Here is a 53,717-nt window from a genome sequence, read left to right as displayed (position 1 = left end):
CAGGTATTCCGGCGCGGCACAGGTGATTTCTTCCAGCTCCCCCAAGCGGCGCGCCGCCATATCGCTGTCTTTCAACTTGCCGACACGCACCACGCAGTCGATGCCTTCCCGCACCGGATCCACCAGTCTGTCGCCTTCGCTCATGTAAAATTCGATATCCGGGTACTGTGCCAAAAAATCGGGCAGGCCCGGCAGCAGAAAGTGCCGAGCCAGCGTGCCATGCACGTCGATGCGCAACAGCCCGCGCGGCTTGGCGCCGGCAAACGCCATCTCGGCATCTTCGATATCCGCCAGAATGGTCAGGCAACGCTGATAGTAGGCTTCGCCATCCAGCGTCGGGCTGACATGGCGCGTGGTGCGCTGTAGCAGTCGCACCTGTAACCGCGCCTCCAGCTGTTTGATGGCATCGGTCACCGTCGAACGCGGCAGGTTCATATCCTGTGCGGCTTGAGTAAAACTGCGCTGTTCCACCACGCGGGTGAACAGGCGCATGGCATCAATTCTGTCCATCGTTATTGTTCGTTTACTTCGGATAGTGATAACGAATTTTAGGTAATTATTCGCTGGTGCGAAAGGTGCATGATCACTCCACGCCGGCAAGCCTGCCGACGTTTACCCGAAGAGGATGAGAAGATGAACGACAGCAACCCGCAAATCGCCATTGTGACCGGGGCCTCTCGCGGCATTGGTGCCGCCATTGCCGAGCGCCTTGCCGCTGACGGCTTTACCGTAATCGTCAACTACTCGGGCAACCAGGCATTGGCGGATGAGCTGGTACGTAAAATTGAACAAAACGGCGGCCGTGCATTGAGCGCCAAAGCCGACGTCAGCGATGCAGCCGCTGTCGCCCAACTGTTTGACCGCGCCGAACAAGCTTTCGGCGGCGTCGATATCCTGGTGAATAACGCCGGAGTGATTGCTCTGGCACCTGTGGCGGAAATGAGCGATGCCGACGCCGATCGCCTTATCGACATCAACCTGAAAGGCACCTTCAACACACTGCGCGAAGCGGCAAGGCGTTTGCGTGACAATGGGCGCATCATTAACTTTTCATCCAGCGTGGTGGGGTTATTGCAGCCGGGTTACGGCATGTATGCCGCCAGCAAAGCCGCCGTCGAAGCGCTGACCAGCGTATTGGCGAAAGAGCTGCGCGGCCGCAACATTACCGTCAATGCGATTGCGCCTGGGCCGACCGCCACCAGCTTGTTCCTGGATGGCAAAACGCCGGATCTGATCGAGCGTCTGGCGCAGATGGCGCCGCTGGAACGCCTGGGCCAACCGCAGGATATCGCCGCAGCGGTATCTTTCCTGGCCGGTGCCGACGGCAGTTGGGTCAATGGTCAAACCCTGCGCGCCAACGGCGGCATCATCTGATCCTGCGCAAAGTTCGCGGTTTCCCGTTGCCGGATCGGGTATCCTGTGGCGGGCAAATTTAGGGGGTGTTTTATGGCGGGTAACAATAACTCAGGGGACGACGGCGTTCGCTCGCCCTGCATCGCCCTTTGTCGGATCGATGCCGATAAGCAGTGGTGTCGGGGCTGTTGGCGCACGCTGGATGAAATCGCCGCCTGGCCAACCGCCAACGACGAGGAGAAACGCGCCATCTGGCAACGCCTCCGGCTGCGTGCGGAGATGAATAAATAGACAAGGCTATTGAGTAACCCCTATTGATGTAGCACAATTGAGCTACATTCGCTCTGTCAGCGCTGAGGTTTATGACTATGCCAACCACCACCATTCGTCTACCTGAAGAACTTAAAGCTCGAGTCGCGGCCGTGGCTGAGCAAGCCGGTGTGACTTCGCATAACTTTATTCTGCAGGCAATTGCAGAGAAAACTCAGCGCGAAGAGTTGCGTCGCGATTTTGAAGATGAAGCGGAAAAACGTTACGCCAAGATTATCGCTACCGGTGAGACCCTCTCTTGGCAGGAGATGCGTGGTTATCTGGAAAACTATGTGGCGGGGGATATTGCGGCCACCAAACCTTCGGTTAAAAAGTTGGGACGCGGATGACAAAAGTCGAGCTGGCGCCAGAGGTCAGGGATGATATTGAGCGTATTCTCGCCCATTTGACACATTACGAGGTTGCAGATGCCGGACTGCGAATTCAGGAAATTATTCAGGCGATTGCGGTACTGGAACATAATCCGTTAATTGGCAGAGGGCTTGGGGCGGGAAAGCGTGAGTTGATTATCGGTCAGCAAGCTCGCGGATATGTGGCTCTCTACAAATATATTCCTGACATTGATACCGTATTTGTTCTGGCGATCCGTAGCCAGAAAGAACTGGGCCATTAATAGCGCGATACCGGCCCTTGCAGGCCGATATCGCGACAACCCCCTCAGAAATCCCAATCTTCATCCTCGGTATTGACCGCTTTGCCAATCACGTAAGACGAACCGGAGCCGGAGAAGAAATCGTGGTTCTCATCGGCGTTAGGCGACAGCGCCGAGAGAATGGCCGGATTGACCTCCGCCATCGCCGGTGGAAACAGCGCTTCATAGCCCAGGTTCATCAGTGCCTTGTTGGCGTTGTAGTGCAGGAAGGTTTTCACGTCTTCCGTCCAGCCCACGCCGTCATACAGTTCCTCGGTATAGCGCACCTCGTTGTCGTACAGATCCTGCAGCAAATCGAAGGCGAAATTTTTCACCTGCTGGCGGCGCGTGGCGTCAACTTTCTCCAGCCCTTTCTGGAATTTATAGCCGATGTAATAACCGTGCACCGCTTCGTCGCGAATGATCAGGCGGATCAAATCGGCGGTGTTGGTCAGTTTGGCGCGGCTCGACCAGTACATCGGCAGATAAAAGCCCGAATAGAACAGGAAGGATTCCAGAAACACGCTGGCGACCTTCTTCAGCAGCGGATCGTCGCTGCGGTAGTGGGCCAGAATGATGTGGGCTTTTTTTTGCAGCGCGCGGTTCTCCTCGCTCCAGCGGTAAGCATCGTCCACGTCCGGCGTTTGGCACAGGGTGGAGAAAATCGAACTGTAAGAGCGGGCGTGCACCGCCTCCATAAAGCCGATGTTCGAATAGACCGCCTCTTCGTGCGGCGTCAAAGCATCGGCGATCAGTGCCGGCGCGCCGACGGTATTCTGAATAGTGTCCAGCAGCGTCAGCCCGGTGAACACGCGGATGGTCAGCTGTTGTTCTTTCGGCGTCAGCGTGGCCCAGGAAGGGATGTCGTTCGACAGCGGCACCTTCTCCGGTAGCCAGAAGTTGGAGGTCAGACGGTTCCAGACTTCCAGATCCTTATCGTCTTCGATGCTATTCCAGTTGATGGCGCGCACCAGCGGCGCCGGTTTAACAATAGTCATAAGTTGCCTCACAGCGCGCAGGACACGCAGCCCTGCACCTCGGTGCCTTCCAGCGCCATCTGGCGCAGGCGGATGTAGTAAATGGTTTTGATACCCTGACGCCAGGCGTAAATCTGCGCCCGGTTGATATCGCGGGTGGTGGCGGTATCGCGGAAGAACAGCGTCAGCGACAGCCCCTGATCGACGTGCTGGCCGGCGGCGGCGTAGGTGTCGATAATCTTTTCCGGACCAATGTCATAGGCATCCTGGTAATACTCCAGGTTGTCGTTGGTCATATAGGGTGCCGGATAGTACACGCGGCCAATTTTTCCCTCTTTGCGGATCTCGATGCGCGACACGATCGGGTGAATGCTGGAGGTCGAATTGTTGATGTAGGAAATAGATCCGGTCGGCGGCACCGCCTGCAGATTTTGGTTATACAACCCGTGCATCATCACCGACTGGCGCAGCGCCAGCCACTCTTCATGGCCTGGGATGGCGATATTGGCATCGGCGAACAGCGTGCGAACCCGTTCGGTCCGAGGCAGCCATTCCCGTTCGGTATATTTGGTGAAGTAGTCGCCGGAAGCGTAGGTGGAATGCTCGAAGCCTTCGAACGCGCTGCCGCGCTCGATCGCCAACCGGTTTGAGGCGCGGATGGCGTGGTAAGCCACGGTATAGAAATAGATATTGGTGAAGTCGATGCCTTCTTCCGAGCCGTAGAAGATACGTTCACGCGCCAGATAGCCGTGCAGGTTCATCTGGCCCAGGCCAATGGCGTGCGAACTGCGGTTGCCTTCGGCGATCGACGGCACCGAGCGAATATCGCTCATGTCGGCCACGGCGGTCAGCGCGCGAATGGCGGTGTCGACCGCTTTGCCGAAGTCCGGCGCATCCATGGTTTTTGCGATGTTCAGCGAACCGAGGTTGCAGGAGATGTCCTTGCCCACCCGATCGTAGCTCAGGTCATCGTGATAAGTGCTGGCGCGGTTGACCTGTAAAATTTCCGAACACAGGTTGCTCATGTTGATGCGCCCGGCGATCGGGTTCTCGCGGTTGACCGTATCTTCGAACATCATGTACGGGTAGCCTGATTCAAACTGGATCTCCGCCAGCACCTGGAAGAACTCGCGGGCATTGATGCGCGATTTGCGGATGCGCTTGTCATCCACCATCTCGCGGTATTTCTCGCTGATGCTGATTTCCGAGAACGGCACGCCATACACCTGCTCAACGTCATAAGGCGAGAACAGGTACATCTCTTCGTTATTTTTGGCCAGTTCGAAGGTGATATCCGGGATCACTACCCCCAGCGACAGCGTCTTGATGCGGATTTTCTCGTCGGCGTTTTCGCGCTTGGTATCGAGGAAACGCAGGATGTCGGGGTGGTGCGCATTGAGATACACCGCGCCGGCTCCCTGACGCGCACCCAACTGGTTGGCGTAGGAAAAGGCGTCCTCGAGCATTTTCATGATCGGGATGACGCCGGAAGACTGGTTTTCAATGCGCTTGATGGGGGCGCCCACTTCGCGAATGTTGGTCAGCAGAAACGCCACACCGCCGCCGCGTTTCGACAATTGCAGCGCGGAATTCACCGCCCGGCCGATCGACTCCATATTGTCTTCGATGCGCAACAGGAAGCAGGAAACCAGCTCGCCACGCTGCTGTTTGCCGCAGTTGAGGAAGGTTGGCGTCGCTGGCTGGAAACGGCCGGAAATCATCTCTTCCACCAGATCCTGCGCAAGCTGGGTATCCCCCGCTGCCAGCGTCAACGCCACCATGCATACGCGGTCTTCGTAACGTTCCAGATAACGTTTGCCGTCGAAGGTTTTCAGCGTATAGCTGGTGTAGTATTTGAAGGCGCCGAGGAAGGTCTCGAAGCGGAATTTTTTGGCGTAGGCCTGCTGAAACAGCTGTTTGATAAAGCTGAAGTCGTACTGCGCCAGCACCGCCTGCTCGTAATAACCTTCCTCCACCAGATAGCGCAGCTTCTCTTCCAGATTGTGAAAGAACACGGTGTTCTGATTCACGTGCTGCAGGAAATAGTGCCGCGCCGCCAGCCGATCCTTATCGAACTGGATACGGCCTTCGGCATCATAAAGATTGAGCATCGCGTTGAGCGAATGGTAATCCAGCGCGCCGGAGGCGGGCCTGGTCAGTTCTGTCGTTGCCAAAATGCGGTTACTCCCTGTCGAACGTTTGCAACGTCTTGCGTGGTGCCGAGCAGCTCAAAGCGGTAAAGAAAAGGCACCTGACATTTTTTGGCGATGATGTCGCCGGCAATGCCGTACGCTGCGCCGAAGTTGGTATTCCCGGCGGCGATAACGCCGCGCAGGTATGAGCGATTCTGCGGATCGTTGAGAAAACGGATCACCTGGATTGGCACGGCCCCCACGGCGCTGCCGCCGCCATAGCTGGGCACAATCAGGATATAGGGTTCTTCCATCAGCAATTTGCTGCGCGCGCCGGCGATGGGAATGCGCATCGCCGGCAAGCCCAGTTTTTCAACGAACCTGTGGGTGTTCTCCGAACTGCTGGAGAAATAAACCAACGGGTGCATGGCGGGCCTCAGGACGCGAGGGCGTGGGCCAGGGCGCCAATCTTGTCGGGGCGGAAACCTGACCAGTGATCGTCACCGGCGATAATCACCGGAACCTGCTGATAACCCAGAGATTTAACATGGTTAAGCGCCTGTTGATCCTGAGTGAGATCGATCACCTGGTAGTCAATGCCTTGTCGATCAAAGGCGCGATAGGTGGCGTTGCACTGGACACAGTCCGGTTTACTGTAAATAATAATGCTCATGATTCGCATTTACCTTTTAAGGTGAAGGAAAGGCGGACAGGTCAGATAACGGAGCATTGAACGGCGTTTCTGACGGCGTTACCCAGCGACAAATTATACCGACACCGGATAAGCTGGATACTATATGTTGATATTTTATTTATCAACCACGCTATATATGGTGTTTTGATGATTTTTTCGTTAAGGCCGCAGTGGGGCTGGATCTGGGGGCGTAAAATTTATTTCGAGGGTATTCCGGTGGGAGAGAACCCTCTCGCAAGGAGAGGGGGAAGTACAGTCTGGTTACTGACGCATGCTGACGGCCAGGCGGTTAAAGGCGTTCATGATGCTGATGGCGAAGGTCAGATCGGCAATTTCTGCGTCGCTGAAGTGCGCCTGCAACGCCTCAAATGCGCTATCTGGTGCGCCGGTAGTGGCTATTAGGGTCACGGATTCCGCCCACTCCAGCGCCGCGCGTTCGCGCTCGCTGAATGCATTGCTGACGCGCCAGCCCGCCAGTTGGTCCAGTTTGTCGTTACTGATGCCGCTCTCGCGCAGTGCCTTGCCGTGCATCTCCAGGCAGAAGGCGCAGCCGTTGATTTGGGAGACGCGCATAAACATCAGCTCGATAGTCGCCTTGTCCAGTGCGCCTTTCTCCAGCGCCATCAGCGCACTTACCAGGCCTTTGTAGGGGGCGGCAGAGAGTTCGGCGTATTTCAATCGTTGCTTAATCATGGTCAACCTCAGTTAGCGGATAGCAAAATCATGGGGGCTACTTTAGCGGCGACATGGACTATGCTATAGGGCCATAAAATGATTATTTAACCGGGCCATGATGCGCCAATTTCTTTCCTCCCTGCGGCTGGATAACCAGCTTGCCGAGCCGCTGTACCGGCAGATTTATCTGCGTATTAAAGACGCTATTGCGCAGGGGGCGCTGACGGCGGGCAGCCGGTTGCCTTCGGTGCGTGGATTGGCGAGCGATCTGGGCGTAGCGCGTGCCACCGTCGAAAGCGCCTATGCTCAGTTGATTGCCGAAGGTTTTTTGCAGAGCCGGGGGCAGGCGGGCACCTATGTTTCACCGCAGTTGCCTAACCTGCCGGTACGCGCCGCACCGGTGGCGGAACCCTTGCCGGCGGTGGTATCGAACTCGCTGCATCCGAACGGAATGATGCCGCCGTTTCAACTGGGGCTACCGGCGCTGGACGCCTTTCCGCGTGCGCTGTGGCAGCGAATTGTCGCTCGCCAGCTGCGCACCGGTACCACGGCATCGCTGGCGCATCCGTCCACCAATGGCCTGCCGGAACTGCGTGCGGCCATCGTCAATTATTTGCATCTTTCTCGGGGCATCAACTGCCGGCCGGAGCAGGTCTTCGTGTGCGCCGGTTATCAGGCGTTGCTGGATCGGGTTATCGGCACCTTGTTAACGCCGGGTGATGACGTGTGGCTTGAGGATCCGGGGTATCCGGTGACGCTGCCGCTGTTTCGCGCAGCCGGCATGCGGCCAGTGGCGGTGCCGGTCGACGATCAGGGGATGGATATCACCGCCGGTATTAGCGCCGCGCCAGGCGCACGCATGGCGGTGTTGACGCCGACGCATCAAAGCCCGCTGGGCGTGTCGCTCAGCCTGGCCAGGCGTGTGGCGCTGTTGGAATGGGCGCAGCAGCGCGCGGCGTGGATCCTTGAAGATGACTATGACAGTGAGGTCCGTTATCACGGCCGGCCGTTGCCACCGCTGAAAAGCCTCGATCGCCAGGGACGGGTGCTGTACGCCGGCACCTTCAGCAAAACCCTGTTTCCTGCGTTGCGGATGGCTTATTTGGTGGTGCCTGCCGAACTGGTGGAGGCCTTTAGCCACAGCAGCCGGCTGCGGGGCTGCGGTTGCCCGCCGTTGATGCAAGCCGGCGTGGCGGACTTTATCAATCAGGGGCATTTTTACCGCCATTTGAAGCGAATGCGGCCTATCTATCGTCAGCGGCGTGAATGGTTGGCGCAGGCGCTCGAGCAACAGTTGAGCGGGCATCTTGCGGTGGCATCGCAGGCGGGCGGCATTCAGTTGTTGGCTCGCCTGACAACGTCGTCGGGGCAGGATAAGCGTCTGGCACAGCGCGGCTGGGAGGAAGGGCTGTCGCTGCAGGCGTTGTCGGATTGGCAGATAACTCACCCTTCAGGAGAGGGGCTGTTAATGGGCTTTGCCAACTTCACACAGCGGACGGATGCGGAACGGGCGGTGGCCAGACTGGCCAGGTTATTCAACGGCGGAAATTAAACGGCCCACGGTTTCCCGTGGGCCAGACGCACATCTGTTTTATCTTTATAACTGCAAGGGGTGTTAACGCCGGGCCAGCAGAACGCCGAGGACGATGCCAACAGCGGCCCCGATCCCTACGCCCTGCCAAGGTTTGTCACGTACATAGCTGTCGGCTTGATCGACGGCGTCGCGTGCGTGTTGTGTCAGACTGTTGGAACCATTGAAGCGGGCACGTGCATCGCGTAATACGCCTTTTGCCTTGCTGTGCAGCTCTTTCAGCTCCTCTTTGGTCTTGTCACCGGATTCGCGTAGCACCTCATCCAGCGTGTCTGCCAGAAGGGTGACGTCCTGATCGATGTCGCGTTCTACTTTTTCAGATTTCCTAAACATTCGACTCTCCGTTTCGACACATGTCTATTAAGTATAGACCATGTTTCAAACTGTGTTGGCGATCACGGAAAAAACCGCACGCGGATGGGGGCTCATTGCTCCCGTTACCGCTTGTACATTTGGTTACGCGGCGAAACCAATCACTCACGGAAGCAGCCCATCGATTCCTCTAGTATCTGTTTCAACGGCCCAACAGGGCTTACCGAAAAAACACTCTGAGGATTTAAAGATGAAAAAAGTATTAGCCCTGATCGTTGCTGCTACCATGGGTCTGTCTTCTGTTGCTTTCGCTGCTGATACTGCAGCTGCTGCTCCAGCAACTACCACTCCGGCTGCAACCACCACCACTACTACCGCTGCGCCGGCTGCTGCTGAGAAAGCACCAGCTAAAGCAACGCATCACAAGAAAGCGAAGCACCACAAAAAAGCCCCAGCTCAGAAAGCTCAGGCCGCTAAAAAGCACCACAAAAAAGCCGCTGTTCAGAAAGCTCAGGCTGCTAAAAAGCACCACAAAGCCACCAAGCAAGCGCCAGCTCAGAAAGCCCAGGCTGCTAAAAAACACCACAAAGCACCAGTGCAGAAAGCCCAGGCTGCTAAAAAACACCACAAAGCGCCAGTACAGAAAGCTCAGGCCGCTAAAAAACACCACAAAGCTGCCAAAAAAGCCGCTACTCCAGCCGCTTAATTGAGTGAAAAATGCGGGGCCTGAAGGCGCCGCATGATCCAGACAGTATTCAGACACCCGGTCCGCCGGGTGTTTTCTTTGAGGGCTATCTCATGATGATCAATCGCTATCTGTTTGAAGTGATTTTCAGCGCCGTCACCCTGTGCGGGCTGATCGTCGCCTGGGAACTGTTTCTGGCCGACGGTTTCCTGTGATTATTGTGCGAGGGGGGTCTCATGCAGATGCCGCCAGCCCAGACCGCTTTGGGTCTGTTCAAATACGACCGTTGAGTTACGCAGCGTGGTTGCCTGTCCGGGCAGCGTTTGCCTTTCGCGATAACTGACTACCGCCCCCGTCGGCCATTCGGCCACCAACGTCATTTCTTCTATTGCGATTTCCAGGCCCGGTTTGGCAGCGCGATGCGCGCGGAAAAACGCGCACAATGCGGTGAAGTCCAACCTGCCGCCGTTTAGCGCAATCATGCTGAAGGCCGGATCAAAACGCGCCAGCAGCGCTTGCTCGTCACCCGCTCCTTTTTCCAGCCAGTTTTCAATAGCGGCGTGAGCGTCGATCACTTCGGTAAAATATCGGTTCATGAGGTTTCCTGTTGAGCGTTGAGACGGCGCACGATGGCGCGATTAGCGATGCGCAGACACAGCAGCAGCGGGATCAGCGTGCTGGCGGCGGCAAGGTAAAAACAGCTTCGATAAGCGACAATTGGCGGAAAATGTTCAAGCAGCAGATTGAGCAACAGGCTGAGCAGCGCGACGCCCAGGCAAAAACTGAGTTGGCGATTGATATTCCACAGCGCGCTGGCGTCCGCCAACTGCTCATCGGCGATATGCAGGAACGCGCTGCTCTGTGCGGTGCTGCTGCATAGGCTGCCGCCAAAGCCCATCAGGGCAAAGGCGCTAATTTGCCATCCATGATCCGCGGCGTGGGCAATCTGCGACAGCGCCAGAATACCCAGCCCCTGCAACAGGCAGCCGGCAATAAATAGCGGCCGTGGGCCAAAGCGGTTGAATTTCCTGCCGGTCAGCGTGATGGCAAGGAATGAGGCCAGCGACCAGGGCAGCATCAGGCCGCCGACCTGCGCGGCGCGCATGCCCAGCTGATTTTGCAAATACAGCATGGCGACCAGGCTAACGCCGATGAACAGGCCGGGAATGCACTGATAAATCATCATCGAGGTACGCAGCAGCGGATCCTGTACCAGCCGCAGATTTAACAGCGGCTGGGCGATGCGCAGGCTGCGCCGCAGGTAATGAGCCAGCACCAGCGCGCCGCCGGCCAGTAACAGCAAGCCCTGCAACAGGTTGTCGGCCTCCCCCAATCGAGTCAGGCCAAGCAGGAGAAGCGTCAGGGCGGCGCAGGCGCTGAGCAGCCCCTGGACGTCGAGCGGTTTGCGCTGCGGATCTGGGGCCTGGGCGCGCAGCCAAAGTGCGGCCAGCAGCAGCGCCAGGGCCGCCAGCGGCAGGTTGGCGAAAAAGACCCAGCGCCAGTCGAGCCTATCGACAATCAGCCCACCCAGCGCCGGTGACAGCGCGGGAGCCAGCAGGCCGACCAGCATAATGGCGGCGGAAAGCCCGGCGCGTTCATGGCTGCGATACAGCTGATAAGTCAGCGTCTGGCCGATGGGGATCAGCAGCCCGCCGCCCATGCCCTGTATAACCCGCCAGCCAATCAACTCGCCGATTGAGCCGGCATAGCCCGCCGCTGCGGTCGCCAGCATGAACAGCGTCAGCGACAGCAAAAATACCCGCCGCCCGCCAATGCGCTGCGCCAGCCAGGCGCTGAGTGGGATCACCAGAGTCAGGCCGAGAATATAGCCGTTGCTGACCCAGGCCAGTTCGCCGACCGAGGCGTGCAGCGCATGGCCGATGGACGGATAGGCGACGTTGGCGATAAACATGTTGATCAGATCGACGAAAAATCCGAGCAGATAGACGATTGCGACTTTGATGCGATAGGGCATGGAGCCTCCGGTTGAAGGCTGGCAGTGTAGCGGTGACGAAAGTGCGGATAAATCGGCTGAGGACGATTACACTGTCAAAAATATTTTGACAATAAAGGGCGGCAGCATGCTTAACCTGCAACGGTTGGCTATTTTCGTGGCAGTGGTGGACGCCGGGAGTTTCACCGCTGCGGCGGTGACGCTCGGGCAAACCAAGGCGGTGGTGAGTTTCAATGTCAAACAGTTGGAGAGCGAACTGGGCGTGTCGCTGCTGGTGCGCAGCACCCGGCGGCTGGCGCTGACCGATGCCGGCGAGCGATTTTATCAGCGGTGTTTGCGGCTGTTGCAGGATGCGGAAAACGTGCTGGACGATGTACGCCGCGATCACCACGGATTGAGCGGCGTATTGCGCATCACCACCACACCGGAATACGGCGCTCAGGTGGTGGTGCCGGCGCTGGCGGCATTTTCACAGTTGCATCCGCGTTTGCGCATTCAGCACGTTTCTTCCTCTTATCATGCCGACTTGATTTCGGAACGGTTCGATGTGGCTATTCGGCTGGGGCAACTGGCGGACTCCAGCCACCGTGCCGCGCTAATCGACAGCTTTGCCATTTTGCCGGTCGCGGCGCCGGATTATCTGGCCCGCCACCCGGTCGGCTCGTTGACGCAACTGGCGCAGGCGCAGTGGATCGCCCACAGCCGCCTCAGTTCACCGCTGAGCTGGCAGGTGATCACCCCGCAGCGGCAGGCGGTGCTGTTCAAGGTTGAAGACGCCGCCACGCTGATGGGCGACAGCGCCGCCGCGCTGCTGGCGTTTGCCCTGCATGGCGCCGGGGTAGCGCTGTTGCCCGAATGGCTGGTACGACCGGCCATCGCCGAAGGCAAGCTGTGCGCGCTGTTGGCGGACCACCAGTTTCCCGCGCAGAGCATCTATGCGTTGTACCCAAATACTCGCCACGTACCGGAAAAGGTGCGGGCGTTTATTGATTTCCTGCGTGAGCAGGTAGCCACGGGCGGATAAACGCCAGGATAGCCGCCAACGTTTGCCGGTGTACCGCTTCGCGCTGTTCGCCGGAAGCGGCGCACAGCATTTCACCGTCGCCTTCTTCCTCCAGTATTTGTCGCCCGTTGGGCCGGCAAAGCGGCAGAAAATCAAAATGATTGCCGCCGGTCAGCTTGAGCGCGCGGATCGGTTGCTGCCCGGCGTACGTGGCCAGCGCCGCGCCGCCAAGGCTTTGTTGCCGGTTGCCTGGCAAATAGCGTTGCGGTTCGACGATCAGCAGCGGCGCACCGAGCCGATGCAGGCTGGTTGGCAGCAGATAGGGCGCCATACCGGGATCGAGGGCGACGGCAAAGCGGATGCGCGGGTCCCTGTAGTCGGCGTCAAACTGCCCGGCGGGGAGTTGGGCCAGTTCTACCTTTGCCCGAGTATAGAATTGGCAGTCAGGTGACTGAGGGCGTTGTCGACAACCGGCGATAAAATCGGCCAACCTGATCCGGCCGCCGAGGGCGGCAATGGCGCTGTAGCCGCCCTTGGAGTGGCCGATAACGCCGATCGCCTGACGGTTGATTGACTGGCGCCAGCGGGGATCGTCGGTCATGGCGTCAATCAATGCGGAAATATCGCCGGTCTGTAGCCACAGTTGGGCGGAAAGCGCAGGAATTGAGTTGCCGGTGGTGCTGCCTGGATGATTGGCCGCTACCACCACGGCACCTTGCTGAACCAGTGCTGCCGCCAGCCACGCCTGGCTCGCATTATTGCCGCCGCTGCCGTGGCTGATCACGATCAACGGGAAACGGCCCTTTGCCACCGGTGCATCCGGCTGGCTTTCGATGCCCGTAAACACCGGGTTTTCCCCGACCCACTGTGGTGCGCCGGTGGCTGAGGTCGGGTAATAAATACGGCTCGCCAACTGGCGTGTACCGGCCTGAAATACCTCATCGTGTGTGGCGACCCGGTAAGTGGCGGCGTTAGCCATTCCACACAGCAGCAACCACAGAAACAGCGCTCTTTTCATTTTTACTCCTCAAGATGTATGTCAATACGCAGAAGGCTGGCATTTGCCGCTTAATCCGGCGACCTCGATCGCGATCCGGGTCGTTAAATAATTGTTTTGACAGGTTTAAGGTCCTACACTGCAGATCCCGAATGAAGACAACAAGATGTCGCCGATGCCGCTTATTCCTGTCACTTTTCTGTTTGGCCTGCTGTGTCTGGGGTTGCTGTACCGCCTTGGCCGGCCGCAGGCGCGGCGCTGGGTGTTTCAGCTGTTGTTGCTGTTATGCGCCTGGCAGAGCCTGCTGGTGGGACTGCGTTACGGCTATGGACTGACGCAGTTCAACGGGCTGCAACCCTTCGGTGCGGTGGCGATACCGCCGCTGACCTATCTGGCATTTCTTGTCAGCACTCAGGGCAGGCTGAGGTGGCGTGAACTATGGCACCTGACGCCGTTATGCCTGACGCTGCTGGCAAGCCTCTTGGCTCCGTTCTGGCTGGATATACTGATCGTCGTCACCGATCTCGGCTACGGCGCTGCCCTGTTGTACGCGCTGCGACGCGGCGAAAATGCGTTGCAACAGGTGCCGCTGGCGGAAAGCTGGCTCAGCTATCGGCTGTGGCGCGGGTTGGGGATATTGCTGGTGGCGATAGCGGTGGCTGAAGGGGTGATTGTGCTTGATTTCGCTTATTTCGAGGGACGACATGCCGCGATGCTGGCGACCTTCGACAACCTGCTGGTGGCGTTGAGCATTTGTCTGGTGCTGTCCCGCAGTCGGCCTTCGGAAACCCCGACAGAAAGAGTGCCTGAGCCGCCTGACAGCGTCGCGGAAGACGAAGAGCGGCTGGCGGAGTGGTTCGGTCTGGTGCAACACCGGCTGCGGCAGGATGATCTTTATCTGGAGCCTGAGCTGAATCTGGCCCGGCTGGCGCGCAAGGCAGGCTTACCGGCGCGGCGCGTTTCCCAGGCCATCAACCGGCATACAGGGATGAATGTGTCGCAGTATGTGAACCAACTGCGTATTCGTCAGGCAGCGCAGTGGCTGCTGGCCGGCGACGATCCGGTGACGGATATCATGCAAAGGGCCGGGTTTACCACCAAATCGAATTTTAACCGTGAGTTTCTGCGTATCCAGGGCGTCAGCCCGAGCGAATGGCGCAGGCAGCAAAAGGTTAGTTAAATAATAATTCGTTATAACTCTCATATTTATGATCGGATCGCGCGGGGGTATGGATTTGAGGTCAAATGATGTAAAAACGGTTTTATTGTTTTTATTGCTGTTTTAGTTCGCAGGTATCTCTGGAAACGGGAGCGTATGCTGACCCAGCACAGAGGAAGTGTGCAACTGAATACGATCGCGTATTTTGAGGTGAGTAAATAATATGCAATCGCATTTTTAACAGGAAGGGAAATCAGGGATGAGTAAACGAAGTGATATCATTGATGGAAAAATAGCCGCACGGGTTCCATATGGGTTGGTTTATACGGAAGTGCTCGGATGGATTGATCTCGGCCATGCGCAGGGTACTGATATAAGAGCTCTGCTGCGAAGTATTGATTCCGGAGAGTTATCAGGCCAGGAGTGCTACGACGTTACCTATTCGCAGTCTATGATTGATCCGACCAGAACGATGAAAATAGGTAAATTCATTACCTGGCGTATTAAACGCGGCCGTTCGTATTTCGAACGCAGAAGCATAGCGCTGGCAATGATGATGTCACTGGCACGGAAGTTTGAAGGGTTGCAGGCATCATTCCCCATCAATAGCGTTACAGACAGTGGCTTCAGCGGAGAAGATCTGGTGTCGGATTTGCTGGGTTTTTACCGTGTTGTCTCCATTCAGAATCCCTTTGAGATGCTGCGTCCGGTCAGCAAAGCTGAGGCGCTGAAAAGATGGGATTATTACGGGAAAATTGGCTCCTGGAAAAACGATTCCTTTTTGCCACTTCTATTCCCCGATCCTGAGAAATTCCCTAACGCCAGACCGTGTAAAGGTAGGCTTCCTCACTTCATGCAGACAGTCAGGCCATGGAGTGACTTTCATTCGGGGATAGTGGGTATCGCCAGCGCTGATGGTTCATATATGGACGCAGCTAAAGGGGGAACATTACCCTATGCGTAAGTCACTTAAGGTGCTCAGTGGTGTAATTATCGTTGTGGTCGTTGCGCTGACCTATGTCTGGCCTTACATCGTAATGGAATTCGCTGGAAGCGCTCACTACACCGAGCAAGATCGACGGGAATATGATTTTTATACTCCTGACATACTGAGAGAAATGCCACGGATTTCGTCCCATTATGATTTTGACTTTGCAAATATAACTGGCCCTGCATCACTCGTATATGCAGTCAGATACTATGACACCGACGACTCCAGCAAGGTCGAGGATTATCTGAATCTTATGGGATACAAGAAGCAGGGTACTTGCCATATTGAAGCAGTGTGTTGGCGGAGGAGAGATCCTCACGAGATTGTGACGGTAAGCACCCTGGAAAGCCCTAAAGCCATATTAGTCTCAGTCATCTACAACTTCTGAGGAATAGGCTATCAAAGATTCCTTTCTGAATAAGCCGTTAATACGGCTTCAGAATGCTGACAAAGCCTTCACCGGTACCCTTTCGCAGGGGCTGCATGCTGCGATCGCCCTGATAATCAACAGGTGAATATGGGTCTAACGCGTAGACCCATACCGTTCAATCAATATTGTCACTATGTCATCAACCTCAGGGCGCTAATTATCTTCATTCTTTTAAATCGCGCAGAACACTTTTCCATGTGACTGCCTTTACATTGAATTATTCTGTCAGTAAAAACAGTGGATTACGCTGTTAGCATGTTTTTCCACACTCTTTGATCTCAAACCCCGGGTATGCTGAGCACTGTTGTTTACCCCGTTTGATGCGAGCCGCCTTCGATGACCGCAGTCAGTGCCAAAGAAAACACCTTCCAGCTTAACCGGCGGATCTTGTCCGTGGTGATGTTTACCTTCGTCTGCTATTTGACCATCGGTTTGCCGCTGGCGGTATTGCCGGGGTTTGTGCATAACCATCTCGGGTATAACTCGGTGCTGGCCGGGTTAATCATCAGCGCGCAGTACTTCGCAACGCTGTTCAGCCGGCCGCATGCCGGGCGCTATGCCGATCAACTCGGGCCGAAAAAGGTGGTGTTGTTCGGGCTGGCCTGTTGCGGCGTGAGCGGGGTGTTTTACGCCGTCGCCTTTTGGTGCGACGACCTGCCGCTGCTGAGCCTGGTCCTGCTGTGCGTCGGCCGGGTGTTTCTCGGCGTCGGCGAAAGCTTCGCCAGCACCGGTTCCACGCTGTGGGGCATAGGTCGGGTGGGGCCGATGCACACCGCCCGGGTGATTTCGTGGAATGGGGTGGCCACCTACGGCGCGATGGCGGCTGGCGCGCCGCTCGGCGTTTATCTCAATCAGCTTTGGGGATTGGCCGGGGTGGCGGCACTGATCGTGTTGGCGGTGGCGGTTTCGCTGTGGCTGGCGGGCGGTAAACCGAACGTGTCGATCTCCGCCGGCAAGCGCCTTGCCTTCAGCGCGGTGTTTGGCCGCATCTGGACCTACGGCCTGGGGTTGGCGCTGGGCACCGTGGGCTTTGGCGTGATCGCCACTTTTATTACCCTCTACTATGCTGATAAGGGCTGGAGCGGGGCGGCGTTCTCGCTGACGCTGTTCAGCTGCGCCTTTGTCGGAATCCGGCTGATTTTCAGCCACACCATTAACCGTCACGGTGGTTTGAAGGTTACGCTGGCGTCATTCCTGATTGAAATTGCGGGGCTGTTGCTCATTTGGCTGGCCAATGATCCGCTGATGGTGCAGGCCGGGGCGTTGCTGGCCGGTGCCGGTTTTTCGCTGGTATTTCCGGCGCTGGGGGTGGAGGCGGTGAAGCAGGTGCCGCAGCAGAATCAGGGCACCGCGCTTGGCACTTACTCGGCGTTTCTCGATTTGGCGCTGGGGATCACCGGGCCGCTGGCCGGTTTGCTGATGAGCCGGATGGGCGTGCCGTCGATCTACCTGGCGGCGGCCTTGATGGTATTCCTGGGAGCCTTGCTGACGCTGCGATTGTTGTTGCAGAACCGAGCAAATACCTAGTTAAGGATTATTCCTAAACCCACATCCATACCGAGAAATTTATTGTTTCATCTCATGATTACGGTAAGGTCGCTCAGCGGTCCAGAACGAGAGGAGAAATCGATGTATTTACGGCCGGATGAAGTGGCTAGAGTGTTGGAGAATACCGGCTTTGAACGTGATTATATCACCGATCAAGCCTATGGTTACCGCAAGGGTGAGCACTACGTGTATGTGAATCGCGAAGCGCGTATGGGCAGAACGGCGCTGGTGATCCACCCTGCGCTGAAAGAGAAAAGCGTGCATTTCGCCACGCCGACCTCGCCGATTCGCACCAGCGAGCAGTACCTTGAATTTCCCCTGGATTTAAGCGGCGATGCCCCGAGTGCGCGTTATGGCATTCCACACGGCTTTAGCTCGCGTGATGCGCTTTCGCGCTATCTCTACAGCATGTTCCTGTAATCGATCCCCCGCCAGCGGGGGAGTATTTCACCCGTTGGCGATCGCCTCGCGGTTAAAGCGCTCATTGTAGGCGCGGCGAAACTGCGCCAGTTCGAAGGCGTCAATATCCAGATCGGCAAAGTAAAACAGCGCGGCCTCGGTGTGCTCGGCATGCAGCTCCGGCGACAGCCCGGCGCGCAGCAGCGTTTCACGCCACAGGGCGATTTGCTCGTCGCTTGCCTGCTTGATAAAGGTCAGATAGATAAACAGCAGATAAGCCGCCTGGTGCATCTCTTCGGTATAACCGTTGTTCAGCATGCGGATAAAGGTCTGGCTGTTGCGGCTGCCCATTTCCTGAATCATCGATTCAATCAGCATCGGTTTAACTTTCAGCAGGTGGGCCAGCGAGTCGATAGCTTTGCGGGTGTCTGAAGTCAGAATGCGGTAACCAATAATAAATACAACGATCAGGGCTGCGATGATGATCCAGGTCATTTATGATTTATTACACTCTCAGAGCGCCAGTATTTGGCAGGAGGCGCTGTGCTACAGCGCCCGGGGTCAACGCTGTTCGCCGCTGAAGTTGTCGGCTGCCCGCTGTTGATTGTGCAGGTGATGGTTGAAGGTGGCGGCGTCTTTGGCCAACGCATCCAGATGTGCGCCCAGCATTTTGATTTGCTTCACCAGCGCGTGCTGTTCCGGCACCGAGTTGGCGGTGCTCAGTTTGCGCACCAACTGCGCATTTTGCATATGTAGCGCCGCTTCGCGTTGTTTGGACTCTTCCAATAACTGTTGCAGAGCCTGATAGCTTTGCTGCCATTCACGGTGCTGCTTTTCGAAGCTGGCCTGCAACTCGCTCATTGCATTTTGAAACTGGATTTCCAGCTCGCGCATTCTCATGGTCTCTTCCTTTGCGGCACTCAATAATGGTTTGCAGTATAACGAAAACTGCACAGAACCTCACTCGTTGACGACGATTGCAGATAATTCTCGCAGCTTTACCGGGGGGCATCTCTTGCGCAGCATGGCATGTCGAAGAGGGGAGAGTCAGGAAAACAGCCGGCAGCGTTGCCACCGGCCGTTGTCAGAAGAGCGTTACTTATTAAAGAATTTATAGTCCAGCGAATAACGCCCGGCGCCGGTAACTGCCAGAAGCAGCAGCCCGCCGATAATACTGATGTTTTTGAAGAAGTTTATTTCATTGCCCATCATTTCCATCCCGGTCATTTTCCAGAATGGATGGCCGATAAAAGCGGTGCCGAGCACATAGACGGCGAAAATAACCGCGATAGGGCGGGTAAATATGCCGAGAATAAGTGCGATGCCGAAAACAAACTCAACCACCACGGCGATAATCGCCGCCAAATACGGCATTGGGGTGCCGTAACCCTCCATTGCGCTCACCGTTGCGCCAAAGCTGGTCAGTTTCATCCAGCCAAAAATGATAAACAGGACCATCAACAATATTCGAGATAGCAAAATAACACCGTCTTTTGAGCCGTCACCCATTTTGAACTCCTTAGCCACTACAGAATTATGTTGTGTTACTGATTAAAGACTAGACTAACCCTAGGTTATTTCTAGTGACAGCAGGCCATTACGCATTTAAATATCAGGAGAAAGGCTGTGGAACTTAACATTCTGGAAGATGAGAAACGTTTCTATATAAACGATAAGCAGGGTAAGACGATCGCCGAGATATCTTTTGTGCCGAGCGGGGATAAATTAACCATTATCGATCACACCTGGGTAGATGAGGTATTGAAAGGTCAGGGGGTGGGTAAAAAGCTGGTGGCGCTGGTGGTGGCGAAAATGCGTGCGGAAAACCGTAAAATCATTCCGCTGTGCCCGTTCGCCAAACACGAATTCGACACCACGCCGGGCTATCAGGACATTCGCGCCTGAAAGCTTAGCGGGGCGCAGCAGCGCCCCGATCGCTCAGCATACGCCGAAATCGCCGTCTTCATGATAGAGCGCCACATCGCTGGCCTGAACTTCCGCACGCTGCTCGGTGCCCAGTTCGTTCCAACTGCAGACCAGCGTGTCACCATCAATGGCCACCACGACCATCTTTGGGCCGCCGGTAGTGCGCTGTACAAAATCGCCGACAGTAAATGCCATTGTTTTCTCTCCGGTTCAAAGGGGTTAAAGCTTAAGTATAGTCGGCTGTTGGCAGGCTTTGCGCAAGAAGGCGCCGCCGCCAGGGGCGGAATAAAACATTGGGGGGAGGTGGCCTCCCCAAGCGTGGATGTATTAAGGATGTACTGCGAAAGGGAATAATCAGGCGGGTTTATGGGCGGCCAGGATAAAGATCATCGGGCGTTCTTTTTCTTCATCGAGCGCCGGGTTCTCCGCGATTTGCTGCGCCGAAGGGCCCCATTCATTCAAATAGGTGATGACGAACCCCTGTTGCACCAGCAGGTTGATATAGCTGCCGAGCATGCGGTGTTGCTTGATGACGCCTTCCGCCAGCCAGTTGGAGGTCCGCTGCCCTTCCTGCTGATAGCCGTTGACCGGCCAGGATTTTTGCCCGTGTTGATCGACCAGCCAGCCCTGATGCTGCGGCGCAGTATAAATCGGGTGCTCTGCGGTGAAGATAAACTGCCCACCCGCCGCCAGCGCCTGATAAACCGTGGCGAACAGCCGGGCCAGATCTTCGATATAGTGCAGCGTCAATGAACTGTAGGCCAGATCGCAGGATGCCGACGGCAGTTGAAGCTGCTCCAGATCTTGCCGGCGGTATTCAATGCCGGCGTCCTGCGTCATCTCCCGCGCTTTGTTCAGCATTTTCTCGGAGAGATCCATGCCAAGTACGCTCGCGGCGCCCTGTTCGCGTGCGCTGCGGCAGAACCAACCGTAGCCGCAGCCGAGATCGACCACCTTCTTGCCGTGCAAATCCGGCAATATGCTGCGGATAGTCGGCCATTCCGGCGCGCCGTCCAGCCCGTTTACCGAGCGACTGAGCTGGGCATAACCGTCGAAGAAAGCCTGATTGTCATAAATATTTTGCGTCATAACGGCTCCTGTTTGGGAAAAACACTGCCGAATCTTTGGGCAGTGACGCCATGTTATCCGCACATCCGGCTGATTTCTATAATAAACACCGTGCTAACCCCTTTCGCTTGCCGCATAATTTTAAGCCGGTTTAAGCAGGGAAAATAACCACAGGAACGGATATGAACATGATTTCGGTGCGTCAATCACCTGAGTTTAGGCAACAGGCGATTCGCTATTTCCAGCAACACTGGGCTTCACCCGACACCCTGATGATGTATGAAGATGCCATTACCCGCTGCATTGGCGCAGCCAATCCGCTGCCGCAGTGGTATTTGCTGATGGATAACCACGATATCCTGGGTTGTGCAGGGCTGATTACCAATGATTTTATCAGCCGCGGCGAGTTGTACCCCTGGCTGTGTGCGCTGTATGTGGAAGAAGCGCACCGTGGGCGGGGTTACGGTGCGTTGCTGATTAATCATGTGGCGGAAGAGGCTCGCAAATTTGGTTTCCCGCAATTGCATCTGTGCACCGATCTTGAGGGCTACTACGAAAAACAGGGTTTTGCTTTTAACGGATTGGGCTATCACCCCTGGGGCGAGGCTTCACGGGTGTATACGCGGGCGCTGTAAAGACCGCCGCAGCCAGGCCCGCCGTATCAATAAGGCGAACCTGGCAACGCGCGTGAGGGGGCATTGTCAGACGAGAGCGTCCAGTGCTTTAGCGATATCCTCCGTCCACGGCAAATCAGGCACCGCGAGGTTTTCGCGCAAATGACCGATGGAGGAGGTGCCCGGTATCAGCAGAATATTGGGCGAACGATGATACAGCCACGCCAGCGCGGTTTGCAGGGGCGTGGCCCCAAGACGCACTGCGATATCCGATAACGCCGAGGATTGGAGCGGCGTAAAACCGCCGAGCGGGAAAAACGGCACATAAGCGATGCCTTCCTGGGCCAGATGGTCAATCAGAGCATCGTCGCTGCGGTTTATCAGGTTGTAGTGGTTTTGCACGCAAACAATGCGGCAAATCTTGCGTGCCTGCGCCACCTGGGTCAGTGTCACATTACTCAGGCCTATGTGTTTCACCAATCCCTGGCGTTGAAGTTCCGCGAGGATCGTCAAGGGTTCTTCTATCGAGCCTTCCGCCGGGCCATGGGTATCAAGCATGATCCTGAGATTGACCACCTCCAGCGCTTCAAGGCCCAGGTTGCGCAAGTTGTCATGTACCGCGCTGGTCAGTTCTGCGGCGGAAAAGGCCGGTAGCCATGAGGCGTCCGCACCTCGGCGCGCGCCGATTTTGGTGACAAGGGTCAGATCGTCCGGATAGGGCGCCAGCGCTTCACGAATCAATTGGTTAGTGATATGCGGGCCGTAAAAGTCGCTGGTGTCGATATGGTTAACCCCCAGCGCAACCGCTTCCCGCAGTACCGCCAGGGCGGCATCAGGATCCTTCGGTGGCCCGAACACGCCGGGGCCGGCCAACTGCATGGCACCGTAGCCGAGCCGCTTGACGTTTCGATCGCCAAGGGGAAATGTGTGATGCTTGTCGTTAATGGACATAACCTGTCTCCTGTTGGGATAGCCAGCGGGGCAGCCGCATTTATTTATAATAGGCGCAGCTCACCCCCGTGATAAGTAGTAGGGCAGTGGACGGGGTGTACGGGGAAACGAACAATGAAAACCGATCTAGAAGACCTGCATGCTTTTCTCGCCGTCGCGCGCTCAGGGGGATTTCGGGAAGGTGCGCGAACGTTGGGCCGGAGCGCGTCCGGGCTCAGCGATGCCATTCGGCGCCTGGAGAAACAGCTTGGCGTCCGGCTGTTTAACCGCACTACGCGTAGCGTAACGCCAACCGCCGCCGGTTACGGCTTGCTGGAAAGGCTGGGGCCAGCGCTGGCCGAGGTGCAGGGCGCGCTCGATGTGGTGAATGGTTTTCGCGATAAACCCGCTGGAACGCTTAAGCTGAATGTCCCGGTCAGTGCGGCGCGTCTGGTGCTGCCGGCGTTGATTCCTGCCTTTCTCGCCGCCTACCCGGATATCAAGGTTGAAGTACAGACGGAAGAAAGCTTTGTCGATGTATTGGCCGCCGGCTGCGATGCCGGTATCCGTTATGAAGAACGGCTGGAAAAAGACATGATTGCCGTACCTATTGGCCCGAGGGTACAGCGTTTTGCCGCAGGCGCATCTGCAGATTACCTTGAACGGCTTGGGCGGCCTGCACATCCGCATGATCTGTTTACGCACGCTTGTATCAAGGGGCGTTTCCCCAGCGGCAAAAGTTACCCCTGGGAGTTTGCAAAGGACGGAGAGAATGTCTCACTTCACCCTGAGGGGCCGCTGACGGTGCAGGCCGGTGGTGCCACGGACCTGGCCATCGCGGCGGCGGTGGCCGGAGTGGGGATTGTCTATCTGTTTGAGGATTGGTTGAAACCTTACCTGGCCAAGGGGAGCCTGGAGCCGGTGCTCGAACCCTGGTGGCCGCAGTTTTCCGGCCCGTTTCTCTATTATTCCGACCGGCGGTTTATCCCCTCGCCGCTGCGCGCTTTTATTGATTTTATTAAGCAGGGGGTAGGCCACGGGCTTTGAAACAGCGTCATGACGCTTTCGAGCCGGGTGGATAAGGCAGAAACCCGGCAGGCTGGTATACAATGCGTACGTTCAGGGGAGTGCCAACAGTGCCACTGCGCTACCCTGAAAGATGCCTGCCTCAATGTTTCCTACTGCTCTCAATACGGAACTTACCTGTACTGTGGTGCCGGTTGGCCCGACCTTTAGGGTAATACCTTTGTTTGCCGGTTGACCATTGAGTTTGAGGTTTGAAAATAAACTACCGTCGCTACGAAGCATGACTCCGCCTGTGTTTTCACTGATATAGAGCTCGATTTCTGTTGTTTGATGGCAGGAGAGCAATAGCGAGTCGGTGACAGTATTGTTATTCAACTGCTCTGGGGCTAAAACACCGTGATCCAGCATTAGTTGAGGGGTTTTTATTTCACAGGCGTTTGTTTCATCTGGTGGCATAGCGCATATAGACCCTGGTAACCTATTTAGCCCACCAATAACGCTCCGTGTTGTATAAAAAACGCTTACACAGCCTCTGGCGCCAGTTAAACTGGCGTATGGGAAATTACCAGAGCGAGGTACTCCAACAAATTGTTTGAAGTTTTGCCCCAAAATACCCATTGTCTCAGAATTGGATACCCAGGGGTTTTTATCCGCCTTCCAGAAACCATCGGTGTCATTAGTGCTTAACATATAATTATGAGAGCTGGTGATCATTAACATACAGTTTGATTTTTTGTAGCACGGATTGGGGGTGTTATCATCTGTAGTCCAATCAATCATCTCATAATAAAATCTTCCGCTAAACCAGTCGCCGGTTCTTTTTGTTACCTGCATAAATATGCTTGCCTGGGCGGTTCCGGTATAAATGAAAACGGCTACAAAGATAAAGATGACCTGTTTTTTCATATGATTCATAAGTCTGGCCTTAGGGGTGAGGTTTGTTTTATGCAATATATCATCCTTACCCCATAATCGGAGTTGTATACCTAAAAATTGCAAATAATCAGATTTAAATTTTTATATTTAACTTAAGTTGGATTTTTACATTGATAATGACGAGTTTGTGACTGATTGGATTTGAATTGTGACGTGTTATATATGAATTATTTATTGTTTGATTGCGAATTAATTTTTTTGTTTATGTATTTAACCTTAATTTTTAAGGTGTTTTTTTGTTTTCTGCGTTCTGGAATACATGTTGGCCACTTCATGGGGGAGATGAGAATCAAGCGTATTGAGACTCTGGCGTGCCGAAGCGCTAAAAAACCGCCATGTAAATTGCGGTTTTTCAGTATTCTCTTCGGCTCTGATAGTTGCATTGGTTGCCTATTTTTGCCGTGAACAGTCAGCCCTTCTTCAACAAAACATCCATCAGCGAGGTAAATACAGCGCTTGTGGAAAAAGCCTGTTCTGTTTTGCGCTCCTCACCTTTGATGTCTTTAAATCTGATAACGGCGGCCTCTGGGGACAGGGCTTCCAGTTCTTCAAACTGCTTTGCGTACCCTTTGTCCAAAAAATGTTTCTGCCTGGTCTCGAAATCAGGTGATGAGGTATTGAGAGCAAAAATTTGATCCCCTCTCACGAAAAAGCTGTAAACCACCATGGCATTGTCCTTACTTCGGTGTGCTGCTATGACGACACGCTGCGGGCATCTCTGATGCTTATAAATCAGCGCGTCACTGTAACCAATAAACTAGCGGGCAACCTTACACCTGGCAAGGGTAATATGGGGTTATTGCGTGAGACGGCTAAGGATATAAAGCCAGTTATTTCTATTTTATTTTAAAACAGATGATTAAACGTGGTTGTGAGGCGATGCGGAGTTAAGCATAGGGGCATGGGTGACCGATCGACATTTATGGCATATGCCTAAAATCAGCAAATCTCGCCCTGGCCGTTGCACGGCCGCATCTCGAGAGCGCGCCACTCCTTAACGAGCAGCCGGCGACTCCGAAGGTAGCGTTCGGCAAGAACTTCCGCGCTCGTGATATCGTCCATGCCGATCACCCGGAACTGTTCATCCAGCTCGCACCAGGCTGCGATAAACCGCTTGGCTGCGATAAACCGCTTGGCTTCGATAAAGCCGAGCATGATCGGCCATATCACCTGCTCATCTTCCGGTGCGTGTTCGAGAGACAGCTTGATACGCAGCTTACGCTGCTCGCGAAGCGCTCGGCGGACTTCGCTCAGATCAAGATGTGTCGAGCCTTTCAGCGAATGGCCTACATAGATAGTGTCATCGTCGAAGGCTGAACGCATGTCGGGTGGAAGCACTGCGTTGATTTTGGCCAGCGCGTTTGTCACTGCAAGAGCCAACGTCGCGTCGGTCTGACGACTGACCCACTTGGCGCCGGTCGCGAGCGCCAGGATCTCTTCTTCGGTAAAAGACATTGGCGGCAGGAGAAATCCTGGCCGCAGGATGTAGCCGACGCCTGGTTCACCGTCGATGTCTGCTCCCATGTCCTGCAGTGTGGCAACGTCGCGGCGGATGGTTCGCAGGGACACGCCCAACTCACGCGCAAGCGCCTGGCCCGACACCGTTCTTCGGTGTCGGCGGAGCACTTGCATCAGGTCGAATAATCGATGACTTCTGGCCATGCTTACTCCATCGCCACAATGCCTTTACCGCCGAGCTTGCGGCCCTTTTCAAGCTCGGTGATCAGTTGAATTGCGGCCTCAAGATCAACGGTTTCGCCAATCGCGATTTGGAACTTGCCCTCTTTAGCGGCACTGGCAAGCTTTTCCAGGATGTCGGCTCGCGGCGAACCCATGACAGGTTTCAGTCGTCGATCGAAAACTGCCCGAATGAACTTGCCCAGGTCGGGGTTGAGGTCAAGGAACACGCCCCCGCGGCGTAGCATAGCCACGCCGGCAGATACGGTCATTGTCGCAGCAGTGTCGTATACCACATCGAAGCGGGGGGTTATTGACGACAAATCCGTTGCGCGATAGTCGTAGACAGTCTGTACGCCAAGTGATTTAGCGCGCTCCATGTCTCGGGAGCTGCAACTTCCGGAAACGACCGCACCGAAAAGCCGTGCGATCTGCACAGATGCTTCGCCAACCGCTCCGGCACAGCCATTAATGAAGACGTGCTGGCCCGCTTGCAGTTTGGCCTTGTCGATCAGCCCGTTCCATGCCGTAACGCCCGGAGTACCCAGACAGGCGGCATCCTCGAAGGAGATACTCTCGGGCTTCCTGGCCAGGAAGTTTTCTTTCGTGATCACTGACTGGCCAAGCGCACCGCTTTCCTTGAAGCGAGCGAGGCCGAAGACGGCGTCGCCGACCCTAAAGCGCGAGACCCCTGGGCCAATGGACGTGACGATACCGGAAAAATCCATTCCCATTGCGCGGGGAAACTTTCTGCCGGTGACGATCTTCATCAGTCCGTTGCGCAGTTTCCAGTCGATGGGGTTGATTGCCGCGAACCTGACTCGCACGGCCACTTCATCGCTAGCGGGCGTGGGTAATTCAAACTCATCGACCCGCATCAGCTCCGGGCCACCATAACTGTCGTACTGAATACGTTTCATTTGCTTCACCAAGGTTTGAGCGGTTCTGGTCGAGGTACGTTGCAACTCCTTCTAAAAACAGGAGGAGATGAGCGCGATTTGGATGTCTCTCTGCTTGCGGAGACATCCTATAACGCTGTGATGCCAGTTTCTGGCACCATTCGTTAGGCTCTTTTGGCACCGCTAATCCAGGGCGCTCTATCCTTTATCGGGTGCGTAGCACTTCACCGACCACAGGGGCTGCCGAAAAGGCATTTGGCCAGCCGGCATAGAAAGCGCATTGGGTCACGACTTCACCCGCTTCTTCGGCGGTCAATCCATTATCCATGGCCCGGTTAAGGTGGTAACCGATTTGCGCGTTCTGCCCCGATGCTATCAGCGCGCTTACCGTCACAAGACTCCTGTCCCGGGGCTTAAGCGCCGGCCTCTGCCAAAGATCGAGAAAGAGAGGGGCGGTGGTGAATTTGACCAGCCCGGGGGAAATTGGCGCGACATTTTTTTCCACCGTTTCTGAACGCTGCCGTTCGGCATCCTGATTAAGCGGCAGAAGTGCAGGAGAGGCCTCGGCTAACTGTTGTGCAGTGACGCCACGCTCCTGAAAAACACCTTTAGTGACTGCGATAGCCGACATCGCACTTGGCCATCCGGAATAGAACGCAAGGTGCGTGATAATCTCCGATACTTCGGCCGGTGTAACGCCACTGTCGAGAGCAACCCCGACATAGTGCTTTAGTTCGGTAGGCTGGCTCCTGGCAATCAGAATGGCCAGGGTAACGATACTGCGGTCACGTTGCGAAAGCTCATCACGTTTCCAGAGATCGTCCGTAATGGCTTCGCTACCGAAGCGGGCCAGTGCCGGGGAAACGGATTGGATATCGGCAACTGAAAGGCCCGACGGATTAATTTTCAACATAGCTTCACCTCTTTTTTCTTCTGCATCCGCGAAATCTGCAAGTACAAGCGACATCACGGTAGCGGCAATAATCTCTTTCATTGCAAAACCTCATTGATCATTCAATCGACTGAAGCTCAGGCACTAATCATCAAACTGCATGGCGCCTTTATTTCTGAGAAAAACGGGCACGACAGGGATTGATTCCTTGCCGGTTGTCATTTCTGAGGTTTGCTCTATATATCCCCGGAAGTGCGGTGTCTGCCTGTGCCGTTGATAATCAGCTTCGCTGGCGTAAATTTCATAGAAGTACCAGCGATTTTCATTTTCCGCATCGGTCGCGGCATACATAGCCAGCACGCCATCTTCAAGCTTCAGGGCGTCGGACATTTCCGCGAGGACGATATTTTTGAAGGCCTGCTGATGCTCGGGTTTTACATCGACAATAACCAGGTTATTTATCGTTCTCTCGTTTTGTACTATTTGTTTATCGCCAAGAAATTGCGGTGTGACATCTGTTTTGCTTTTTTGATCTATGATTTCAGGCGCACGTTCAATAAACGCCTTGTACTGCTCTGAATCTACGTGTTTTTTATAGGCCTCCTTTCCGGCGTAGATTTCAATCATGTACGCCTGGTTTAGATCATCCTTGCGTTTGAGCGAGTACATTGCCAAGGTGCCACTTTCAGTCTCAACGGAAGAGGAAATATTGCTTCTGGCGATTTCATCATACTGCCGGCTTTTCCCCGCTTTGATGCCAAGCTCGAAAATGTTCATAACGGTTTTATCCCGCAGAGTTGAGCTGGCTGCAAATGCGGGGCTGCCAACCAGCAGGCAGAGCGTCATGGTTATGATATTTTTCACAGGATACCTTTATTTTATACGGCCAGTTTCAATTCTGGGGATAAGGATTTCAACAGCGCGATCAGTCGTGAAGCATGCTCTTTGGCCATTGTTTTCTGTTGCGCTATTTTATTTTCATCCCTGTCGGCATAAGTGATGCCACAGGTATACACCGGCATTTGCAAATCCAGATTGCAAAGTCTGGCGGTGGTTTCAAACTGGGCAAGGTAATTTTCAAGGCTATGGCCAAAAAATCCTTCCGATGAATAGAGCGCTTGCGGTGCGCCGGTGGTAAACGAAAGAATAAGTTTTTTACCGCCAAGTTTTGCCGTTGAACCATGGGCGAACCCGTGGACAAAAACCTCATCCAGCCATAATTTCATTACGCCCGGAAGCGAATACCAGGAGAAGGGAAATTGCCAGACGATCACATCAGCTTTCAGCAGGCTCTCCTGCTCTGCTTTTACATTGATTTTGTTGTCCGGATAGAGCCAGTCCAGGCGGCGAATTTCAACTTCTGGCAATGCCAGGGCTATCTCATCCAGGATTGTCGCGTTACCGATTGACTCGTTAAGATTCGGATGTCCGGAAATAATCAGGATATTTTTCATTTTCAATGGCTTAAAATTAATTGTTTAATAGGTCTCCAGTATAGATTGACCGTATTCTGTTTTTTAGAGTATTAATGGCTCAATCACTTTTAGCCAAAAGCTAATAATTACCCTGATTGACTCAATGCTTTCGCAAAGCCTGTTTTATCAAGACGTTAATCCGAGTAACCGCTCAGCATTGCGGAAGGCTATCGCTTCTTTCGCCTCTTCAGGAACAGGCAAACTTTGGATAAATGCCTTCACGCCATCCAGTGTCTGGTAGGGATAATCAACAGAAAAAAGGATCCGTTCGGCCCCCAACAGCGCATAGATAAACTGAAAATGCGGCAGCGTCAGCATTCCGGAGGGTGTCACATACACCTGTTCCTTAAAGGTCTGCGTAATGGTGCGTCGTAATCCCGTAGCGGCCTGGGGGAGGCTATCGTCCAGACGCTGTAACCAGAATGGCAGCATCTCTCCCCAGTGGCCGCTGATGACCTGTAGGTTCGGATATCTATCAAAGGCCCCGGACAGGATTAACCGCAGCAGATGAATGCCCGCTTCGTGATGCCACCCCCAACCAAACATCGATAGCCTGGCCGTGACTTCATCGCTGAAGCCACAGTAATAAGCCTGTTGTACGCTGCGAACGGGAAGCCCCGGATGGAGATAGAGCGGGACGCCAAGAGCGTTAAAGCGGGCCAGCAGTCCGTCGTAATCCGGATGGTCGAGAAAATGGGTTGATGGCCTGCCGTTTAGTAGAGCGCCTTTAAAACCCAACTCTTTAACCGCTCGCTCAAGTTCTTTTTCTGCCGAATCGGGCTGAGCCCATGGAAGCGTGGCGAATGCGGCAAAGCGGTCTGGATGAGCGTTAACCGCGTTAGCGAGGCGGTCGTTAGCCGCGCGGTTCAAATCCACCACCTCAGCAGCCGGTGCCAGATGCGGAAATCCGCCAACCGAAAGCACCTGCATGGTGATGCCTGCCTCGTCCATATCGTCCAGACGCCCGCGACCTATGTCTGCGCCCTTAACGTTAATCAGGTCGTTTTTTTCAATTTGGGGGCGGCTTCGGTCGGGAAGATTGCCGTCAGTAACCGTTTTGCCCCAGTCGCTCAGAAACGGCGCCTGCGCAAGTGCAGCCGGCATGGATGCCATAACCAGCGCTTTATCCAGAGTATGTTCTTCAAGGCAAATGATTTTCATCGCTTTTGATTTCCGCTCAGTGTTTTGACATAAGGGAACCGCTGTACAACGGGGGAGAATGCCTGAAATGGCGATACCTGCCAGAACGCGGGATCCCGTCTTGAAAAAGGGGGGAACCCGGTGACATGCTTCGAGCCCCTCGTTAGACCATGGATTTCTCCCATGCCCCCCGCGTATCCACTCCCGCTTCTTTAGCAAGGCGTTCCAGCGCTGCCATTTCCTCAGTGCCAAGCTGAATGTCTGCGGCCCCGGCAGCGTCTTGAACATGGTGAACCTTGGTCGCACCAATGATCGGCAGGGTGCCTTTCGCAATGGCCCACGCGATGGCAACCTGCGCAACGCTGGCGTTTCTGGCATCTCCCATCACCTTCATCGCCGCGGTTAAGTTTTCCAGCTGCGGTAGAACCCGGTTATAGGTTTCAGCGCGCCCACTGCCGGCGGGCATGGGATTTTGCGAGTTGTAACGGCCGCTCAAGGCTCCCTGTTCCAGCACCATATAGGCAAAAAAGGTGATGCCGTTTTTATGGCAATAGTCGAGGATCCCTGCGTCTTCCGATGAACGGTAGAGCAAGCTGTAATGATTTTGAATTGCGCTCACAGAGAAACCGGCCTGTTTCAGGATTTCATTTGCACGCTTTATTTGTTCCAGGCTGTGATTGGATACGCCAACCTGTTTAACCCTGCCGCTCTGTAAAAGCGGAATAAGGCCCGCCGTCCATTTCTCCACGTCTGAAGGATTATGGATCCAGTAGATATCAATCTCCTCCACGCCCAGGCGCTCGAGGCTCGCTTCAAGCATGGCGCTAACGGGCTGAACCGACGCCTTGTCGGCAATTTGCGGGGTAAACTTGGTCGATAGAATTATGTCTTCACGCGGGTACTGACGGACTAACTTACCCAGCGCTGTTTCGGAGCTTCCCATCCCGTAGACGGCGGCGGTATCCCACAGATTAAGCCCTTTATCCATGGCTCTGCTGAATACCTCTGCCATCTGCCGGTCGGAAAGGTGATTGCCGAATACGGTATCTCCGCCCGCAAATCCCGCTCCCCAGGACCAGGTTCCCAACGCTATTTTTGGCAATTTTTTCATTATGTCCTCCTGGAAAGGGCCGGAGAAATGATTTCCGCCCGGCCCAAATGAGGGTTTAACACGTTGAACAGAATAACGGTGCCGGCGCGCTGTGCCCGCCGTTAGATTGTCTGGTACAGCGCGTCCGCCAACGCCACGCCAACGCCGTGCGCGGAGGCAGGGTTCTGACCGGTGATCAGGCGACCATCCGTCACCACATTCTCAGACCAGTTGGGTGCTTCATGATGATGTGCGCCGTGCTCCCGTAGGGCGGTTTCCAACAAATAGGGGACCACAGCTGTTCCCTGAACTTCGTCTTCCTCTTTATTGGTGAAGGCTGCCAGGTTCTTTCCTTTCACCAGGTATTCACCATTGCTGAGTTTTGCGTCAACCAGCGCGGCCGGGCCATGGCAGACTGCCGACACTATCCCACCGCTTTCGTATACCTCCCTGATAATGCGCTGCGCATCTGGGTTATCGCGGTAGTTCCACATTGTGCCGTGCCCGCCAGCAAAAAAGACCGCGGAATAATCGGCCCCGTTAAGCTCAGATAAAGGCGGCGTGGTGGCGAGGCGATGCTGGAAATCGGTCTCGTTCCAGAACCAGGCGTTAACGGGATCGCTGAGATCGAAACCGTCAATCGGCGGTTGGCCCCCACGAATGCTGGCAATCACTGTTGGGATCCCCGCATCTTCCAGCACTTTCAGGGGATGAGTGAGCTCAGCCATGAAAAAACCGGTAGGCACGCCGGAAACGCCTTTTATCGGATGGCTGGTGACGACGCACAGCACGGGTTTGCGGTCTGATTTCATTTCATCGCTTCCTCTGGCTGATCTTTGAACTCCCCGGCAAACAGGTGTTCCCAATTGGTAAATGACCCCAAAGGGATACATTCGAAGGTAAGCAGACCGGCTTTTGCCAGCGGAAAATCGGCCATCACCATCCGGGCTTTTTCCACCGAGTCACATTCGAGAAAAATCGCTACGCCGGGCCGATCCTGTCGAAAATAAATATCCCGGATGCTGCCGGATTTATATAAACCCCAGGTATGCAACACTTCTGAAGTCAGATGTGGAGCGTATTTTTCCAGCGAGGCGCCGGAAGCGGGAATATCCAAACACAAAATGCGCATTTCAGTCTCCTGAACTTAACTACGAAGGGGCACTGAAAAAAGTATAAGCTCGCGATTTTGATAAGATTAGGCCCTTATTGACTTAAGGATATTTAGCCTGTAGTTAATAATCGGTGGGCCATTTGCTTCAGGATGACGTGATGAATAACGTGATTTACAACCAGATACGCATCTTTCAGAGCATTGCCCGGGAAGGTAATATTTCGGCTGCGGCCAGGAAGCTCGAGATTACGCCTCCCTCCGTCAGTAAGGCGCTTAAGCTGCTTGAGCAACACATCGGTCACCCTCTTTTTGTCCGTACAACACGGCGCATTGAACTGACGGAAGCTGGGCAACAGCTGTTGGAGCAAACTGTAGCGGCAGTGGACTCGCTTGAAAAGTCGCTGGAAAATATCCGCGACCAGAACCAGGAACCCTCCGGCCTGGTCAGGATTACGCTCTCCCGCTTCGCTTATCTGCTCATACTTAAACCGGCTATGGCGGCCTTTTGCCGGCAATATCCCGGCATTAAACTTGAAGTTTCGGTTTACGACGGCACCGTTAATATTATTGATGACCGCTTTGATCTGGGGATACGCTTTGGCGATATTCTTGAAGGCGGGGTGGTGGCTCGCCAGTTGATGAAGCCGTTTAGGGAAGGGCTGTATGCGTCATCGGCCTATCTGGAGGCGTTCGGGACACCCACTACGCCGGCCGAGCTCCATCAGCACAACCTTATCGGCTATAGATTCATCACCAATAACCGCATCCTTCCGCTGATTCTGGATCACAAAGGCGAGCAGCTAACCGTTGAGATGCCCGGCCAGTTAATCAGCAACGATATTGACGTTATGGCCGATGGAATACGTAACGGATTGGGCATCGGAAGGTTGTTTGAGCCCATTCACAGGTTACAGCCCGACAAAGAGAAATTTATTCCCGTGATGGAGAATTACTGGAAAACATACCCAGCCGTTTATCTCTATTACCCGAAAAATGCGGGCAAGACCAAAAGAGTGAAGACATTAATTGATTTTTTAATTGAAAGAAAAGCCGTTTAAAATGAATATCGCTCATCTAAACCTCGTACATGAGCGACACTCTTTGATGCCTGGGTTTTTATCGAACTGACTGTTTGCACAGGGATTAGGTCTCTCGCTAAGAAAGACACTGGAGTGAAAGGCCACGAGGCGGAAGGCCAGCGGCGTACCCTGTTCTGCAACATAGGCTAATAAATTCCAGGTTGAACGGGATACTCTCGGGGTACTACAGACACAAAAAAGCCCGCAACTCAGTTGCGGGCTTTCTCGCTATTATCGCCGGATCTATCTGGTATCACCGGTGACCTATTTGGTGGGCTGGGGGAATCTGAATAAATCGATTAGTTTGTTGTAATAATTGATGAAAATCGAGTTCAGATTTGTTGGGTATACCTAAACGTATACCAATGCAGGAAAGTGACACCGATTTAGAGGGGGATTTTAGAATCCGGCATCAGCAGCTATCCCTTAAATGAGCCTGTTTTTGGGGCAGCCCCATGATAGATCCAATCTGTCATCTCGCTCAGAAAAAAAAGATTTATAGAAAAACTGGTCATAGTGTTCACTTTTTAATTTAGTCTTTTAAAAACAACAAATTAATCAGTGACCAGTTGGTGATGAGTTTGTCCCAACTGGTCACTTCCCGTGAACAGTCAGCCCTAAAATGCAAAATACCGTCCTGAGTCGATTCTTGAGTTGCTTCCCACGATGATGTCGGTGATTTCTGCTGTGGTGGAATTTGAGCGGGATCTGTTGCTTGAGCGCATGCACTCAGGTATTGCGAGGAAAAAAACATCGGGAAAGCGATTTTGTCGCCCTTCTGCACTGAATGAAGAACAACAACTTGCTGTGATTACACGTATAAGCGCCATTTCACGGGAATTTAATACCACTCGGTAAAAATACTCCGGGTTGACAGTTTGCTATGTGCCAAGAGCGGACTTTTTAGTTATTCAAGAAAATTATCATGTCGTGGCCAATTTGTGTCGATCACTTCAAAGCTACATATGCTTCGCCCTGAACGTGTCCCATAGGCGTTTAAGGCCAACTATATTAAGTAGGGTTCGTGGTCTGGCAATACGTGTTCCATCAAACGTTTTAGCACCAAACCATGTGCAGTCCTCAGAAAAATGCACGGTAAGGGAGCTGGGATTAATAGCCATTTTTCCTGAATCTAACAGGCGATGTAAACAGGTAATCAGAAGTAAACCATTCGATGTATTATTATTATCACCTATACTAAGAGGCTCGATATGTGCAGCCTCTAAGGGTTCAGTGCTGCCAGTTATGCAACACTTATAAGAGAAATTTGAGGCCACACGTTTCGCAAACTCGGCCTGGTTACTACGTGCTTTTACCGTACGTTCGGAAAATAGCGCTTTTTCTTCCACATCGTCCTGTAAGAACTGTTTTTTGAGTGCATCTCTTTGCATTCGCTCTTCTTTCGCCTGACGGACGAGTTTGTTACCTGTTTCAGTTGGCTTATAGTGTTCAGTAACGTCCCCCGACACTTTCGTTACGTGCAGCATGCTTTCAGCATTGTGTGACGTTTGCGTTTCCAGTGAGCTTGCAATTGACTGATTGAACATCTCAATTAATGCCGCTGAGCGTACTGTATCTTTAGCGAGTCTATAGGCTTCGCCTTGCGTCATTGTACGGAGAGCTATTCGATAGGCTTCAGCATTATAGGTAGGAAGGTCATCTAATGGAGAGGGGGCCAGTTGTTTACGTAATGCTTCCCTGATCTCTTCTTTATTTCTGTGCCTTTTCAAGTCAGCTTCAATTGATGCAATGTTGGCTAAGCGGTGTTCCTCACCGGATGCTAATTTTCGGGTGGCAGTTAGTGTATGTTTCTTTTTGTAATGCCTATTAAGTTTTTTTACTGTCCCGAATTTTGTCCGGCATATAATGCATGATGCGGCGCTATCAACCGTAACAACAGATATCTTTTTAGGTATAGATTTATCAGTAGTCAAGACATCTGATTCTGGGAGTGTGTATTTAAAATTATCCGAAGAGTCACTCACAACTGACAATGCACCTCTAATCTGCTTCGTAACGGATATTTTATTAACCGTTTCATGTTGCGCTTCTGGATGTATTCTATCATGCACAGTGTTTGTCATTCTCTTTAGTTTACGCTGAAGTTCCAAAATACCATGAACCTCAAAATAATCCAGAATATCCTGCTCACGAGAGTGTTTTGGGTTCCCTGCAGGTATCATTTGATTTTTTAAATCCTGATAAAATGCATTTCTGGCCTGCGTCAGGCTCTTATTTTTTACAAGATCGTTACACGCCACTGTCATAGCATCAACATAAATAGCGTGGGCCTGGTGACTAATAGCCATGTTCTTCGCTCTCAAAAATCAATGAACCCGATGCACAGAGTAACCTGATATCAGAAAACATGCTGTGCATTTATAGGCAACAGTAATCACCAGCCATTTAATCGTGGCGTTAAACGCCCTCATTGCCGGTTTGCTGTTTGGTTTATTCATGGCGTTAATCCACTTTTGGCGCAAGCGGACCAACAAACTGCCTGACTGGAAGAGTCTCTAACAGGGCAATGCTTTAAACGTCAGAAAAAAAGATTTATAGAAAAACTGGTCACAGTGTTCATTTTTGGTTTTAGTTGTTTAAAAACAATAAATTAACCAGTGATTACTTGGTGATGTGTTTGCCCTGACTGGTCACTGACTGTGAACAGTCAGCCCTATAAATGCAAAATACCGGCCTGAGCCGGTGATTTATTGCGCTGTGGGTGAGCGGCGGGGAAAGATTTCAGGCAGAGAAAAGGCCTGCAGTGCAGGCCTGAGTAGTCACCGCTACGGGGTTCCCCGGTGTTGGGAGTATGCGGTTTGTACAGAACGACTATAAGCGGCACCGCGTAACAGCGTCCAATGGGTTCGGCAGATCAATAGCCGCCTATTGATCGGCAGAAACGATCGTGATGCCATTCACTCAACGCATTTCACACTTGGGGAGCCAGTCGGCTTCGCAGTCTTCGCTCAATATCAGGTTGGTCTGCATTCCCTGATTGGTCTTGCGCTTCAACAGCGCTATTTCGTACTCACGCAGGGTTTGCGGCACGGCACGCCCGAATGCGGTCAGATTCAATGGGTACTTGTGTCCTCGCGCTTCCATGTAAGACAGATACGCGTGATACAAGTACTTGCGCGGGTTCGCCGGGGTAATGTTGGCATTACCGATATACAGACCGTCAGGCGCATTGACTGCCAGCAGGTAGCCGCAAAAGTCGACCAGCGGATCGGCACTGCGTTTAATCTCCAGCGCTTCCCCCGAATTCTGTTGCGCTTCCAGCAATGCGCGGGCGTCATCAGGCGCGGCAAAACGCTGCATCAGGTGGCGCACTATCACCGCTAGCTCACCGGTGATTTTTGCCAACAACTGCGGGTCACGCTCGTTGGCCGGTATCACCTCCGGGAACGGCAAGATCACCCGGCGACGGGACACACCACCGCTGCGGTCACTGAACTGCATCGGGTTGTTATTCACCGCCAGAATCACAGCCGGAATGTGCGTGGAATAGGCGTCGCGGTATTTCGGATCGATAGCCACCACATCGCCGCCCGTGATCGCTTTGATGCCCGCACCGTCACCGCTCCATTTCTCTTGGTCAGGCAGGATAATCAGCGAGAACCCGACCACGGAGGCGCGTTCCCGTGAGGATTCCAGCGTATCGATGGTGGCCGAGGTAGTGTTGTCTTTCCCCGCCAGCAGACTGGCTATTGCGGCCATCACGCTTTTGCCGCTGCCACCGGGGCCGGTGACCTCAAGGAACAGTTGCCAGTCATAGCGGTTCGCCAGCACCATAAACAGCGCGGCGAGAATGCGCGCCTGCTTGTCGGATTGCTGCCCGGCGGCGCGTGTCAGCCAGCGCCAGAAGTGCGGGGCGTGGTCAGCCAGATTTTCCCCGGCCTTGGGGGGCGTGTAGTCCACGCTGTTGACGGTGCGCAGCCAGTGCGTTTTTTGGTGCGCACTGAATTGCCCGGTGGTGGTATCAAATACCCCGTTACGAAAGCCAATCAGGTGGCGTGCCGGCGTGCCCATTTGCGGCACCATCAGCCTGAGCGTGTCCAGAATGCTGTTGATACCCGCCGCCGAGAACGGGGCACGGATTTTCTGAAACAGCGCGGCAATCTCCCGGCTGAGTACCCGGTACGGTAACACCTGCCATGCGCCATTTTCATAACGGCACAGGTCTTCACCGACCTGTGGCACGGCCAGCAGATGCTGGTAGTGCTCCGCCAGCAGTTCAGCCTTTTCACTGGCGCTCATGGCTTTCAGATCGGCATCGCTGAGCGTATCAAATGGGCTGGGTTGCTTGGGCTGGCTGAAGGCCGTCAACTGCGCAAGCGCGGCCAGCTTGCCCTGCTGCTGGTAAATATCGTTCCAGTCGCCTGTTTCTGACGGTAACGCCGGTTTACCGCCGCTCAGTTGCGCGGCTTCGGCGGCACGGGTTTGGCCTGTGCCGTTCTCGTCATTATCAGCCGCCAGCAGCAACAGCGCGTCAGGGTAGTGAGTGCGTAACTGCTGCGCCATCGCGGGCAGGTTATTGGCGCTGAGCGCAACGCACACGCTTTCGCCGGTCAGGTGGTGCACGGTCAGGCCGGTGGCGTATCCCTCGGTCAGCCAGATAACGGCATTATCTTTCCCGGGCAGGAAATAGCAGGCGTTTTTCACCTGTCCCCCGGCCAGCGTGCGCTTGTCACCTGCGGCATTGATTAACTGGACGTTGACCACGTCCCCGGCGCTGTCGGTCAGGGGTAACAGCAGGTCGCCGGGCTGGTAAGTGATACCGCCGACGCGCAGTGACGGCCCCTGCAATGTCAGGGCGTCAGTGTCCGGCCAGCCCTTGGCGGTCAGATAACTATTCCCGGCCTGTTGTCGGGTGCTGGCGAGCAGTAGTCTGGCCTGCTGCGCTGCATGATGCTGTGCCTGCGCCTTGTCCTGCTGTTCCTGCTGGGGATTGTGCTCCGGCAAGGCATTGTCCGATGGCTCACCCAATATTTCGGCCACCTTCACGGCGGCCTCTTTGGCGGTCACGGCCAGCGCTTTTTCGACCAAATTCAGGCCATCGCCACCGCCGCACTGGTTACAAAACCATGTGCCACGGCCCTGCAGATTATCAAAGCGAAAGCGGTCTTTGCCGCCGCAGACCGGGCAGGGCTGCGCCCGGCCCCCTGCAGTAATGTGAATGCCCAGTGCGGGAAGCAAGACCGGCCAGTGGCCGGTCGCTGCACGTGAGGTGTGAGAAACGCTTAATGCGGTCATTGTTTTGCCTCCTCAGTGCACGGTGGTGTTACAGGTGATGGCCATCCGGCCACAGCACAGCTCATCCATCATCTTTTGGCCGAGCGTTGTCAGGCGCGGCGGCGCCACCAGAATGTCCGGCTGCACCATGTCACTGAGCATGGTGCAGGCCATATCCATGCCCACTTCCGCTCCATGCTGGCGGACAAAGTAGCCTTCAATGTCCATCGCAATCGCCATTTGCAGCTCATCCAGTGTGTAGCCGGGGTTCACCCGGTAAAAGGTGCAGGTATCGAGATAGGCATGGGCCAATGCACGGCGGTAAACGGCAGTACGGACTTCAACGGGTAAACAAGACTGTGGGGTGTTCATGCGGCGGAAGCCTCCATGCTGGCGATGATGTGGGTATCACAGGTTTTGACGACCTGCCCGAGCTGGTCAGTGAGCATCGCTATGACAGATGCAAAGGCGGCTTTCTGAGCGGCGTCCGGGCGCTGACCGGCCGATTCAAGGGTGTCCAGCATGTCGAGGAACAGCACGCCGGTAGAATGTGCGTGCTGAAGACGCAGGAAATCAGCATGCGGAATAGGATAGAAAGTTTCACTGTGGAAACGGGCGGCCAGCGTATTCATGCCACCCCCTGCACAGGCAGACGGCCCGCAAACGACAGAATGTAGTCACGCGCCAGCAGGCGGCGGGCGTTGTGCTCGGAATTTGCCACGGTGCGCAGCATGCACGGGGTTGCCGTCAGGGCAGTACGGCGAATGGCCGCAAACAGGAAACAGAATTCAGGATGAGTCGGGGTGAGGGTCGTAGCCATGGTGGCAGCCTCCATTGAGTAATGGTTATTGCTACCACCGAAGTTCCTACACTTATGGGTGGTAGCCCAGACGGGGGTAGGAATACCGGCCTCAATGGATACCGGCCAGCCCGAAGGCTGCCCCGCCTGAGCCACCATTGTTTGATAGTCACAGTAGCATAGAAACCACTGTGCAAAAAATGAGCGCGCTAAGGCCACGACATAAAAAAACACGCTTGGCGCGTGTTGTGTCGCCATTGAGTAACACGGGTTCCTACGCCCGGCTGCCGATTGTGCGACAGCAGGGGGACTATAGCGCAGGGCCGGACGTGGGGGCAAGCCGTAAGACGCCCCCGGACGTTCAATCGATCGCATAGTGATCAACAGTCGGTAAGCTGGTCGTGGCGGGTATCGGCTCCCGCATCGGTCAAGGGGATCGGCCCGGCGCGGAATAAACGTGGTTCGGCCTGGCTGCTGGCCAGGCGGATCACGCCGTGCTTATCGCTGCGGTGTTCCGGCAAGGCAATATCCGGCTGTTTGCGTTGCAACAGGATGGATTCTGCAACAAACAGCGCGTCGTTGTCATTCAGGGTAAAGTGCTGGCGACCAAAAGTTAACCGCATCATGCTGCTGCCCCCTGATGACGGTTGGCGATGCGTTCAGCCATCCAGTTTTCGATTTCTGATTCGAGCCACGCCACGGTTTTACCGCCAAGGGAAACTTGGGCCGGGAACTGCTTGCGGCTCATCATCTCGTAGACGGTAGAGCGTGACAGCCCGGTGGTATACAGCACTTCCGGCAGGCGAATGAAACGCTCACGGGGCGTGTAATCGACCGGGATGGGCGGGAATGTGGAAGGGGTCGGTGTGGCAACTGCAAGCATGGAATGCCACCTCGTTTATACCCGGTGGGATCTCACCGGCGCTGTGTGGGTTCGTTTGGTAGCGCCCTATTATGTGAATATTTTCCCGGTTGGCAACAAGGTGTTGTTGTGTGATGGACTAAGGAATTGCACGTAAAAACAACGAATTGTATTAAGTTGCACTAGCCCACCCCTCCTCGTACTTCCTCACCTTTAGCTCATAGCTTTCAGTAATCAATAAGCAATTTATAAATAGGCAGGAACATCAAAAATAAATCTAACCATGGCTAGCCAGAGAAAAGGTCTTTTTTCGAAAAGTGAACAGTAGTGAACACTGGGTGAATAGTTTTAGATAAACTGTTCACTGCTTTATTTACTGATTTAACTACATTTTTTATTAAAGTGAACAGTAGTGAATAGTTTTATATAAAACTAAAATCTCGTTGATGGTTTTATCGTCAGTTTTCAGTGCTGTTGTCCTGCGGACAGTCCAACCGGGATGAATGGCGATGTTGTACGGCAGTCAGCAGAATAGCCTCATATTGACTGACACCGGAGATAACCCCATGAGCACAACTGCATTACCCAAGTACATCAACGACAAACTGCAAGCCCTGCGTGATGCCCGCGCCGCCCACGACAAAAACTATCAGGCGCTGACAGACGTCATTACAGGGATCGCCCGCTGCCATCAGCAGAAGAAAGACACGGAAGTGGAAAGTCACGAGGCGGAAAGCCAGTGGCGCACCCTGTTTCGTAAACTGCGTGGGGAGATGACCCCGGAACTGCAAGCGCAGCACCACAGCCGGATTTCCAAACGGGAGCTGGCGAAAGAGTTCGACGGTCTGGTTGAAGAAATGGAGTTGGACAAAATGCAGCTTCACCTCAGTTGCGGCAGAACAGCCCCGGAAGTGGTGGCAGCACATGAAGCAGTCCTTACGGCCTTTGCCGAACATGCGATGAGTAAGGCGGTAGATGCACTGAGCACCGCGCTTATCAGCCCTGACGTTATCAAGGCTTGCGCACTGGCTTCACGGGCTTACGGCGTCTATGCGGACAATCCAATGAAAATGATTGAGCAACAGGTACTGGGAACGCTACAAGGCCGTATTCACGTTGCCATGGCAAAGCAAAATATCGACCACCCGGTACTTAATGAGATTGGCCTGACGATACCGCAAGAAACAGGTGCATTGCCGGAACTGCAAAGCAGTCCTGCCAGACGCATGCAGGTTGTCGCAGAACTGAAGGAAAAACGCCAACGCTTGCAGCAGAAAGGGGCCTAATCATGATGCGTTGTCCGCTGTGCACCCATGCATCCTATACCCGCACCAGTCGCTATATCACGGAGCGGACGAAAGAAGCCTATTACCAGTGCCAGAACATCGTGTGTTCCTGCACATTTAAAACGGTGGAGAGCGTCGATAAGATTTTATGTCAGCCCAGTCAAGCGGAAACGGTGACCGTTGATGATTTACCGCCGCCGGAAAAAAGGACATTAAATCGTTACCGCCGTTATGGCCGAAATCAAACACTTCATTGATTGAACTGGCCCCGCTGCAATGCTGATTTTGCTGCGGGGCTTTTACCTTTCCCCAAGCCCGAAAGCTGCCTTTTTTCTGGCTAGCCTGCCTTAAATCGAGCGTGCATGCATAGGGTGCATGATTTTGCATGAATCCCCTAGCCCTCAAAACAGCCGAAACCCCGCGCCACAAGGGCTTACAGGGCCTCTGTGTCATGCATGAAATGTGCATGATAAAGTCAGAGCGCGTAGGCGAGGGAGTATTGCGCGCGCAGAGGTTTGAGCGACTTTTCGTTTAATGCGTCAGTGTGCCTCTGAGGCGTTTAAATATAGTTATTTAAGCTAGGATGAGTAATGGCGTGATCGTGCCGTCACAGGTCTCTAAGTGATATTTTTCGAATTTGTGAATAGGAGATGGCAGAAACGCTCATGTACATGTGAGGGCTGCTGTGTGTCTATCCAGTAAAAAAGTGAATGAGATATATAAATATTTAGAGGATAGCAGAGAGTTACTGCCGCTCATCTCTATATAGAAATCATAGGCTTTAATAATTGGAATAAAATGTCGGAAAACTTTGCTGGATGATTCATTTCGATTGCGAGGAGAAAATTTGTTAGTAATCCAATTTTTTGTATAGATGGGTTAGCTATCTTAGTTTTAAAAGATACTATCTTTAATAGCGAAATTTTATTCTGCATCCGTTGTAAAATTTTATAACGGACGCAGAATGATTAAAATTTATACTCACTTATCTTTTTTCGATGCTTTAATAGGTATGTCTACTTGTAACGCCTTTCTTAACCCATAAAATATCTCGTAATTATTCGCGCCTAGTCTAATTTTAGGGAAAAGATTAGCTTGAGTTCTCTCTCTAAAACACCATCTAACAACTGCTTTTCCGGTTGCCTCTGATTCTTCAATTGAACTAATAACATTTAATTCGTATAAAAACTGCAAAAAATCATTCTCTGACGACATGAATTTAGGTCTATCTGATGATATGGAATTAAGATCATCATCCATTCTCTTAAAAGCTTCAACAAAATAGTCATAGTTGAATCTATAGTTACCATTAAGATAACTAAAAAACTTTAAAAACATTTCATAGTCAGATTGTTTATAATAGAAAGATAATTGATCTTTTATCTCACCGAGCAAGTAGTTAGAGTAATCCCGCTGAAAGGATGGGGAATTGAAATCGTCTAATGAAAAGAACTCCTTTTCTTGATTATCTTTTGAATTTGCCTTTAATATCTGTAACATTGTAAAAATGTCTCGCGGCCTATGATATGAAAGTCTCAGGAAGGAAATAAAAGATGTCATTTGCCCACTTGGAAGAGCAAACTCCAGTGTTTTTGCATCCCACCGGAAATAATAATCCCAGCTTTTAGTCGTTGTAAAATCTTCACATTCACATTGTGTTGATATCATTTTGTCTACTGCTGAGAATAATAGTGATCTTCTATGGCTATCATAGTTTGTATTCCAATTTAAAACGATGGCATTATCTCTAATCTTAGCATTTGGGTTGTGAAGAGAAATAGACTCAAATATATCTGGTCGGATTAAGAGAACATAACGACAAGATCCCTTGCTATCCTTTATGTTGGGGAAAAATTCATTATTTAAGCTGAGTATTGCTAAAGATAACCCCTTTATGCATTCAAGATATTCTTGATGTTCTATATCTGCTGGCCTAACATCAATTCCATCAATGAACATCAAGTGATCTTTTTCAAGTTTTAATTCACTAATAGCATCTTTAAACTTTTTAATTATGTAATACATATTACGTTGAAAAGAAGATCTTGTGCCTTTCTCTTCACGCGAAGTTTCAATGTTAGTTTTTACGCCTACATGTTCTTCATATTTTGCAAATAACTCAACAGCTTTATTGGAACCTATAACCATTTGAATGGCTGATTCAACTTCGGGATCAAACGATTTCACAAAATAATCATCTATGGCATCATTTAGCTTACTGAATTTTCCAAATTTACCACTTGTAATTTTGTGCAAGAGACCGGATTCATTTTCAATTATTTTCTTGGAAATGAGTAATAGAAGTATCATCTCCCAAATTGTATGATAGTCAGAAAATAGAAGATGATTTTCTTTTTTTAGAAAAAGAAAGTCTCGATAATCAGTCTCCTTTACATACTTTAACTCTGAAGATATTCCATTGTATTCTTCATTGGAAAGAAAAACTGCATAGGATGTTTTTCCCGTGCCTTTTTCGCCGATAATAAATGATACATCATCAGAGCACACGCGATTTAAATTTGAATCTTTTACGAACCATTTTTTGAACTTCTCTTTCTGCTTTCTTTTTCTGTAATTTTGAGCATCTGTATAGCCAAAGTCTAATTCACTGATCAGTTTCATTTTTATACTTAATCTCCTGTAAAGTATCATTTTTATGAATTAAATTATAAATCTAACCTACTTGTCTCGTTAAGCAAATACAACATTACTGAACATCAAAATGGACTGGCGCTGTTGCAAAGTTTCATTTTACTTACGTTTATTCAACAAATCTAATAATTTCTAAGCCGTTGGCCTAATGCCTATTAGATAATACAACCCGATGTTAGCAATGCTAGCTTCAGGCACAGAGCTGTCTGTCAGATTAGGTATAGCCCTGAGCCGTAAAAGTGTCAGCTCAGATCTGGGCTAATACATATATGACTATTTTTTTGCGTATACTTCCGCTCCCCACCAATCCATTAACTCACGCCGCTGCTCAAGGTATGTGGAACGGTTATATGCTTTTCTTACCTCATTTTTATCGCTATGTGCAAGAGCTGCTTCTATGACATCGGCATTAAACTCTGCTTCATTCATCGCTGTACTTGCGATAGAGCGTAGCCCATGAGCAACAAGCTTGCCGCCATAACCGATACGCTTTAGTGCAGCATTCGCTGTCTGGCTGTTCATGGCCTTACGCGGGTCGTTGCGGCTTGGGAACACGTGCTCACGCCTGCCGCTGATAGGGTGCATAATTTCCAGTATCTCTAGTGCTTGGTCTGACAGTGGAACGATGTGATCACGTTTGGCTTTCATTCGTTCTGCCGGGATACGCCATTCACGGTTTTCAATATCGATCTCAGCCCATGCGGTTGCGGAGGCCTCTGACGGACGTATCAGGGTCAGCAATTGCCATTCAAGCAAGCAACGGGTGGGTATCGATAGATTGCTCATCGAGATAGTGCGCATCAGCTTGGGCAATTCTTCGGGCCGTATAGTCGGCATATGCTGCTTCTTAGGGCGCTCGAATGCATTACCAATACCAGAAGCCGGATTAGCATCAATCAAGCCAGTGTTGACGGCGTAGATCATGATTTCGTTAATACGTTGTACTAAACGTCGGACTGTCTCTAATGCGCCACGGGCCTTGATAGGTTCCAGCACTTGGATCAGCAAACGCGCTTTGATGTCCTGAACCGGGACATTCTCGATAGATGGCAGTATGTCTTTTTCAAGAGAACGCCAGATGTCTTCCGCATGCTTAACGCTAACACTGGCCTGCTTCAACACGAACCATTGCTTTGCCACGTTCAGGAAAATGCTTTCTTGGGCTACCTGCTTTTGTTCTGCTTCTTCCGCCTCTTTAGCCTGTGGGTCAATGCCTCTCGCCAGTATCGCGAGCTTTTCGGCACGAATTTGCCGGGCGTCGGCAAGTGACAGGGCAGGGTAGGCACCGAGGCTAACCATAGTCCGTGAACTGGTGCCGGGGCGGAGGTAGCGGAAACGCCACAATTTCTTGCCGGTGGTTTTGACTAACAGGAACAGGCCATCACCGTCGTGCAGAGTGAGGTCTTTCTCGAGGGCTTTGGCTTTTTGTACTTCGGTGTGTGTGAGGGGGCGTGTAGTCCGCGCCATGTAAGGGTTCTTCCATAATTGGTATACGTTTATGGCATACATTTTAACGTATACCTAAACGTATACCAATAAATCCCGGATTTAGCTGGATATTCTCGGACTACTACAGACACAAAAAAGCCCGCAAACCTAGGTGGGATGCGGGCTTTCCGTACTTCTCCGGACTTATCTGGTAATACCCGGATCATCATTTGGTGGAGCTGGGGGGATTTGAACCCCCGTCCGGAATTACTACACCGTCGGCACTACATGCTTAGTCCAATCATTACATTCGCCGGTCAGCTGCGGATGGACACGCCACTAACAAACTAGCCTGATTGGGTTTAACGCTTCAGCCCCAGGCAGGACATCCACGCGATCTCTTTTGGGTTTGACCTCTCTTGATCCCCGTCCTAAGAGCGGAGGCTAGGGAGAGAGGGAATCTTCAGTTTCTTAGGCTGATTAAGCTGCTAAAGCAGCAGATTCGAATTGCGAGTCGTTTGCAATTATTTTTTTTGCGGCTTTTTACGAGGCCAACCGCCCCTCGGCATGCTCCTAAGGCCTCACAATCCCGTCGAATCCAGAATCAGCCCCAAGTAACTTTGTTCAGTATACCAGAAGTTTAACCCGTTAAGCCAGAGGCTTATCGGTTGGCATGCTTCATGATACGGGATTTCGCCGTCTGCCATTCACGATCTTTGATGTCATCGCGTTTATCGTGTTCTTTCTTGCCTTTGGCTACGCCGATTTTGATCTTGGCCCAGGCATTTTTCCAATACATGGACAAGGCAACCACGGTGTAACCGTCGCGGTTTACGCGGCCGAGCAGTGAGTCCAGCTCACGTTTTTTCAGCAGCAATTTACGGGTACGTGTCGGATCGCATACCACATGCGACGAAGCTACGTTGAGCGGTGAGACGGTGGCCCCAAACAGATAGGCTTCACCATCGCGGAAGGTCACGTAGCTGTCGCTAATGTTGGCTTTGCCGGCACGCAGCGATTTTACTTCCCACCCTTGCAGCGACAGGCCCGCCTCGAACTCTTCTTCAATGAAGTATTCGAAACGCGCTCGCTTGTTCTGCGCAATGGTGGCGGAACCGGGTTTGTGTGCTTTTTTCTTTGTCATAGTTTGTTCATTATACTGGATGATTCGACGAAAGAAATCCTTTACCGCTCAGCACCTGCGCAATTTTTCGCATTTTTGGCCCTCGCGTTGCATAGCAGATTTTTTGTTTGGCGATAGATAAATGGTATTATCTGTATGTTTTGTGTCTCACAGGAAATGATATGCCCCAGATCAGTCGGTCTGCGTTAGTGCCGTTCAGCGCCGAGCAGATGTATCAGTTGGTTAACGATGTTCACTCTTACCCCGATTTTCTGCCAGGTTGCACCGGCAGCCGGGTGATTGACGCGTCCAACAATCAAATGACCGCCGCGGTTGACGTTGCCAAAGCCGGTATCAGCAAAACCTTCACTACGCGCAACACGTTGCAGGATAACCAGAGCATCAATATGCAACTGGTTGATGGCCCGTTCCGCAAGCTGATGGGGGGCTGGCAGTTTACGCCGCTGAGCCCGGAAGCCTGTAAGGTTGAGCTGCATCTGGATTTTGAATTTACCAACAAACTGATCGAGCTGGCGTTCGGCAAGGTGTTCAAAGAGCTGGCCGGTAACATGGTGCAGGCCTTCACCCAGCGGGCGAAAGAGGTTTACAGTGTCTGATATTCGGGTGGAGGTAGTTTACGCCTTGCCGGAGCGTCAGTATCTGCGCAAGGTTACGCTGGCGGAAGGCAGCAGCGTTGAGCAGGCCATTACGGCCTCCGGCTTGCTGGAACTGCGTGGTGACATTGACTTGCAAAGCAATAAAGTGGGCATCTACAGCCGCCCGGCCAAGCTGGGTGATATGCTGAACGATGGCGACCGGGTAGAAATTTACCGCCCCCTGATTGCCGACCCTAAAGAACTGCGTCGGCAACGGGCAGAGAAAGCAAAAAAATAAGGCGCTGAATGCGCCTTATTTTTTATCAGAATTTTATCTTCCGAGTTGCAGCCTGTTACTGTCATGAAGAACCTGAATCGCCCCTCACGGGCCGGACGATAACCCCTGCGCTGATTACTTGGTCAACGCCGGTTTGTTCTGAATATCGGTCAACACGCCCGCGCTATCAAAGGTCAGCGTCAGGGTTTGCTGGGTGATATCTTCATGGCCAGGTTGCTGGCGGAATACATAGAACCACGTCTGAGTACCGAACGGATCCTGTAACATTGGGGTACCCAATGTATAAGCGACCTGTTGCTGGGTCATACCTTTTTGGATTTTAGCCACGTCGGTCGACGTCAGGTAGTTCCCTTGGTTGATGTCAGGCCGATAAACCACCTTCTCAAAAGTAGAACAGCCTGCAGTCAGCATCACAAGAACCACAGCGGCAGCAGCCAGCGTTTTACAGCGCATAGTAATCACATTCCTTTAGGGCATAGGATGCCGATGATAATAGACCTTGCAGCAGTTGGAAACCTTTATACCCTTCATCTTTCAAGTTGCTGCTGAGATTACTTCGCTCTCGCGCCTCAGCCGCTTAGCTGACTAAGCGATTGAGGGATGGGGCGGTTGTCGCCTTGCCGCACCTTGAAATCTGCCGGGTAAACAGCGCCAAAGTCAGACCTCAGAAAAGTGAAAAAGTTGAGCTTTTTTATGCGGCCAGCAGTTCTTTCGCGTTTGCCAACGTGTTGCGGGTGACTTCGCTGCCGCCAAGAAGACGCGCCAACTCCTGCAAACGGGCACGTTTATCCAACGGCGACATCTGCGTTTCGGTTTCCGTGCCGTCGGTCTGCTTGCTGACAAACAGATGCTGATGCCCGCACCCCGCGACCTGCGGCAAGTGGGTGACGCACATGACCTGCGTTGACTCCCCGAGCTGGCGAAGCAGGCGGCCCACGATGGCGGCGGTCGGGCCGCTGATACCCACGTCCACTTCGTCGAAAATCAGCGCCGGGGTTTCCATCTTGCGGGCGGTGATAACCTGAATCGCCAGCGCAATGCGTGACAATTCGCCGCCGGACGCCACTTTAGCCAGCGCCTGCAACGGTTGACCTGGGTTGGTGGACACGCAGAACTCGGTGCGGCTTGCCCCTTCGGCGCTCAAATATTGGGGCTCGAAGCGCACATCGATGTTGAATTTGCCGTGTGGCATAGAGAGCGCCTGCATGCTGTCGGTAATCAGCGTAGTCAGTTCGGCGGCGTAATGCTGGCGTTTTTGGTGCAGTTGCTCCGCCAGAACCAGCGCCTGCTGATGGTGCAGGGTGACCGCTTCGTTAAGGTGCTCGTGGTCGCTTTCCTGTTGCGACAGCAATTGTTGCTCATCGAGCAACTGCTGGTGTAGCTGCGGCAGTTCTTCTGGCGCTACGTGATGCTTGCGCGCCAGGTTGATTTGCCGCGACAGGCGCTGTTCCAGTTCATGCAGGCGGTTGGGATCGAGATCCATGCGATCGGTATAGTGGCGCAGTTCATCGCTGGCCTCGCTGATCTGGATTGAGGCTTCTTCCAGCATGTTCAGCAGTTCGCCGAGTTTTTCATCCATGCCGACCAGTTCGACCAGCAGGTGTTTGGCGGTGTAGAGCTGGCTGAGCATGTTGTGTTCTTCGTCATCGGCCAGCAATTGCAGCGTTTGCTGGCTAAGGGTCAGCAACTGGCCGCTGTTGGCCAGGCGCTTGTATTCCGCGTCTGTTTGTTCAAATTCACCGGCCTGCGGGGCGAACTCATTCAGCTCTTTCAACTGATATTGCAGCAGCTGTTTGCGCGCGTCACGCTCGAGGGACTGTTGTTGGTGATGAGCCAGTTCGCGGCAGCTTTGGTGCCAGCGCTGGTAAGCTTGTTGCATTTGCGCCAGCAGAGCGGGTTCGTCTGCATAGGCGTCCAGCAGTTGCTTTTGATGCTCGGGTTTGAGCAACAGCTGATGAGCGTGCTGGCCGTGGATTTGAATCAGGCATTGGCCAAGTTCGCGCAGTTGCGAAAGCGGCACGGCGGTGCCATTGATAAAGCCGCGCGAGCGGCCGTCTGCGTTGATCACCCGGCGCAGCAAGCATTCATTGCTGTCGTCCAACTGGTTCTGCTCAAGCCATTGGCGGGCTGAGGGAGTATCCGCCAGCGAGAAGCGCGCGCAGATATCGGCACGGGCGGCCCCCAGGCGCACCACATTGCCGTCGGCGCGGTTGCCGAGGCACAGGCCCAGCGCGTCGATGGCGATGGATTTGCCGGCGCCGGTTTCACCGGTAATCGCCGTCATACCCGGTTGAAAATCAATCTCCAACTCACGAACGATAGCAAAATTGCTGATGGTCAATTGCGCCAGCATGGGAACCTTCCTGTGTATAAACACATAACTGTAGTTTCATACAGTATAAACTGGTTTTATATACAGTAAAGTAGCTGGCGACGTTTTTAGAACAATTTTTTTGACCAGCCGAGCTTTGTGCTTAACGTATTGAAATAGCTGTAGTCCTTTGGATGAATAAGATTCAAATGGAAATCACTGCGGCGTATCAATACCTCTTCGCCTTCCTGGATAGGCAGCGCGATCTGGCTGTCGCAGCTGATTTCCAGATCGCTGCCGATCTGCGAAAACTTCAGCCGAATGGTACTGTTGCCGTTGATCACCAGCGGGCGGGCGGAAAGGGTGTGCGGGAACATCGGCACCAGCGCAATGGCCTCCAGTGAAGGCGTCAGGATCGGCCCGCCGGCGGAGAGCGAGTAGGCGGTCGACCCGGTCGGCGTGGCGATAATCAGCCCGTCGGAACGCTGCGAGAAGGCGAAACGATCGTCGATGTACACTTCGAACTCGATCATGTGCGCCACTTTGCCGGGGTGCAGCACCACTTCGTTGATGGCGGTGCTGATGCGGCACTGCTGGTTCTCTTTGTGCACGATGGTTTCCAGCAGGAAGCGCTGTTCATCGATGTATTCGCCTTCCAGCACGTCGGCCAATTGCTGCAACGCGTTGTCGGGGTCGAGATCGGTCAAAAATCCGAGATTACCGCGGTTTACGCCGATCACTTTAATATCGTAACGCGCCAATACGCGCGCCGCGCCGAGCATATTGCCGTCGCCGCCGACCACCACGGCCAGGTCGGCTTTCTGGCCAATGTCTGCCAGGCTGCCGGTCACGACGTCTTTCAGGCCCAAATCCTGGGCTATCTGCCGTTCGAGCATTACCGAGTAGCCTCGGGCGACCAACCAGTGAAACAACATCTCATGCGTTGCCAGCGCTGAAGGGTGGCGCGGGTGACCCACAATGCCAATACAGGCGAATTTCTTATTCATTGCTGTGATTTTCCTCACCGGGACGAGTTTATGCCCCACATTGTGACCGGTTGACTTGAAACCCCGGTTTTGATCCCCATAATAAGCCAAGTTGCGAGATTAATGCTAAAACGCGGAGATATTCATGAGTAGTAAAGAACAGAAGACGCCAAACGAGCAAGTCTCGGAAGAAATGGACCAGCAGGAAGTTTTGCCGGAAGTGGCTGAGGGCGTCGATCTGCGGGATGCGCGCATTGCCGAGCTGGAAACTCAGCTGGCTGAATCCCAGCAGCATGAACGCGACAGCCTGCTACGCGCCAAAGCGGAAATGGAAAACGTTCGCCGCCGTACCGAGCTGGATATCGAGAAAGCGCACAAATTTGCGCTGGAGAAATTCGCGGGCGACTTGCTGCCGGTAATTGATAACCTGGAGCGCGCGCTGGATCTGGCGGATAAAAGCAATCCGGAACTGACGGCAATGATCGAAGGCATCGAACTGACGCTGAAATCCTTGCAAGACGCAGTGAGCAAGTACGGTATCGAAATCGTCGGCGACATCAACGTGCCGTTCAACCCGGACGTACACCAAGCGATGAGCCTGATGGAGTCTGCCGATCACCAGCCGAACCACGTAATGATGGTGATGCAGAAAGGCTATACGCTGAATGGTCGCCTGCTGCGCCCGGCGATGGTTGCGGTTTCCAAAGCCAAGGCTTAAGCGGAATTAAGTAAGGAAAAGGCACCTGCGGGTGCCTTTTTTGCGTCTGGACTTTGTCTGAGTTATGCCTGCGGCAGTTGCGGCAGCCAGTCGATAGGTTTCAGCCCCTGCTGTTCCAGCAGTTGGTTGGCCTGCGAGAAATGGCGGCAGCCGAGGAAGCCGCGGTGGGCCGAGAGCGGCGAAGGGTGTGGCGCTTTCAGCACGTGGTGGCGCTTGCTGTCGATAATGTTGCCTTTCTTCTGGGCATGCGAGCCCCACAGCAGAAACACCACGCCTTCGCGGTTGTCGTTCAGCGCGGCGATCACTCTATCCGTAAAGGTTTCCCAACCCAGTTTGGCGTGGGAATGCGCCTGGCCGCGTTCAACGGTCAATACCGTGTTCAGCAGCAGCACGCCCTGTTCCGCCCAGCTTTGCAGGCAGCCGTGGCTTGGCCGCTCAAACCCCGGAATATCCGTCGCCAATTCTTTATACATGTTCACCAGCGAAGGGGGAGCCGGCACGCCGGGAAGCACCGAGAAAGACAGACCGTGGGCTTGATTCGGGCCGTGATAAGGATCCTGGCCGAGGATCACCACTTTTACGTCCGCCAGTTCGGTATAGCGGAAGGCGTTGAACACGTCTTTCTGTGGTGGATAAATGGTCTTACCGGCCTGACGTTCAGCGGCAACAAAGGCAAGCGTTTCATGAAAATAGGGTTGCTCTTTTTCCTTGCCGATGACGTCATGCCAGGTGAGAGGGGTGGACATAAACGCTCTCCTTTGTTTTCGTTAACAATTCACTAGCCCTAGCTTACCGTTTACCTTCACGCAGTGAAACCCGCTTTTGCCGTTGGACTACCTATCTTGGTACAAGGATTTTTTAAAATTTACAAAAATAATTGTTTTCGGCGGTATGGGGAAAATTGACATAAAACAGAAACTTGCCCCTTCACTATGTATGGGTAACCCATAAGAATTGATTTTAATCAAAGAATTGCTCCGACCAGGCTGGTATACAGAACAATAAGACAACAATGGTTTTACCAAATGGCCGAAACCAACATTGAATTTTCTCACGAAAGAGAATTTTTCGTCCTTGTACGGAGGCAACAAAATGATTACTGGTATTCAAATCACTAAAGCGAACGACCAGGCGCTGGTGAACTCTTTCTGGCTGCTGGATGATGAAACGTCAGAAGCCCGCTGCGTGTGCGCTAAAGCCAACTATGTAGAAGATCAGGTTGTGCCGGTCAACGATCTGGGCCAAATCGAGTACCGTGAAGTGCCGCTGGAAATGCAGCCAACCGTGCGCGTAGAGGGTGGCCAACACCTGAACGTGAACGTACTGCGCCGCGAGACGCTGGAAGATGCGGTCAAGCACCCGGAAAAATACCCGCAACTGACCATTCGCGTGTCCGGTTATGCGGTGCGCTTCAACTCGCTGACGCCAGAACAGCAACGTGACGTGATCGCACGTACTTTTACCGCCAGCCTGTAATTATCTGCGCAGTCACTGAGGGAGCTTCGGCTCCCTTTTTTATTGCTCGCCGGCCAGTAAAGTGAATCCGGATCACATTCCTCGCAAAGATAATCGTCTGCATTACAGAACTGCTCCGACCTGCCGATAGCTACTTTGGCACCCGTATTGGGTGCGGCATTGATAAGCCTATCGACAAGGAGTCGGCATGAGTATGTCTTTGAGTTTTACCTCTGCGGTT

Annotated in this window: 65 protein-coding genes, 1 other RNA gene and 1 pseudogene (2 of these 67 running past the window's edge); 25 read left to right on the top strand and 42 right to left on the bottom strand. The window is 53.2% G+C overall.

The window, feature by feature from the left end; all coding sequences use genetic code 11:
• On the bottom strand, window positions 1–510 hold the 5' portion of the coding sequence (locus SPL01S_RS03055; protein WP_062868344.1) for a LysR family transcriptional regulator. The gene continues 384 nt to the left of window position 1, outside the view; only the first 510 of its 894 coding nucleotides appear in the window; its start codon is at window positions 508–510; its stop codon lies off the left edge, out of view.
• Between the two features lie 123 nt (window positions 511–633).
• On the opposite strand from SPL01S_RS03055, the gene SPL01S_RS03050 reads away from it, so the two are divergent.
• The 4 genes from SPL01S_RS03050 (at window position 634) to SPL01S_RS03035 (ending at window position 2,296) form a co-directional block, all read left to right on the top strand.
• Window positions 634–1,374, top strand: coding sequence for an SDR family oxidoreductase (locus tag SPL01S_RS03050; RefSeq protein WP_063197518.1), 741 nt, complete (start codon window positions 634–636; stop codon window positions 1,372–1,374).
• A gap of 72 nt (window positions 1,375–1,446) precedes the next feature.
• Window positions 1,447–1,644: a DUF1289 domain-containing protein gene (locus SPL01S_RS03045; RefSeq protein WP_013814226.1), complete on the top strand. Its 198-nt coding sequence runs from the start codon at window positions 1,447–1,449 to the stop codon at window positions 1,642–1,644.
• A gap of 77 nt (window positions 1,645–1,721) precedes the next feature.
• The gene (locus SPL01S_RS03040) at window positions 1,722–2,012 is read left to right on the top strand and encodes a CopG family ribbon-helix-helix protein (protein WP_062868342.1); all 291 of its coding nucleotides are present in this window, start codon (window positions 1,722–1,724) and stop codon (window positions 2,010–2,012) included.
• Window positions 2,009–2,296, top strand: a complete 288-nt coding sequence (locus SPL01S_RS03035) for a type II toxin-antitoxin system RelE/ParE family toxin (protein WP_062868341.1) — start codon at window positions 2,009–2,011, stop codon at window positions 2,294–2,296. Before SPL01S_RS03040 ends, SPL01S_RS03035 begins: the two co-directional genes overlap by 4 nt.
• A 44-nt stretch (window positions 2,297–2,340) precedes the next feature.
• Here the strand turns inward: SPL01S_RS03035 and nrdF are convergent, their stop codons facing one another.
• From nrdF to SPL01S_RS03010, 5 genes are all read right to left on the bottom strand, one after another.
• Window positions 2,341–3,312: a class 1b ribonucleoside-diphosphate reductase subunit beta gene (gene nrdF / locus SPL01S_RS03030; protein WP_020439663.1), complete on the bottom strand. Its 972-nt coding sequence runs from the start codon at window positions 3,310–3,312 to the stop codon at window positions 2,341–2,343.
• A gap of 8 nt (window positions 3,313–3,320) precedes the next feature.
• A complete protein-coding gene (nrdE, locus tag SPL01S_RS03025; protein ID WP_073972016.1) occupies window positions 3,321–5,465 on the bottom strand; it encodes a class 1b ribonucleoside-diphosphate reductase subunit alpha in 2,145 nt (714 codons plus the stop codon).
• Window positions 5,447–5,851, bottom strand: coding sequence for a class Ib ribonucleoside-diphosphate reductase assembly flavoprotein NrdI (gene nrdI, locus SPL01S_RS03020; protein ID WP_004953744.1), 405 nt, complete (start codon window positions 5,849–5,851; stop codon window positions 5,447–5,449). The genes nrdE and nrdI overlap by 19 nt, the downstream gene beginning before the upstream one ends.
• 8 nt (window positions 5,852–5,859) lie before the next feature.
• Complete coding sequence (gene nrdH / locus SPL01S_RS03015) at window positions 5,860–6,096, bottom strand: glutaredoxin-like protein NrdH (RefSeq protein WP_006327451.1); 237 nt, start codon at window positions 6,094–6,096, stop codon at window positions 5,860–5,862.
• Window positions 6,097–6,378: 282 nt separating this feature from the next.
• Window positions 6,379–6,810, bottom strand: a complete 432-nt coding sequence (locus tag SPL01S_RS03010; RefSeq protein ID WP_063197516.1) for a carboxymuconolactone decarboxylase family protein — start codon at window positions 6,808–6,810, stop codon at window positions 6,379–6,381.
• Between the two features lie 97 nt (window positions 6,811–6,907).
• Between SPL01S_RS03010 and pdxR the strand changes: the two genes are divergently transcribed.
• The gene (gene pdxR, locus SPL01S_RS03005) at window positions 6,908–8,344 is read left to right on the top strand and encodes a MocR-like pyridoxine biosynthesis transcription factor PdxR (protein WP_063197514.1); all 1,437 of its coding nucleotides are present in this window, start codon (window positions 6,908–6,910) and stop codon (window positions 8,342–8,344) included.
• 63 nt (window positions 8,345–8,407) lie between these two features.
• Here the strand turns inward: pdxR and SPL01S_RS03000 are convergent, their stop codons facing one another.
• Entirely contained in the window at window positions 8,408–8,716 is a 309-nt protein-coding gene (locus SPL01S_RS03000; RefSeq protein WP_004953729.1) for an ElaB/YgaM/YqjD family protein, read from the bottom strand.
• A 229-nt stretch (window positions 8,717–8,945) separates the two neighbouring features.
• On the opposite strand from SPL01S_RS03000, the gene asr reads away from it, so the two are divergent.
• Window positions 8,946–9,401, top strand: a complete 456-nt coding sequence (asr, locus tag SPL01S_RS02995) for an acid resistance repetitive basic protein Asr (protein ID WP_063197512.1) — start codon at window positions 8,946–8,948, stop codon at window positions 9,399–9,401.
• A gap of 194 nt (window positions 9,402–9,595) precedes the next feature.
• Here the strand turns inward: asr and SPL01S_RS02985 are convergent, their stop codons facing one another.
• Complete coding sequence (locus SPL01S_RS02985; RefSeq protein WP_062791793.1) at window positions 9,596–9,976, bottom strand: DUF4440 domain-containing protein; 381 nt, start codon at window positions 9,974–9,976, stop codon at window positions 9,596–9,598.
• Window positions 9,973–11,355, bottom strand: a complete 1,383-nt coding sequence (locus SPL01S_RS02980) for an MFS transporter (RefSeq protein ID WP_063197510.1) — start codon at window positions 11,353–11,355, stop codon at window positions 9,973–9,975. Before SPL01S_RS02980 ends, SPL01S_RS02985 begins: the two co-directional genes overlap by 4 nt.
• A gap of 106 nt (window positions 11,356–11,461) precedes the next feature.
• On the opposite strand from SPL01S_RS02980, the gene SPL01S_RS02975 reads away from it, so the two are divergent.
• On the top strand, window positions 11,462–12,358 hold the full coding sequence (locus SPL01S_RS02975) for a LysR family transcriptional regulator (protein ID WP_063197550.1): 897 nt from the start codon (window positions 11,462–11,464) through the stop codon (window positions 12,356–12,358).
• On the opposite strand, the gene SPL01S_RS02970 is transcribed toward SPL01S_RS02975, so the two are convergent.
• A complete protein-coding gene (locus SPL01S_RS02970; RefSeq protein ID WP_063197508.1) occupies window positions 12,318–13,355 on the bottom strand; it encodes an alpha/beta hydrolase family protein in 1,038 nt (345 codons plus the stop codon). The genes SPL01S_RS02975 and SPL01S_RS02970 overlap by 41 nt on opposite strands.
• 145 nt (window positions 13,356–13,500) lie before the next feature.
• On the opposite strand from SPL01S_RS02970, the gene SPL01S_RS02965 reads away from it, so the two are divergent.
• The 5 genes from SPL01S_RS02965 (at window position 13,501) to SPL01S_RS02945 (ending at window position 17,882) form a co-directional block, all read left to right on the top strand.
• Window positions 13,501–14,514, top strand: a complete 1,014-nt coding sequence (locus SPL01S_RS02965; protein WP_063197506.1) for a helix-turn-helix domain-containing protein — start codon at window positions 13,501–13,503, stop codon at window positions 14,512–14,514.
• 238 nt (window positions 14,515–14,752) lie between these two features.
• Complete coding sequence (locus SPL01S_RS02960) at window positions 14,753–15,457, top strand: hypothetical protein (RefSeq protein WP_063197504.1); 705 nt, start codon at window positions 14,753–14,755, stop codon at window positions 15,455–15,457.
• Window positions 15,450–15,872, top strand: a complete 423-nt coding sequence (locus SPL01S_RS02955; RefSeq protein WP_063197502.1) for a hypothetical protein — start codon at window positions 15,450–15,452, stop codon at window positions 15,870–15,872. The genes SPL01S_RS02960 and SPL01S_RS02955 overlap by 8 nt, the downstream gene beginning before the upstream one ends.
• A 378-nt stretch (window positions 15,873–16,250) precedes the next feature.
• Window positions 16,251–17,441, top strand: coding sequence for an MFS transporter (locus SPL01S_RS02950; protein ID WP_063197500.1), 1,191 nt, complete (start codon window positions 16,251–16,253; stop codon window positions 17,439–17,441).
• 102 nt (window positions 17,442–17,543) lie between these two features.
• Window positions 17,544–17,882 carry a DUF2002 family protein gene (locus SPL01S_RS02945; protein WP_006327427.1) on the top strand — a complete coding sequence of 113 codons (339 nt, stop codon included), beginning with the start codon at window positions 17,544–17,546 and terminating at the stop codon, window positions 17,880–17,882.
• A gap of 27 nt (window positions 17,883–17,909) precedes the next feature.
• Here the strand turns inward: SPL01S_RS02945 and SPL01S_RS02940 are convergent, their stop codons facing one another.
• The 3 genes from SPL01S_RS02940 to SPL01S_RS02930 all read right to left on the bottom strand — a co-directional run bounded on the left by SPL01S_RS02940 (window position 17,910) and on the right by SPL01S_RS02930 (window position 19,370).
• Entirely contained in the window at window positions 17,910–18,356 is a 447-nt protein-coding gene (locus SPL01S_RS02940) for a DUF1198 family protein (RefSeq protein WP_004953697.1), read from the bottom strand.
• Window positions 18,357–18,422: 66 nt separating this feature from the next.
• Complete coding sequence (locus tag SPL01S_RS02935) at window positions 18,423–18,761, bottom strand: MbeD/MobD family mobilization/exclusion family protein (RefSeq protein ID WP_004953692.1); 339 nt, start codon at window positions 18,759–18,761, stop codon at window positions 18,423–18,425.
• Between the two features lie 195 nt (window positions 18,762–18,956).
• Complete coding sequence (locus SPL01S_RS02930; protein WP_004953687.1) at window positions 18,957–19,370, bottom strand: DoxX family protein; 414 nt, start codon at window positions 19,368–19,370, stop codon at window positions 18,957–18,959.
• Window positions 19,371–19,487: 117 nt separating this feature from the next.
• Between SPL01S_RS02930 and SPL01S_RS02925 the strand changes: the two genes are divergently transcribed.
• Window positions 19,488–19,766 carry a GNAT family N-acetyltransferase gene (locus tag SPL01S_RS02925; RefSeq protein ID WP_063197498.1) on the top strand — a complete coding sequence of 93 codons (279 nt, stop codon included), beginning with the start codon at window positions 19,488–19,490 and terminating at the stop codon, window positions 19,764–19,766.
• A 33-nt stretch (window positions 19,767–19,799) separates the two neighbouring features.
• On the opposite strand, the gene SPL01S_RS02920 is transcribed toward SPL01S_RS02925, so the two are convergent.
• Both SPL01S_RS02920 and SPL01S_RS02915 read right to left on the bottom strand, forming a co-directional pair.
• Complete coding sequence (locus SPL01S_RS02920) at window positions 19,800–19,982, bottom strand: GDFGVC terminal motif YodC-like protein (RefSeq protein ID WP_063197496.1); 183 nt, start codon at window positions 19,980–19,982, stop codon at window positions 19,800–19,802.
• Window positions 19,983–20,141: 159 nt separating this feature from the next.
• Complete coding sequence (locus tag SPL01S_RS02915; protein WP_063197494.1) at window positions 20,142–20,876, bottom strand: class I SAM-dependent methyltransferase; 735 nt, start codon at window positions 20,874–20,876, stop codon at window positions 20,142–20,144.
• Between the two features lie 161 nt (window positions 20,877–21,037).
• Here SPL01S_RS02915 and SPL01S_RS02910 point away from each other — a divergent pair, with 161 nt between their 5' ends.
• A complete protein-coding gene (locus SPL01S_RS02910) occupies window positions 21,038–21,490 on the top strand; it encodes a GNAT family N-acetyltransferase (protein ID WP_063197492.1) in 453 nt (150 codons plus the stop codon).
• 66 nt (window positions 21,491–21,556) lie between these two features.
• On the opposite strand, the gene SPL01S_RS02905 is transcribed toward SPL01S_RS02910, so the two are convergent.
• The gene (locus tag SPL01S_RS02905; protein ID WP_063197489.1) at window positions 21,557–22,420 is read right to left on the bottom strand and encodes an aldo/keto reductase family oxidoreductase; all 864 of its coding nucleotides are present in this window, start codon (window positions 22,418–22,420) and stop codon (window positions 21,557–21,559) included.
• A 114-nt stretch (window positions 22,421–22,534) separates the two neighbouring features.
• Here SPL01S_RS02905 and SPL01S_RS02900 point away from each other — a divergent pair, with 114 nt between their 5' ends.
• The gene (locus SPL01S_RS02900) at window positions 22,535–23,446 is read left to right on the top strand and encodes a LysR family transcriptional regulator (RefSeq protein WP_063197487.1); all 912 of its coding nucleotides are present in this window, start codon (window positions 22,535–22,537) and stop codon (window positions 23,444–23,446) included.
• Window positions 23,447–23,518: 72 nt separating this feature from the next.
• Here SPL01S_RS02900 and SPL01S_RS02895 read toward each other — a convergent pair whose 3' ends face one another.
• The 11 genes from SPL01S_RS02895 to SPL01S_RS02845 all read right to left on the bottom strand — a co-directional run bounded on the left by SPL01S_RS02895 (window position 23,519) and on the right by SPL01S_RS02845 (window position 32,666).
• Window positions 23,519–24,340 carry an MrpH family fimbial adhesin gene (locus SPL01S_RS02895; RefSeq protein WP_147424917.1) on the bottom strand — a complete coding sequence of 274 codons (822 nt, stop codon included), beginning with the start codon at window positions 24,338–24,340 and terminating at the stop codon, window positions 23,519–23,521.
• A 430-nt stretch (window positions 24,341–24,770) separates the two neighbouring features.
• Window positions 24,771–25,028, bottom strand: coding sequence for a hypothetical protein (locus tag SPL01S_RS02890; protein ID WP_063197485.1), 258 nt, complete (start codon window positions 25,026–25,028; stop codon window positions 24,771–24,773).
• A gap of 272 nt (window positions 25,029–25,300) precedes the next feature.
• Entirely contained in the window at window positions 25,301–26,023 is a 723-nt protein-coding gene (locus SPL01S_RS02885; protein WP_063197483.1) for a helix-turn-helix transcriptional regulator, read from the bottom strand.
• A gap of 2 nt (window positions 26,024–26,025) precedes the next feature.
• Window positions 26,026–26,958, bottom strand: a complete 933-nt coding sequence (locus tag SPL01S_RS02880) for an NAD(P)-dependent alcohol dehydrogenase (RefSeq protein WP_063197546.1) — start codon at window positions 26,956–26,958, stop codon at window positions 26,026–26,028.
• A gap of 184 nt (window positions 26,959–27,142) precedes the next feature.
• Window positions 27,143–27,931 carry a carboxymuconolactone decarboxylase family protein gene (locus SPL01S_RS02875; RefSeq protein ID WP_063197481.1) on the bottom strand — a complete coding sequence of 263 codons (789 nt, stop codon included), beginning with the start codon at window positions 27,929–27,931 and terminating at the stop codon, window positions 27,143–27,145.
• 42 nt (window positions 27,932–27,973) lie between these two features.
• Entirely contained in the window at window positions 27,974–28,693 is a 720-nt protein-coding gene (locus SPL01S_RS02870; RefSeq protein ID WP_063197479.1) for an antibiotic biosynthesis monooxygenase, read from the bottom strand.
• 14 nt (window positions 28,694–28,707) lie between these two features.
• Window positions 28,708–29,283 (bottom strand): NAD(P)H-dependent oxidoreductase, encoded by a 576-nt coding sequence (locus tag SPL01S_RS02865; protein ID WP_063197477.1) that lies wholly within the window; start codon window positions 29,281–29,283, stop codon window positions 28,708–28,710.
• 147 nt (window positions 29,284–29,430) lie between these two features.
• Window positions 29,431–30,465 (bottom strand): amidohydrolase family protein, encoded by a 1,035-nt coding sequence (locus SPL01S_RS02860; RefSeq protein ID WP_063197475.1) that lies wholly within the window; start codon window positions 30,463–30,465, stop codon window positions 29,431–29,433.
• Between the two features lie 142 nt (window positions 30,466–30,607).
• Window positions 30,608–31,555 (bottom strand): aldo/keto reductase, encoded by a 948-nt coding sequence (locus SPL01S_RS02855; protein WP_063197473.1) that lies wholly within the window; start codon window positions 31,553–31,555, stop codon window positions 30,608–30,610.
• Window positions 31,556–31,656: 101 nt separating this feature from the next.
• Window positions 31,657–32,346 carry a type 1 glutamine amidotransferase domain-containing protein gene (locus SPL01S_RS02850; protein ID WP_063197471.1) on the bottom strand — a complete coding sequence of 230 codons (690 nt, stop codon included), beginning with the start codon at window positions 32,344–32,346 and terminating at the stop codon, window positions 31,657–31,659.
• Entirely contained in the window at window positions 32,343–32,666 is a 324-nt protein-coding gene (locus tag SPL01S_RS02845) for a hypothetical protein (RefSeq protein ID WP_063197469.1), read from the bottom strand. The genes SPL01S_RS02850 and SPL01S_RS02845 overlap by 4 nt, the downstream gene beginning before the upstream one ends.
• A 140-nt stretch (window positions 32,667–32,806) precedes the next feature.
• Between SPL01S_RS02845 and SPL01S_RS02840 the strand changes: the two genes are divergently transcribed.
• Entirely contained in the window at window positions 32,807–33,706 is a 900-nt protein-coding gene (locus tag SPL01S_RS02840; RefSeq protein WP_063197467.1) for a LysR family transcriptional regulator, read from the top strand.
• 690 nt (window positions 33,707–34,396) lie between these two features.
• A pseudogene (locus tag SPL01S_RS25630) lies at window positions 34,397–34,585 on the top strand (recombinase family protein); the annotation flags it as partial.
• A 101-nt stretch (window positions 34,586–34,686) separates the two neighbouring features.
• Here the strand turns inward: SPL01S_RS25630 and SPL01S_RS02835 are convergent.
• Window positions 34,687–36,036, bottom strand: coding sequence for an HNH endonuclease (locus tag SPL01S_RS02835; protein ID WP_063197465.1), 1,350 nt, complete (start codon window positions 36,034–36,036; stop codon window positions 34,687–34,689).
• Window positions 36,037–36,139: 103 nt separating this feature from the next.
• Between SPL01S_RS02835 and SPL01S_RS25625 the strand changes: the two genes are divergently transcribed.
• Complete coding sequence (locus SPL01S_RS25625) at window positions 36,140–36,247, top strand: DUF6404 family protein (RefSeq protein WP_232245978.1); 108 nt, start codon at window positions 36,140–36,142, stop codon at window positions 36,245–36,247.
• A 402-nt stretch (window positions 36,248–36,649) separates the two neighbouring features.
• Here the strand turns inward: SPL01S_RS25625 and SPL01S_RS02830 are convergent, their stop codons facing one another.
• Genes SPL01S_RS02830 through SPL01S_RS02805 form a run of 6 tightly spaced genes read right to left on the bottom strand, consistent with a single transcriptional unit; the run spans window position 36,650 to window position 40,644 of the window.
• Entirely contained in the window at window positions 36,650–38,983 is a 2,334-nt protein-coding gene (locus SPL01S_RS02830; RefSeq protein WP_063197463.1) for a primase-helicase zinc-binding domain-containing protein, read from the bottom strand.
• A 12-nt stretch (window positions 38,984–38,995) separates the two neighbouring features.
• Complete coding sequence (locus SPL01S_RS02825; RefSeq protein ID WP_063197461.1) at window positions 38,996–39,334, bottom strand: DUF5375 family protein; 339 nt, start codon at window positions 39,332–39,334, stop codon at window positions 38,996–38,998.
• On the bottom strand, window positions 39,331–39,594 hold the full coding sequence (locus tag SPL01S_RS02820; protein WP_063197459.1) for a hypothetical protein: 264 nt from the start codon (window positions 39,592–39,594) through the stop codon (window positions 39,331–39,333). Before SPL01S_RS02820 ends, SPL01S_RS02825 begins: the two co-directional genes overlap by 4 nt.
• Entirely contained in the window at window positions 39,591–40,136 is a 546-nt protein-coding gene (locus tag SPL01S_RS02815) for a host cell division inhibitor Icd-like protein (protein WP_063197544.1), read from the bottom strand. Before SPL01S_RS02815 ends, SPL01S_RS02820 begins: the two co-directional genes overlap by 4 nt.
• Before the next feature lie 5 nt (window positions 40,137–40,141).
• A complete protein-coding gene (locus SPL01S_RS02810) occupies window positions 40,142–40,387 on the bottom strand; it encodes a hypothetical protein (RefSeq protein WP_063197457.1) in 246 nt (81 codons plus the stop codon).
• Window positions 40,384–40,644 carry a helix-turn-helix transcriptional regulator gene (locus SPL01S_RS02805; protein ID WP_063197455.1) on the bottom strand — a complete coding sequence of 87 codons (261 nt, stop codon included), beginning with the start codon at window positions 40,642–40,644 and terminating at the stop codon, window positions 40,384–40,386. Before SPL01S_RS02805 ends, SPL01S_RS02810 begins: the two co-directional genes overlap by 4 nt.
• A 545-nt stretch (window positions 40,645–41,189) precedes the next feature.
• On the opposite strand from SPL01S_RS02805, the gene sid reads away from it, so the two are divergent.
• Window positions 41,190–41,909 (top strand): capsid size-determining scaffold Sid, encoded by a 720-nt coding sequence (gene sid, locus SPL01S_RS02800; protein ID WP_063197453.1) that lies wholly within the window; start codon window positions 41,190–41,192, stop codon window positions 41,907–41,909.
• A gap of 2 nt (window positions 41,910–41,911) precedes the next feature.
• Window positions 41,912–42,166: an ogr/Delta-like zinc finger family protein gene (locus SPL01S_RS24335; protein ID WP_073972015.1), complete on the top strand. Its 255-nt coding sequence runs from the start codon at window positions 41,912–41,914 to the stop codon at window positions 42,164–42,166.
• A 724-nt stretch (window positions 42,167–42,890) separates the two neighbouring features.
• Here SPL01S_RS24335 and SPL01S_RS24330 read toward each other — a convergent pair.
• From SPL01S_RS24330 to smpB, 4 genes are all read right to left on the bottom strand, one after another.
• The gene (locus tag SPL01S_RS24330) at window positions 42,891–44,531 is read right to left on the bottom strand and encodes a P-loop ATPase, Sll1717 family (protein ID WP_073972014.1); all 1,641 of its coding nucleotides are present in this window, start codon (window positions 44,529–44,531) and stop codon (window positions 42,891–42,893) included.
• A 303-nt stretch (window positions 44,532–44,834) separates the two neighbouring features.
• A complete protein-coding gene (locus SPL01S_RS02790; RefSeq protein WP_063197451.1) occupies window positions 44,835–46,028 on the bottom strand; it encodes an integrase domain-containing protein in 1,194 nt (397 codons plus the stop codon).
• Window positions 46,029–46,220: 192 nt separating this feature from the next.
• Window positions 46,221–46,601: a transfer-messenger RNA gene (gene ssrA / locus SPL01S_RS02785) on the bottom strand.
• Window positions 46,602–46,650: 49 nt separating this feature from the next.
• Window positions 46,651–47,133, bottom strand: a complete 483-nt coding sequence (gene smpB / locus SPL01S_RS02780) for an SsrA-binding protein SmpB (protein ID WP_004953643.1) — start codon at window positions 47,131–47,133, stop codon at window positions 46,651–46,653.
• A gap of 161 nt (window positions 47,134–47,294) precedes the next feature.
• Between smpB and SPL01S_RS02775 the strand changes: the two genes are divergently transcribed.
• Both SPL01S_RS02775 and SPL01S_RS02770 read left to right on the top strand, forming a co-directional pair.
• Window positions 47,295–47,729: a type II toxin-antitoxin system RatA family toxin gene (locus SPL01S_RS02775; RefSeq protein WP_004953639.1), complete on the top strand. Its 435-nt coding sequence runs from the start codon at window positions 47,295–47,297 to the stop codon at window positions 47,727–47,729.
• Window positions 47,722–48,006 (top strand): RnfH family protein, encoded by a 285-nt coding sequence (locus tag SPL01S_RS02770; protein ID WP_063197449.1) that lies wholly within the window; start codon window positions 47,722–47,724, stop codon window positions 48,004–48,006. The genes SPL01S_RS02775 and SPL01S_RS02770 overlap by 8 nt, the downstream gene beginning before the upstream one ends.
• A 114-nt stretch (window positions 48,007–48,120) precedes the next feature.
• Here SPL01S_RS02770 and bamE read toward each other — a convergent pair whose 3' ends face one another.
• From bamE to nadK, 3 genes are all read right to left on the bottom strand, one after another.
• Window positions 48,121–48,459: an outer membrane protein assembly factor BamE gene (gene bamE / locus SPL01S_RS02765; RefSeq protein WP_004953634.1), complete on the bottom strand. Its 339-nt coding sequence runs from the start codon at window positions 48,457–48,459 to the stop codon at window positions 48,121–48,123.
• Window positions 48,460–48,697: 238 nt separating this feature from the next.
• On the bottom strand, window positions 48,698–50,359 hold the full coding sequence (gene recN / locus SPL01S_RS02760) for a DNA repair protein RecN (protein WP_063197446.1): 1,662 nt from the start codon (window positions 50,357–50,359) through the stop codon (window positions 48,698–48,700).
• 86 nt (window positions 50,360–50,445) lie between these two features.
• Window positions 50,446–51,324, bottom strand: a complete 879-nt coding sequence (gene nadK, locus SPL01S_RS02755) for an NAD(+) kinase (RefSeq protein WP_004953629.1) — start codon at window positions 51,322–51,324, stop codon at window positions 50,446–50,448.
• A gap of 124 nt (window positions 51,325–51,448) precedes the next feature.
• On the opposite strand from nadK, the gene grpE reads away from it, so the two are divergent.
• A complete protein-coding gene (grpE, locus tag SPL01S_RS02750) occupies window positions 51,449–52,021 on the top strand; it encodes a nucleotide exchange factor GrpE (protein ID WP_004953627.1) in 573 nt (190 codons plus the stop codon).
• 62 nt (window positions 52,022–52,083) lie between these two features.
• Here the strand turns inward: grpE and ung are convergent, their stop codons facing one another.
• On the bottom strand, window positions 52,084–52,767 hold the full coding sequence (ung, locus tag SPL01S_RS02745) for a uracil-DNA glycosylase (RefSeq protein ID WP_006318485.1): 684 nt from the start codon (window positions 52,765–52,767) through the stop codon (window positions 52,084–52,086).
• A gap of 346 nt (window positions 52,768–53,113) precedes the next feature.
• On the opposite strand from ung, the gene grcA reads away from it, so the two are divergent.
• Together grcA and SPL01S_RS02735 are read left to right on the top strand one after the other, a co-directional pair.
• Window positions 53,114–53,497: an autonomous glycyl radical cofactor GrcA gene (gene grcA / locus SPL01S_RS02740; RefSeq protein ID WP_004953623.1), complete on the top strand. Its 384-nt coding sequence runs from the start codon at window positions 53,114–53,116 to the stop codon at window positions 53,495–53,497.
• 187 nt (window positions 53,498–53,684) lie between these two features.
• Window positions 53,685–53,717 carry the start of a Tle-like phospholipase domain-containing protein gene (locus SPL01S_RS02735; RefSeq protein ID WP_063197444.1) on the top strand. 930 nt of this gene lie beyond the right edge of the window, so 33 of the gene's 963 nt are visible here — the first part of the coding sequence; its start codon is at window positions 53,685–53,687; its stop codon lies beyond the right edge, outside the window.

The sequence above is a fragment of the Serratia plymuthica NBRC 102599 genome (assembly GCF_001590925.1).
GTDB classification, from domain to species: domain Bacteria; phylum Pseudomonadota; class Gammaproteobacteria; order Enterobacterales; family Enterobacteriaceae; genus Serratia; species Serratia plymuthica.
The sequence above is the reverse complement of the archived record's forward strand: the minus strand, read 5'-3'. Positions and strand labels throughout refer to the sequence as shown.

Coding starts and splice junctions, on each gene's coding strand:
- SPL01S_RS03050 (WP_063197518.1), top strand. CDS start 634: ATGAACGACAGCAACCCGCAAATCGCCATTGTGACCGGGGCCTCTCGC.
- SPL01S_RS03045 (WP_013814226.1), top strand. CDS start 1,447: ATGGCGGGTAACAATAACTCAGGGGACGACGGCGTTCGCTCGCCCTGC.
- SPL01S_RS03040 (WP_062868342.1), top strand. CDS start 1,722: ATGCCAACCACCACCATTCGTCTACCTGAAGAACTTAAAGCTCGAGTC.
- SPL01S_RS03035 (WP_062868341.1), top strand. CDS start 2,009: ATGACAAAAGTCGAGCTGGCGCCAGAGGTCAGGGATGATATTGAGCGT.
- nrdF (WP_020439663.1), bottom strand. CDS start 3,312: ATGACTATTGTTAAACCGGCGCCGCTGGTGCGCGCCATCAACTGGAAT.
- nrdI (WP_004953744.1), bottom strand. CDS start 5,851: ATGCACCCGTTGGTTTATTTCTCCAGCAGTTCGGAGAACACCCACAGG.
- nrdH (WP_006327451.1), bottom strand. CDS start 6,096: ATGAGCATTATTATTTACAGTAAACCGGACTGTGTCCAGTGCAACGCC.
- SPL01S_RS03010 (WP_063197516.1), bottom strand. CDS start 6,810: ATGATTAAGCAACGATTGAAATACGCCGAACTCTCTGCCGCCCCCTAC.
- pdxR (WP_063197514.1), top strand. CDS start 6,908: ATGATGCGCCAATTTCTTTCCTCCCTGCGGCTGGATAACCAGCTTGCC.
- SPL01S_RS03000 (WP_004953729.1), bottom strand. CDS start 8,716: ATGTTTAGGAAATCTGAAAAAGTAGAACGCGACATCGATCAGGACGTC.
- asr (WP_063197512.1), top strand. CDS start 8,946: ATGAAAAAAGTATTAGCCCTGATCGTTGCTGCTACCATGGGTCTGTCT.
- SPL01S_RS02985 (WP_062791793.1), bottom strand. CDS start 9,976: ATGAACCGATATTTTACCGAAGTGATCGACGCTCACGCCGCTATTGAA.
- SPL01S_RS02980 (WP_063197510.1), bottom strand. CDS start 11,355: ATGCCCTATCGCATCAAAGTCGCAATCGTCTATCTGCTCGGATTTTTC.
- SPL01S_RS02975 (WP_063197550.1), top strand. CDS start 11,462: ATGCTTAACCTGCAACGGTTGGCTATTTTCGTGGCAGTGGTGGACGCC.
- SPL01S_RS02970 (WP_063197508.1), bottom strand. CDS start 13,355: ATGAAAAGAGCGCTGTTTCTGTGGTTGCTGCTGTGTGGAATGGCTAAC.
- SPL01S_RS02965 (WP_063197506.1), top strand. CDS start 13,501: ATGTCGCCGATGCCGCTTATTCCTGTCACTTTTCTGTTTGGCCTGCTG.
- SPL01S_RS02960 (WP_063197504.1), top strand. CDS start 14,753: ATGAGTAAACGAAGTGATATCATTGATGGAAAAATAGCCGCACGGGTT.
- SPL01S_RS02955 (WP_063197502.1), top strand. CDS start 15,450: ATGCGTAAGTCACTTAAGGTGCTCAGTGGTGTAATTATCGTTGTGGTC.
- SPL01S_RS02950 (WP_063197500.1), top strand. CDS start 16,251: ATGACCGCAGTCAGTGCCAAAGAAAACACCTTCCAGCTTAACCGGCGG.
- SPL01S_RS02945 (WP_006327427.1), top strand. CDS start 17,544: ATGTATTTACGGCCGGATGAAGTGGCTAGAGTGTTGGAGAATACCGGC.
- SPL01S_RS02940 (WP_004953697.1), bottom strand. CDS start 18,356: ATGACCTGGATCATCATCGCAGCCCTGATCGTTGTATTTATTATTGGT.
- SPL01S_RS02935 (WP_004953692.1), bottom strand. CDS start 18,761: ATGAGAATGCGCGAGCTGGAAATCCAGTTTCAAAATGCAATGAGCGAG.
- SPL01S_RS02930 (WP_004953687.1), bottom strand. CDS start 19,370: ATGGGTGACGGCTCAAAAGACGGTGTTATTTTGCTATCTCGAATATTG.
- SPL01S_RS02920 (WP_063197496.1), bottom strand. CDS start 19,982: ATGGCATTTACTGTCGGCGATTTTGTACAGCGCACTACCGGCGGCCCA.
- SPL01S_RS02915 (WP_063197494.1), bottom strand. CDS start 20,876: ATGACGCAAAATATTTATGACAATCAGGCTTTCTTCGACGGTTATGCC.
- SPL01S_RS02910 (WP_063197492.1), top strand. CDS start 21,038: ATGAACATGATTTCGGTGCGTCAATCACCTGAGTTTAGGCAACAGGCG.
- SPL01S_RS02905 (WP_063197489.1), bottom strand. CDS start 22,420: ATGTCCATTAACGACAAGCATCACACATTTCCCCTTGGCGATCGAAAC.
- SPL01S_RS02900 (WP_063197487.1), top strand. CDS start 22,535: ATGAAAACCGATCTAGAAGACCTGCATGCTTTTCTCGCCGTCGCGCGC.
- SPL01S_RS02895 (WP_147424917.1), bottom strand. CDS start 24,340: ATGAATCATATGAAAAAACAGGTCATCTTTATCTTTGTAGCCGTTTTC.
- SPL01S_RS02890 (WP_063197485.1), bottom strand. CDS start 25,028: ATGGTGGTTTACAGCTTTTTCGTGAGAGGGGATCAAATTTTTGCTCTC.
- SPL01S_RS02885 (WP_063197483.1), bottom strand. CDS start 26,023: ATGGCCAGAAGTCATCGATTATTCGACCTGATGCAAGTGCTCCGCCGA.
- SPL01S_RS02880 (WP_063197546.1), bottom strand. CDS start 26,958: ATGAAACGTATTCAGTACGACAGTTATGGTGGCCCGGAGCTGATGCGG.
- SPL01S_RS02875 (WP_063197481.1), bottom strand. CDS start 27,931: ATGAAAGAGATTATTGCCGCTACCGTGATGTCGCTTGTACTTGCAGAT.
- SPL01S_RS02865 (WP_063197477.1), bottom strand. CDS start 29,283: ATGAAAAATATCCTGATTATTTCCGGACATCCGAATCTTAACGAGTCA.
- SPL01S_RS02860 (WP_063197475.1), bottom strand. CDS start 30,465: ATGAAAATCATTTGCCTTGAAGAACATACTCTGGATAAAGCGCTGGTT.
- SPL01S_RS02855 (WP_063197473.1), bottom strand. CDS start 31,555: ATGAAAAAATTGCCAAAAATAGCGTTGGGAACCTGGTCCTGGGGAGCG.
- SPL01S_RS02850 (WP_063197471.1), bottom strand. CDS start 32,346: ATGAAATCAGACCGCAAACCCGTGCTGTGCGTCGTCACCAGCCATCCG.
- SPL01S_RS02845 (WP_063197469.1), bottom strand. CDS start 32,666: ATGCGCATTTTGTGTTTGGATATTCCCGCTTCCGGCGCCTCGCTGGAA.
- SPL01S_RS02840 (WP_063197467.1), top strand. CDS start 32,807: ATGAATAACGTGATTTACAACCAGATACGCATCTTTCAGAGCATTGCC.
- SPL01S_RS02835 (WP_063197465.1), bottom strand. CDS start 36,036: ATGGCTATTAGTCACCAGGCCCACGCTATTTATGTTGATGCTATGACA.
- SPL01S_RS02830 (WP_063197463.1), bottom strand. CDS start 38,983: ATGACCGCATTAAGCGTTTCTCACACCTCACGTGCAGCGACCGGCCAC.
- SPL01S_RS02825 (WP_063197461.1), bottom strand. CDS start 39,334: ATGAACACCCCACAGTCTTGTTTACCCGTTGAAGTCCGTACTGCCGTT.
- SPL01S_RS02820 (WP_063197459.1), bottom strand. CDS start 39,594: ATGAATACGCTGGCCGCCCGTTTCCACAGTGAAACTTTCTATCCTATT.
- SPL01S_RS02815 (WP_063197544.1), bottom strand. CDS start 40,136: ATGCGATCGATTGAACGTCCGGGGGCGTCTTACGGCTTGCCCCCACGT.
- SPL01S_RS02810 (WP_063197457.1), bottom strand. CDS start 40,387: ATGATGCGGTTAACTTTTGGTCGCCAGCACTTTACCCTGAATGACAAC.
- SPL01S_RS02805 (WP_063197455.1), bottom strand. CDS start 40,644: ATGCTTGCAGTTGCCACACCGACCCCTTCCACATTCCCGCCCATCCCG.
- sid (WP_063197453.1), top strand. CDS start 41,190: ATGAGCACAACTGCATTACCCAAGTACATCAACGACAAACTGCAAGCC.
- SPL01S_RS24335 (WP_073972015.1), top strand. CDS start 41,912: ATGATGCGTTGTCCGCTGTGCACCCATGCATCCTATACCCGCACCAGT.
- SPL01S_RS24330 (WP_073972014.1), bottom strand. CDS start 44,531: ATGAAACTGATCAGTGAATTAGACTTTGGCTATACAGATGCTCAAAAT.
- SPL01S_RS02790 (WP_063197451.1), bottom strand. CDS start 46,028: ATGGCGCGGACTACACGCCCCCTCACACACACCGAAGTACAAAAAGCC.
- smpB (WP_004953643.1), bottom strand. CDS start 47,133: ATGACAAAGAAAAAAGCACACAAACCCGGTTCCGCCACCATTGCGCAG.
- SPL01S_RS02775 (WP_004953639.1), top strand. CDS start 47,295: ATGCCCCAGATCAGTCGGTCTGCGTTAGTGCCGTTCAGCGCCGAGCAG.
- bamE (WP_004953634.1), bottom strand. CDS start 48,459: ATGCGCTGTAAAACGCTGGCTGCTGCCGCTGTGGTTCTTGTGATGCTG.
- recN (WP_063197446.1), bottom strand. CDS start 50,359: ATGCTGGCGCAATTGACCATCAGCAATTTTGCTATCGTTCGTGAGTTG.
- nadK (WP_004953629.1), bottom strand. CDS start 51,324: ATGAATAAGAAATTCGCCTGTATTGGCATTGTGGGTCACCCGCGCCAC.
- grpE (WP_004953627.1), top strand. CDS start 51,449: ATGAGTAGTAAAGAACAGAAGACGCCAAACGAGCAAGTCTCGGAAGAA.
- ung (WP_006318485.1), bottom strand. CDS start 52,767: ATGTCCACCCCTCTCACCTGGCATGACGTCATCGGCAAGGAAAAAGAG.
- grcA (WP_004953623.1), top strand. CDS start 53,114: ATGATTACTGGTATTCAAATCACTAAAGCGAACGACCAGGCGCTGGTG.